The organism is Natronomonas halophila (assembly GCF_013391085.1).
GTDB lineage: Archaea > Halobacteriota > Halobacteria > Halobacteriales > Haloarculaceae > Natronomonas > Natronomonas halophila.
Map to the genome: position 1 here is coordinate 1,973,348 of NZ_CP058334.1, position 57,671 is coordinate 2,031,018.

General features: G+C 58.1%; 51 protein-coding genes and 2 pseudogenes (2 of these 53 running past the window's edge). 23 read left to right on the plus strand and 30 right to left on the minus strand.

Annotated features, from left to right (window positions below):
• Nucleotides 1-34, plus strand: partial view of a hypothetical protein gene (locus tag HWV23_RS10610; RefSeq protein ID WP_178290376.1) — the final stretch only. Its footprint begins 350 nt before the window's first position; only the last 34 of its 384 coding nucleotides appear in the window; its start codon lies beyond the left edge, outside the window; it ends in the stop codon at nucleotides 32-34.
• Between the two features lie 115 nt (nucleotides 35-149).
• Here the strand turns inward: HWV23_RS10610 and HWV23_RS17275 are convergent, their stop codons facing one another.
• From HWV23_RS17275 to HWV23_RS10625, 4 genes and pseudogenes are all read right to left on the minus strand, one after another.
• Complete coding sequence (locus tag HWV23_RS17275) at nucleotides 150-1,211, minus strand: metallophosphoesterase (protein ID WP_425487428.1); 1,062 nt, start codon at nucleotides 1,209-1,211, stop codon at nucleotides 150-152.
• An 85-nt stretch (nucleotides 1,212-1,296) separates the two neighbouring features.
• Entirely contained in the window at nucleotides 1,297-2,280 is a 984-nt protein-coding gene (locus tag HWV23_RS10620; protein ID WP_246282676.1) for a zinc ribbon domain-containing protein, read from the minus strand.
• A gap of 75 nt (nucleotides 2,281-2,355) precedes the next feature.
• Nucleotides 2,356-2,574 (minus strand): annotated as a pseudogene (locus tag HWV23_RS17280) (HNH endonuclease); the annotation flags it as partial.
• A gap of 561 nt (nucleotides 2,575-3,135) precedes the next feature.
• A complete protein-coding gene (locus tag HWV23_RS10625) occupies nucleotides 3,136-3,849 on the minus strand; it encodes a DNA-binding protein (RefSeq protein ID WP_178290378.1) in 714 nt (237 codons plus the stop codon).
• A 1,362-nt stretch (nucleotides 3,850-5,211) separates the two neighbouring features.
• On the opposite strand from HWV23_RS10625, the gene HWV23_RS10630 reads away from it, so the two are divergent.
• A complete protein-coding gene (locus HWV23_RS10630) occupies nucleotides 5,212-6,183 on the plus strand; it encodes a tyrosine-type recombinase/integrase (RefSeq protein WP_246282677.1) in 972 nt (323 codons plus the stop codon).
• A 636-nt stretch (nucleotides 6,184-6,819) separates the two neighbouring features.
• The gene (locus HWV23_RS10635; protein WP_178290380.1) at nucleotides 6,820-7,251 is read left to right on the plus strand and encodes a hypothetical protein; all 432 of its coding nucleotides are present in this window, start codon (nucleotides 6,820-6,822) and stop codon (nucleotides 7,249-7,251) included.
• A 101-nt stretch (nucleotides 7,252-7,352) separates the two neighbouring features.
• On the opposite strand, the gene HWV23_RS10640 is transcribed toward HWV23_RS10635, so the two are convergent.
• The 3 genes from HWV23_RS10640 to HWV23_RS10650 all read right to left on the minus strand — a co-directional run bounded on the left by HWV23_RS10640 (nucleotide 7,353) and on the right by HWV23_RS10650 (nucleotide 13,142).
• Nucleotides 7,353-8,423: a PAS domain-containing sensor histidine kinase gene (locus HWV23_RS10640; protein WP_178290381.1), complete on the minus strand. Its 1,071-nt coding sequence runs from the start codon at nucleotides 8,421-8,423 to the stop codon at nucleotides 7,353-7,355.
• A gap of 217 nt (nucleotides 8,424-8,640) precedes the next feature.
• A complete protein-coding gene (locus tag HWV23_RS10645; protein WP_178290382.1) occupies nucleotides 8,641-9,603 on the minus strand; it encodes a DUF7261 family protein in 963 nt (320 codons plus the stop codon).
• Nucleotides 9,600-13,142 (minus strand): PAS domain S-box protein, encoded by a 3,543-nt coding sequence (locus tag HWV23_RS10650; RefSeq protein ID WP_178290383.1) that lies wholly within the window; start codon nucleotides 13,140-13,142, stop codon nucleotides 9,600-9,602. The genes HWV23_RS10645 and HWV23_RS10650 overlap by 4 nt, the downstream gene beginning before the upstream one ends.
• 560 nt (nucleotides 13,143-13,702) lie before the next feature.
• Here HWV23_RS10650 and HWV23_RS10655 point away from each other — a divergent pair.
• Nucleotides 13,703-14,494 carry a response regulator gene (locus tag HWV23_RS10655; RefSeq protein WP_178290384.1) on the plus strand — a complete coding sequence of 264 codons (792 nt, stop codon included), beginning with the start codon at nucleotides 13,703-13,705 and terminating at the stop codon, nucleotides 14,492-14,494.
• Nucleotides 14,495-14,572: 78 nt separating this feature from the next.
• Entirely contained in the window at nucleotides 14,573-14,824 is a 252-nt protein-coding gene (locus HWV23_RS10660; protein ID WP_178290385.1) for a hypothetical protein, read from the plus strand.
• Between the two features lie 515 nt (nucleotides 14,825-15,339).
• Here the strand turns inward: HWV23_RS10660 and HWV23_RS17285 are convergent.
• From HWV23_RS17285 to HWV23_RS10680, 4 genes are all read right to left on the minus strand, one after another.
• Nucleotides 15,340-15,687, minus strand: a complete 348-nt coding sequence (locus HWV23_RS17285) for a DUF952 domain-containing protein (protein ID WP_178290386.1) — start codon at nucleotides 15,685-15,687, stop codon at nucleotides 15,340-15,342.
• 145 nt (nucleotides 15,688-15,832) lie between these two features.
• Entirely contained in the window at nucleotides 15,833-16,636 is an 804-nt protein-coding gene (locus HWV23_RS10670; protein WP_178290387.1) for a hypothetical protein, read from the minus strand.
• A gap of 197 nt (nucleotides 16,637-16,833) precedes the next feature.
• A complete protein-coding gene (locus HWV23_RS10675; RefSeq protein ID WP_211693228.1) occupies nucleotides 16,834-17,697 on the minus strand; it encodes a GAF domain-containing protein in 864 nt (287 codons plus the stop codon).
• Between the two features lie 194 nt (nucleotides 17,698-17,891).
• Entirely contained in the window at nucleotides 17,892-18,686 is a 795-nt protein-coding gene (locus HWV23_RS10680; protein ID WP_178290388.1) for a DICT sensory domain-containing protein, read from the minus strand.
• 324 nt (nucleotides 18,687-19,010) lie between these two features.
• On the opposite strand from HWV23_RS10680, the gene HWV23_RS10685 reads away from it, so the two are divergent.
• Nucleotides 19,011-19,964: a type IV pilin domain-containing protein gene (locus HWV23_RS10685; protein WP_281362654.1), complete on the plus strand. Its 954-nt coding sequence runs from the start codon at nucleotides 19,011-19,013 to the stop codon at nucleotides 19,962-19,964.
• A gap of 157 nt (nucleotides 19,965-20,121) precedes the next feature.
• On the opposite strand, the gene HWV23_RS10690 is transcribed toward HWV23_RS10685, so the two are convergent.
• Both HWV23_RS10690 and HWV23_RS10695 read right to left on the minus strand, forming a co-directional pair.
• Nucleotides 20,122-21,411 (minus strand): MFS transporter, encoded by a 1,290-nt coding sequence (locus HWV23_RS10690; protein ID WP_178290390.1) that lies wholly within the window; start codon nucleotides 21,409-21,411, stop codon nucleotides 20,122-20,124.
• Nucleotides 21,412-22,524, minus strand: coding sequence for an MBL fold metallo-hydrolase (locus HWV23_RS10695; RefSeq protein WP_178290391.1), 1,113 nt, complete (start codon nucleotides 22,522-22,524; stop codon nucleotides 21,412-21,414).
• 89 nt (nucleotides 22,525-22,613) lie between these two features.
• Between HWV23_RS10695 and HWV23_RS10700 the strand changes: the two genes are divergently transcribed.
• Complete coding sequence (locus tag HWV23_RS10700; protein WP_178290392.1) at nucleotides 22,614-23,348, plus strand: helix-turn-helix domain-containing protein; 735 nt, start codon at nucleotides 22,614-22,616, stop codon at nucleotides 23,346-23,348.
• Nucleotides 23,349-23,419: 71 nt separating this feature from the next.
• Nucleotides 23,420-24,229 (plus strand): nucleoside phosphorylase, encoded by an 810-nt coding sequence (locus HWV23_RS10705; RefSeq protein WP_178290393.1) that lies wholly within the window; start codon nucleotides 23,420-23,422, stop codon nucleotides 24,227-24,229.
• A gap of 237 nt (nucleotides 24,230-24,466) precedes the next feature.
• Here the strand turns inward: HWV23_RS10705 and HWV23_RS10710 are convergent, their stop codons facing one another.
• From HWV23_RS10710 to HWV23_RS10720, 3 genes are all read right to left on the minus strand, one after another.
• Nucleotides 24,467-24,796: a DUF7521 family protein gene (locus tag HWV23_RS10710; protein WP_178290394.1), complete on the minus strand. Its 330-nt coding sequence runs from the start codon at nucleotides 24,794-24,796 to the stop codon at nucleotides 24,467-24,469.
• Between the two features lies 1 nt (nucleotide 24,797).
• Nucleotides 24,798-25,142, minus strand: a complete 345-nt coding sequence (locus HWV23_RS10715; protein ID WP_211693229.1) for an ArsR/SmtB family transcription factor — start codon at nucleotides 25,140-25,142, stop codon at nucleotides 24,798-24,800.
• A gap of 188 nt (nucleotides 25,143-25,330) precedes the next feature.
• Nucleotides 25,331-26,545 carry a hypothetical protein gene (locus tag HWV23_RS10720; RefSeq protein WP_178290396.1) on the minus strand — a complete coding sequence of 405 codons (1,215 nt, stop codon included), beginning with the start codon at nucleotides 26,543-26,545 and terminating at the stop codon, nucleotides 25,331-25,333.
• Between the two features lie 241 nt (nucleotides 26,546-26,786).
• Between HWV23_RS10720 and HWV23_RS10725 the strand changes: the two genes are divergently transcribed.
• Entirely contained in the window at nucleotides 26,787-27,338 is a 552-nt protein-coding gene (locus HWV23_RS10725; RefSeq protein ID WP_178290397.1) for a hypothetical protein, read from the plus strand.
• Between the two features lie 196 nt (nucleotides 27,339-27,534).
• On the plus strand, nucleotides 27,535-27,885 hold the full coding sequence (locus tag HWV23_RS10730; RefSeq protein ID WP_178290398.1) for a hypothetical protein: 351 nt from the start codon (nucleotides 27,535-27,537) through the stop codon (nucleotides 27,883-27,885).
• Between the two features lie 130 nt (nucleotides 27,886-28,015).
• Here HWV23_RS10730 and HWV23_RS17330 read toward each other — a convergent pair whose 3' ends face one another.
• On the minus strand, nucleotides 28,016-28,147 hold the full coding sequence (locus HWV23_RS17330; RefSeq protein WP_484549435.1) for a DUF8162 family protein: 132 nt from the start codon (nucleotides 28,145-28,147) through the stop codon (nucleotides 28,016-28,018).
• A 415-nt stretch (nucleotides 28,148-28,562) separates the two neighbouring features.
• Here HWV23_RS17330 and HWV23_RS10735 point away from each other — a divergent pair, with 415 nt between their 5' ends.
• Nucleotides 28,563-29,210, plus strand: coding sequence for a DUF8121 family protein (locus tag HWV23_RS10735; protein ID WP_178288263.1), 648 nt, complete (start codon nucleotides 28,563-28,565; stop codon nucleotides 29,208-29,210).
• A gap of 644 nt (nucleotides 29,211-29,854) precedes the next feature.
• Here HWV23_RS10735 and HWV23_RS10740 read toward each other — a convergent pair.
• Nucleotides 29,855-30,904: a two-component system sensor histidine kinase NtrB gene (locus HWV23_RS10740; RefSeq protein ID WP_178290399.1), complete on the minus strand. Its 1,050-nt coding sequence runs from the start codon at nucleotides 30,902-30,904 to the stop codon at nucleotides 29,855-29,857.
• 375 nt (nucleotides 30,905-31,279) lie between these two features.
• On the opposite strand from HWV23_RS10740, the gene HWV23_RS10745 reads away from it, so the two are divergent.
• Nucleotides 31,280-32,512: a permease gene (locus HWV23_RS10745; protein ID WP_211693230.1), complete on the plus strand. Its 1,233-nt coding sequence runs from the start codon at nucleotides 31,280-31,282 to the stop codon at nucleotides 32,510-32,512.
• A gap of 708 nt (nucleotides 32,513-33,220) precedes the next feature.
• Here the strand turns inward: HWV23_RS10745 and HWV23_RS10750 are convergent.
• The gene (locus HWV23_RS10750) at nucleotides 33,221-33,481 is read right to left on the minus strand and encodes a hypothetical protein (protein WP_178290400.1); all 261 of its coding nucleotides are present in this window, start codon (nucleotides 33,479-33,481) and stop codon (nucleotides 33,221-33,223) included.
• Nucleotides 33,482-33,781: 300 nt separating this feature from the next.
• On the minus strand, nucleotides 33,782-34,306 hold the full coding sequence (locus tag HWV23_RS10755) for an ArsR/SmtB family transcription factor (protein WP_178290401.1): 525 nt from the start codon (nucleotides 34,304-34,306) through the stop codon (nucleotides 33,782-33,784).
• 197 nt (nucleotides 34,307-34,503) lie between these two features.
• Between HWV23_RS10755 and HWV23_RS10760 the strand changes: the two genes are divergently transcribed.
• Genes HWV23_RS10760 through HWV23_RS10770 form a run of 3 tightly spaced genes read left to right on the plus strand, consistent with a single transcriptional unit; the run spans nucleotide 34,504 to nucleotide 37,321 of the window.
• Nucleotides 34,504-34,719, plus strand: coding sequence for a heavy-metal-associated domain-containing protein (locus HWV23_RS10760; RefSeq protein ID WP_178290402.1), 216 nt, complete (start codon nucleotides 34,504-34,506; stop codon nucleotides 34,717-34,719).
• A 4-nt stretch (nucleotides 34,720-34,723) separates the two neighbouring features.
• A complete protein-coding gene (locus HWV23_RS10765) occupies nucleotides 34,724-36,643 on the plus strand; it encodes a heavy metal translocating P-type ATPase (protein ID WP_178290403.1) in 1,920 nt (639 codons plus the stop codon).
• Between the two features lie 24 nt (nucleotides 36,644-36,667).
• Nucleotides 36,668-37,321 (plus strand): hypothetical protein, encoded by a 654-nt coding sequence (locus HWV23_RS10770; protein WP_178290404.1) that lies wholly within the window; start codon nucleotides 36,668-36,670, stop codon nucleotides 37,319-37,321.
• Between the two features lie 306 nt (nucleotides 37,322-37,627).
• On the opposite strand, the pseudogene HWV23_RS10775 reads toward HWV23_RS10770, so the two are convergent.
• From HWV23_RS10775 to HWV23_RS10785, 3 genes and pseudogenes are all read right to left on the minus strand, one after another.
• Nucleotides 37,628-37,777, minus strand: a pseudogene (locus tag HWV23_RS10775) (SHOCT domain-containing protein); the annotation flags it as partial.
• Complete coding sequence (locus tag HWV23_RS10780; protein ID WP_178290405.1) at nucleotides 37,774-38,184, minus strand: DUF7522 family protein; 411 nt, start codon at nucleotides 38,182-38,184, stop codon at nucleotides 37,774-37,776. The gene HWV23_RS10780 and the pseudogene HWV23_RS10775, both read right to left, overlap by 4 nt.
• A gap of 105 nt (nucleotides 38,185-38,289) precedes the next feature.
• A complete protein-coding gene (locus tag HWV23_RS10785; RefSeq protein ID WP_178290406.1) occupies nucleotides 38,290-38,502 on the minus strand; it encodes a hypothetical protein in 213 nt (70 codons plus the stop codon).
• Between the two features lie 72 nt (nucleotides 38,503-38,574).
• Between HWV23_RS10785 and HWV23_RS10790 the strand changes: the two genes are divergently transcribed.
• Entirely contained in the window at nucleotides 38,575-42,045 is a 3,471-nt protein-coding gene (locus tag HWV23_RS10790; protein ID WP_211693231.1) for a type IV secretory system conjugative DNA transfer family protein, read from the plus strand.
• 17 nt (nucleotides 42,046-42,062) lie between these two features.
• Here the strand turns inward: HWV23_RS10790 and HWV23_RS10795 are convergent, their stop codons facing one another.
• A complete protein-coding gene (locus HWV23_RS10795; RefSeq protein WP_178290407.1) occupies nucleotides 42,063-43,199 on the minus strand; it encodes a phage NrS-1 polymerase family protein in 1,137 nt (378 codons plus the stop codon).
• An 814-nt stretch (nucleotides 43,200-44,013) separates the two neighbouring features.
• On the opposite strand from HWV23_RS10795, the gene HWV23_RS10800 reads away from it, so the two are divergent.
• Nucleotides 44,014-44,475 (plus strand): hypothetical protein, encoded by a 462-nt coding sequence (locus HWV23_RS10800; protein WP_178290408.1) that lies wholly within the window; start codon nucleotides 44,014-44,016, stop codon nucleotides 44,473-44,475.
• Nucleotides 44,472-45,581 carry a tyrosine-type recombinase/integrase gene (locus HWV23_RS10805; protein ID WP_178290409.1) on the plus strand — a complete coding sequence of 370 codons (1,110 nt, stop codon included), beginning with the start codon at nucleotides 44,472-44,474 and terminating at the stop codon, nucleotides 45,579-45,581. Before HWV23_RS10800 ends, HWV23_RS10805 begins: the two co-directional genes overlap by 4 nt.
• A 38-nt stretch (nucleotides 45,582-45,619) precedes the next feature.
• On the opposite strand, the gene HWV23_RS10810 is transcribed toward HWV23_RS10805, so the two are convergent.
• Complete coding sequence (locus HWV23_RS10810) at nucleotides 45,620-47,035, minus strand: PAS domain-containing protein (protein ID WP_178290410.1); 1,416 nt, start codon at nucleotides 47,033-47,035, stop codon at nucleotides 45,620-45,622.
• Between the two features lie 241 nt (nucleotides 47,036-47,276).
• Here HWV23_RS10810 and HWV23_RS10815 point away from each other — a divergent pair, with 241 nt between their 5' ends.
• Entirely contained in the window at nucleotides 47,277-49,010 is a 1,734-nt protein-coding gene (locus HWV23_RS10815) for a flippase activity-associated protein Agl23 (protein ID WP_178290411.1), read from the plus strand.
• Here the strand turns inward: HWV23_RS10815 and HWV23_RS10820 are convergent.
• The 3 genes from HWV23_RS10820 to HWV23_RS10830 all read right to left on the minus strand — a co-directional run bounded on the left by HWV23_RS10820 (nucleotide 49,007) and on the right by HWV23_RS10830 (nucleotide 52,880).
• A complete protein-coding gene (locus tag HWV23_RS10820) occupies nucleotides 49,007-50,491 on the minus strand; it encodes a GAF domain-containing sensor histidine kinase (protein WP_178290412.1) in 1,485 nt (494 codons plus the stop codon). The two genes, HWV23_RS10815 and HWV23_RS10820, sit on opposite strands and share 4 nt — an antisense overlap.
• A gap of 136 nt (nucleotides 50,492-50,627) precedes the next feature.
• Nucleotides 50,628-52,322, minus strand: a complete 1,695-nt coding sequence (locus HWV23_RS10825) for a DUF7504 family protein (protein WP_178290413.1) — start codon at nucleotides 52,320-52,322, stop codon at nucleotides 50,628-50,630.
• A 120-nt stretch (nucleotides 52,323-52,442) separates the two neighbouring features.
• The gene (locus HWV23_RS10830; protein ID WP_178290414.1) at nucleotides 52,443-52,880 is read right to left on the minus strand and encodes a universal stress protein; all 438 of its coding nucleotides are present in this window, start codon (nucleotides 52,878-52,880) and stop codon (nucleotides 52,443-52,445) included.
• Nucleotides 52,881-53,014: 134 nt separating this feature from the next.
• Between HWV23_RS10830 and HWV23_RS10835 the strand changes: the two genes are divergently transcribed.
• On the plus strand, nucleotides 53,015-53,995 hold the full coding sequence (locus HWV23_RS10835; RefSeq protein WP_178290415.1) for a PLP-dependent cysteine synthase family protein: 981 nt from the start codon (nucleotides 53,015-53,017) through the stop codon (nucleotides 53,993-53,995).
• A gap of 1 nt (nucleotide 53,996) precedes the next feature.
• Nucleotides 53,997-55,199 (plus strand): cystathionine gamma-synthase, encoded by a 1,203-nt coding sequence (locus tag HWV23_RS10840; protein ID WP_178290416.1) that lies wholly within the window; start codon nucleotides 53,997-53,999, stop codon nucleotides 55,197-55,199.
• Nucleotide 55,200: 1 nt separating this feature from the next.
• Here the strand turns inward: HWV23_RS10840 and HWV23_RS10845 are convergent, their stop codons facing one another.
• Entirely contained in the window at nucleotides 55,201-55,674 is a 474-nt protein-coding gene (locus HWV23_RS10845; protein WP_178290417.1) for a redoxin domain-containing protein, read from the minus strand.
• Between the two features lie 109 nt (nucleotides 55,675-55,783).
• On the opposite strand from HWV23_RS10845, the gene HWV23_RS10850 reads away from it, so the two are divergent.
• The gene (locus tag HWV23_RS10850) at nucleotides 55,784-57,040 is read left to right on the plus strand and encodes a glycosyltransferase family 87 protein (protein ID WP_178290418.1); all 1,257 of its coding nucleotides are present in this window, start codon (nucleotides 55,784-55,786) and stop codon (nucleotides 57,038-57,040) included.
• Here the strand turns inward: HWV23_RS10850 and HWV23_RS10855 are convergent.
• Nucleotides 57,023-57,430 carry a Rieske (2Fe-2S) protein gene (locus HWV23_RS10855; protein ID WP_178290419.1) on the minus strand — a complete coding sequence of 136 codons (408 nt, stop codon included), beginning with the start codon at nucleotides 57,428-57,430 and terminating at the stop codon, nucleotides 57,023-57,025. The two genes, HWV23_RS10850 and HWV23_RS10855, sit on opposite strands and share 18 nt — an antisense overlap.
• 163 nt (nucleotides 57,431-57,593) lie before the next feature.
• Between HWV23_RS10855 and HWV23_RS10860 the strand changes: the two genes are divergently transcribed.
• Nucleotides 57,594-57,671: the start of a sulfatase gene (locus tag HWV23_RS10860; protein WP_178290420.1), read on the plus strand. Its footprint extends 1,362 nt past the window's final position; the window shows 78 of its 1,440 coding nt (coding positions 1-78); the start codon lies at nucleotides 57,594-57,596; the stop codon falls past the right edge of the window.

Sequence of the window (57,671 nt, forward strand, 5' to 3'; positions counted from 1 at the left end):
TCGGCGGAGCCAGATGACTCAGCGGAAGCTGTAGCCGGGTTATCTGACTGCTGACTCAGCGGATTCATTTTTCAGCCGCATACAGGTCTACGGACTGGATATGCCGTTAGACGTTGCTAACGATTGTTGTGGCATGTCCGTATCTGGAATCATAATGGCTGGCGGCTAATCTCCGGTGAGTCCCCTGTAACTGTTAGTAGCCAAGTCGAGGGGTCGTTGTCCTCTGTCGAATCACTAATCGGTGCTGTTGGGCCCGTAGTCAGGACGGGTACATCGTGGTCACGAACCGTCCCTTCGCTCCCTACGTGCAGGTGGCCCGCGATGATGAGGTCCGGTGTGACTGTCGATTCTGTGAGGAAATCCCGAAGGTCGAGTTGCTCGGGTGAGTAGATATTCACGTTCTGTTCGTCTACGACGGGGAACGGTGTATCGTGGATAACCAGTACCTCTGGAACTCCGAGAGTGTGGAACCGATGGTCGGGAGATAATGATGGGAGCTCTGCTCCTGAGTGGTCATAACCATACGCATTCAGAGATTCACCCTTCCCCGAGATGGACGTCTCCTCGGTCGTGAGCCGGATGCACTCCGATTGTTCCGCCGTTAGCCGTTTCAGGAGTCGCCGACCAGCTTCCTTGTCGTGGTTTCCTTGGACAAAATAGAAGGCGATTCCCTGCTCGCATGTGCGCGTCACTTCCTCATGAACCGTGTCTAAATCGGACTGTGTTGTCTCGTGATCGAAGATATCGCCAGCGTGGATTACCGCATCGACATTCTGGTTTCGGGCTCGGCGGAGTACTTTCGTGAAGGTCTCGCGGTTATCGACATCGTAACTCCAGGACGCCTTATTGCTCCGTGGACGGTGTCGGTATCCAACGTGGGTATCGCCGACGACGCAGATTCGAGTAGCCGCTGTCTGGCTAACTTCCCGGGCTTGGAACGCCGTAGTGCTATGTATCTCGACTCGGTCCCCTGATTGGGTGGAGTACCGTTTCCCACGTGCGCCTTCGAGCTCGTACTCTCGTCCTTCTACCCACTGCTGGCTGACATTGTGTGTCTTCCAAGTGATGACGTGGAGTTGGTCCCCATCCTCATCGATTGCTTTCAATTCGGTACTGCGAGGGTGGTTGGGCTGTGTGTTTACAGCGGTAACGGTGAGGCGTATTGAGTCAGTAAGACGTCTATCGTGCTGCACACCTTCACGAGTAATCACTATGCAGAGTATCCCCCGAGGCGCTATAGATAAGTTCGGGTTGCCGCACGAGTCGGAGACTGATCTGAGTGGCGAGCGTTCTCTGTTACATAACAAATTTATTTATATATTCGATCACGCTAACTAACTCCTCTCTCTTGTCATAATCGTAGTATTTCTGGAACTCGTTCTTGTTATGTAGCTCTTTACCTCGCTTACTCCACTCCTTTTTACTCATCTTTGTATGATTCTCTTCATATGGGCTCCGTATCTTCCACTTCTTCCAAATCAATCCGGCTTTCTCCCAGGTACAGTCACATAGTATACAACGGGGCGGGCTATCCTCGTCAAGATATTTCTCCCAAACAGTATACTCGCCACCGCAATGTGGACAGAATTGCCAGCCGAACAGATTCATCTCTGATCGTGCTTTTTGAATGACTCTGCTAATCGATAGAAGGAGGTCATCAAGCTGGTCCGTAATCTGGTCTAATGCTTCCCTCATCTGTTGGTCGGCATAGTCGGTCCTCGCTGTGGTTGCTTGTTCGTCAACATCCTTGACGTCCGGTAGCTCTGCTTCACAAGAGGGACAAAAGTCATACTGTGGCTGTATCTCGATGCCACATTCATCGCAGATGAGGCCATCTGATGACCCGTATTGTTCTCCACAGTTGGTACACTTATTCGAAGGTGGAATATTCAACGAGCACTCAGGACAGATGCCAGCATAAATACTGGCTCCTTTTATGAAAGAGGTGAATGAATTGAAAAAGTTAGCTAACTGTTCATCCAGTTTAGCATAGATTTTTAGCCGTCCATCTATCGAAGCTGCGAGGCCAGCATTAGATTTGCATGCCGCAAACATTTTGCGGCTATCCATGAAATCTCCTTTTAATTCCATAGACTCCTCAAAAATATCTATATATTCGCTTATCCCCCTATCTTTGTCGACGACCGAACTGTCTCCTTCATCCCTGTTCACTAATAATAAATTATCTAATGCTTTTACGCTCCCTATAGCGATAGAGATTAACACCTCTTGGTAATCCTGAATACTCGGTGTTGTATTCCCGGAAATAGAATTAGACATTATTTCGGGGACGTTACCCCTTTTCTCCGTCGGATATGTTTGAAGTGAACCGAGCGGACGTCCATGTACTAAACTGTGGCATTCATCACATAGGGTGACTAAATTGTCTATTCCGTGGGTGCCGCCACGATCGACTGGGACAATATGGTGGGCGTGTAGCTCCGTATCTCCGTTAGGGCCGCCTCCAGCCTGACAATTTTGACATCTGTAGTTATCACGTTTATAAACCCGTTTCCGACGGGTATCCCAGTCATCTGGGTAATCGTCTCTACTTGTTATAGGGGAATTCGACACGTAGAATGAAATGCTTAGTATAGGTATTTAAATTCGGTGCCAGGTGTGGAGAGAAACTCTGGTTTATCTTTATTAGATTTCAGATCCGGTCGCTAAAAGAAAGCGATCCAAACTCACCCATATTTAGTATGCTACTCTTCGGCACGGTCTAAATCTTCCTGCTATCGAACCACCGTTCTACTCTGACTATCTGCTTGCCATCACCGGCGGGGAGGTTGTCCAGCGGATTGGGCTGGTTGGTCACCCGTGGGCACCTCTATTCATTATAGTATCATGACATTTTCTCGAATCGCAAGACTGCGCGGGTATCGGGTTGTAGCGTTTTCGAACGTTATTGGATGACATTGGCCTTTCCTGAGAAGGCCGAAAATATCTGATAGAAGCCGTCTAACGCCAGAATACTAGAACAGGATTTGAACCCGGGCTCTCGTCCTTACCAATGACGTCTTCGAGTCTTAGGTTGTGGCTGCGCGCGCAGCGAAGCGAGCACGGAGCGGAGGGCGGGGCGGCGGTTGGCGGGTGGATGGACACACGAAAAGAAATAGGCCGCCTACGCGCTCACTACCAAGCGTCCCGCTCGGGGAAGGTGACTATCGACCGGCCGGTCAACGCGAGTGATGGTCGGCCCTTGTACCAGCTGACCGCCGCATCCCTAATGCGCACTGTCTGTCCTTCGGCGATGATGGGTTGGTGCGACCGCTTCCACACGGTCAGCTTCGTTCGTCCCGTCTCGTCTTCCAGCAGCCCGACCTGTTGCATCGAGGGACTGCTCGGTTCCCACAACTCAGCCACTTCTGCTTCGACGTCGACCCACTTGCGACCTACCTGCTCCAATTTCCCAAGCGCCACGATCGCGCCCGGCGCCGCCTGCACGTCGTCAACCATGTCCAGCACCGCGTCCTGCATCGACCGGCCATCCGCGACCCGCGCGGCCAGCTCTCGTTCGATGGCCTCGAAGCCGAGTCCACCGCGACACTTGCCTTCCAGCCGATGGGCCTGCTTGTGGACCTCCGGACGCGTCTCCGCATCCAGTTTCTCACGGGGATCAGCCTGACTCGACAGCCCACCGTGTTTCGCGTCCGTCATTGCTCGACACAGTTCCTCGCGCCGACTCGCCTGCGACCGATCCGCGCGTTCACGCGTCCGTCGTTTCTCCGCTTGTCTGGCTTCCCACTTCTCCTGTGCTTCCAGCGTCATCCCATGCGGCCGCTCCTGCTCGTCGGCTGCCGCGACCCGCTCGCGGACATCCGAGTCGATCTTCGCTTGCGTCTGCATCTCCACCGTGGGACGCAGCTCCGGCGTTTCCTCGACTGCTTCCTGTTTGTCTTGCTGTTCGACCGAGACCTTATCACGGATCGAGTTCTTACGTTGCATCGGCTTACAGAGCCTGAAGGCGCTCTTCGAGCGTCCAACATCCGCGATGTCCCTGCATCGCGGATTTTCCACAGAATCGAACCGACCAGCCACGGCGACGACGTCAAAACGACTGACGCCGTCACCCGAGGCGCCCGCGCCGCGCCTTCACGCCGGACCCCGTCCGGCGCGGCGCGGCGCCGACGGCCATCCCACACAGACGAGTGAGGGGGTGAAGCTCGAGGTGAGCGCGCGCTCACCGCCGTATACCCAGCCGGACACCGCGGGTCGGCGCCGCCCGCCGACAGCCGTCCGTCGCAGACGCAACGGAAGCAGCGGGCGGCGCCGAGGCGGCACGGCCGGTGGGTATACGGTGGTGGACGGCCCCGGATACGGCCGCATCGAGGGACGCAGAGGGCGAGTACCGCCGGACCCGTGCGGGGCCGGACCCGCGCGAGCCTGTCCCGTCCGTCGTAGACGCAACGGAAACGCCTCGCGCGGCAGGCCGGCCGCGCACGGCACGCCCGCGGAAGCACAGCCCGTCGCGGACTGAGTTCGAGCGCACGCCCGGCAGGCCGCGCAGCCATTCCCGAGGAACTCCCGGACCGTGGCATAACGGGGGTGAGCACGGCGAACCCCCGTTAGCCATCGCAGCCCGGAGGCAACTCGGGACGAGGGCGAACGCCCGAGCGGCGAGCAGCCCGCCCCGGACCGCGCAGGAGGCCACGTCTGAACCGCCGTCCGTCGGCGCGACCGCATTCAGGGAGCGCCGACGCAACGAGCGGTGAAGATGCAGTCGTCCCGGCGCCGGTCAAACCCGGTTGCGGGCCGAGGGCTCGCAGGCCCGCTTTCGGGTGCGACCGGTATCGGGCGACTGCACCCGGCCCGACCCGGTCCCGTGACCGTGCCCCGTCCGTCGACAGACGCAACGGAAGCGCGAAAGCCCGGGCCCGGCAGGAACGGTCCCTGCCGGCCGGAGCGCGCACAACCCGAGGAGTCACCCCCGAACGTACGTCGCCACACACTGGCCAGACGTCCAGAAGCGCTTTGGGCTAGGTGACCATCGCCCCTGGCGGACTGAAAGGGCGAGGCGCGGCGGCGTTCATGTAGTCGCTACACAGGCGCTACCCGTCCGAAGCGAGGGTATCCTGTGTAGCGACCGCCGCCGCGCCGAGGGCTTTCGAGGTGCCTGCCGCGCTGGTTATCTCCTCACCCGCCCTACGAGTCCCGACCATGCCGACGATGGATTACGAAAAACAGGCGCAGCGATCGTTGGACCACATCGTGAGCTCGGAGACGCTCCATCCGGACAACAAGGCCCTCATCAGCCGCTACTACCGTCACATGCTGCTATCGGGTGTCAGCGCCGCCCAGCGCCAGAAAGTGATGGCCCACATCAAGATTATCATCGACCACCTCGAGGACACGTCGGTTCACGACCTCGACAAAGACGACATCGAAGACCTGGTCGCGTGGCTGTACACTCGCGGGACGACCGAATCGACGGTCACCGATTACAAACAGGCGATCAAGCAGTTCTGGAAGTGGATGCACGACGGTAAGGAGCCGCCGGAGACGAAATGGATCCAACGCAGCCGCCAATCGGCTCGACGCCTCCTCCCACAGAGCCTGCTCACACCCGAGGACGTCGAGGCGCTGATCGAGACCGGCACGAATCCACGCGACCGGGCGTTCATCGCGCTCCTCTGGGAGACGGGCGCGCGTATCGGCGAGTTGATCGACCTCCGGGTCGGCGACATCGAGGACGGTCTCGCGAGCAAGTACGTCGTCGTAGCCGGGAAGACGGGCGCCCGTCGACTGTTGCTGCTGGAATCCACGCCGTACATCGACGAGTGGCTACAAGCACATCCGCGACCGAGGGCCGATTCGTTCCTGTGGTGTAAGGTCGACACGAAACAGGGCACGCCCGAAGAGCAGGTCAGCTATCAGTATCTCCGCCTGCGGGTTCTGGAGCGGGCTCGCGAGCAGGCCGGCATCGAGAAACCGGTGAACCCACACCACTTCCGCCATAGCCGGGCGACGTATCTGGCGAACTACCTGACGGAAGCCCAGATGTGCGAGTGGTTCGGGTGGGCGCGTGGTTCCCGCGTTCCCGGTCGGTACGTCCACCTGTCGGGCCGGGATATCGACCGGGCGTACACTGCGATGCTTGACGAACCGGGGTATCATCGTCTCACGACCTCTCGATTGGACCGAGTCGACGAGCCATCAGATGGACACCTCGGCGCCGCATAACGGGCCGACGATGGTGGCCTAATACTGAGACCACACGAAACCGTACTGTCCGGATAGCCACAGGGGGTCTCTCTCCTATCGGCGATCGTTCAGCGTTCCGTCTATATGTGGGGTGACCAAGGCTGTCTCTCCGGCCCTTCGAACCGTTTCCGGAATACTGTACTACCCGATACACCCCCAGAAACTGGGGGTGTATCGCTGAATTTCGAATTTTAGGAGCGGACGTCTAAGCTGTCTCTATTTCTCTGTTAATATCGGATTGACTGAATTCGACGGTGTACGACAGATGTATCGGCTGAACTTGAAGGAGGATATCCGTGGTCGTGTTTCGGCTGGCCGGGGTACTAGCGTCGCTTGATATGAGTACACGCGTAGTATTGCGGAGACAGCGATGGGTGTAAACCTCCGCATGAACTGTCCAAATCGGCGTAATGTGTAGATTGAGGTTCGCAAATGGGTGTAGACAGAGGATCGCAGCTATGAAGCTATTTTCTGGGCTGAACTGGTGAATCAACTGCAAGAACGAGCTTGCGAATGGACTGTTTCCTATGAGAGGGATACTTCCGGTTATGCCTTCCGCGATCGTCACTATCCCGGGTGTTGAAGAGTTTTCCATCCAAGAGGCAACCACAGCATATGAATCGCCGCCGAGTCCTCCAGCACCTCCTCGGTGGAGGTGCCCTCCTCACGGCTGGCTGCACTGTTTTTGGGGAAAATCCGGGAGCGTTCACGTTCGCTCTCGTGAATCGACGCGAGCAATCGTTCCACGTTGAGTTCACACTCTGGGGGGATAACGACGAGGTCATCATTGACGGCGCTGTTGACCTCGCGTCTCGGCCACCCGAGGAGGAGTACACCGTTCTGGACTTCCCCAATCTCGTCCACGTCACCAATGGCGACGAAATCGAAGCCCAGGTCACGGTCGACGGTGAGACGTATGAGCAAACCCACGAGATCACGTGTAACCAGAGCGAGAACGCTGAGAACAACTTCTTCTTCCGAATCCGCTCACGAGGGGCTCCCACTGAGAGCGAGACCGGGATGGAATTTGCTGGAAGCGAGTGTTGACCGCTTTATAGTCTAACGACATCGATCGGTCGTTACGTCTCCTTTATAGAGTGGTGGAAGTTCGTGAACTTCTACTGGCGTGAATCTCTCGTGCATCTCTGTTATACGAAGACTTCGACCTCGGTGAGCTCGAACCGCGCCCCACCGTTCTCTGCGTCCGTAATCTCCATCCGCCAGTCGTGTTCCTCGGCCACCTGTTCGACCATCTGAAGCCCGTATCCATCACTATGTGTTGCCTTGGATTCGTCGGATGATTGGAGCTCCACCTTCATCTCGTCTGAAATACCGTCACCATCATCCTCGACGTAAAATCCCTCTCCATCACCGAGGACCCCTACCTCGACGGTGACGGATGAACCGCCGTGTTCGACCGCGTTGCGAAACACGTTCTCCAGCAACTGGAGAAAACAGCCCTCGGTCGCCCTGATATTCCATACTGGATCGGCTACGACGAGTTCGGCGTCCCCCGTTGGAACCGAGCCCCACGCCGTCTGCGCCATCTCTTGGAGTGTCCGTACCACCAATGAGTTGTTGGCGCCTTCATTGACTATCGCATTCTCCGTATCCTCGATGATATTACCGATCCGGGAGATGGCCTGTTCGACCTCTTCTAACTCCTCAATCTCGTGTTCCCTCTGGATTAGATCGATATATCCCTGTGCAATCGTGAGCGGGTTTTGAAGGTCGTGGGAGAGAATGTGTGCGAACTCTTCGAGTTGCTGATTTTGTTCTTCGAGTTTGTTGTTCTGTGCTTCGAGACGTTCTTCACGCTCTTTCCGGTCAGCTATCTCGGTGAGAACGCCCGTAAAGAGACGTTGCCCTTCGTAGTCGTGTGCCCGAAAGCTAATCTTTACGGGAACTTCGTGACCGCCTTTGTGGAGCGCCAGAAGTTCGATCCCTGTCCAATCGAGCGTTTTCTCTCCGGTATCGAGGTATCGTGCCAGTCCTGCTTCGTGCGCTGAGACTAAATGGTCGGGGATGATTTTCGTCAGAGGACTCCCAATCAGGTTGTTAGCACTGTATCCGAGAATGTCTTCCAACACGGGATTAGCATAGAGGATGTTACCGCCAGTATCGATGGTCAATAGTCCCTCGGAGATGTTCCTGACTAACTCCTGTAGAAACTTGCAGCTCTCATAGAGAGGCGCTTCTTCAGATATATCTTGGCCCATTGAGATATAGCATGCAGTATATGGATATAAATCAGCCTTGGTGGCTTCAAAATGAGAAGTACCCTATCTGAGCGTTTTTGACGATTTGATGTATCTTCAGGCTCGTTATCCATTGAAGAAACGTACTTTTTCCACCGATCTACCGCTTAGTATCTGGTACGGAGGCGGACACCGGGTGAAGCGAACATTTTCGGGGAAGAGCGAGTGTTGGGTGGGCTCATTCCGTGTACGCTTGTTCGCCAGCGACGATCCGTTGGGTTGAGGCGTATGAGACCTCAGAACTATCGTACGTTATTCGAGTGGTCGTTGCATAGATGTTTAGTGTCGCTGTTGGCGACCCTGTACCAAACGCGACGTAGTGGTCGTTCGTGGCTGGGTCGATAGTCACATCGACTCGCAACGAATAGGTGCCAGCGATTTCGTCAGGGTTGTGGTACTCGATGTCAAGCGTTCCCTCAAGCCCCTCTGCAAACACAAGCGTCGAACACGGCCTCCCACCAACTGCCCCAGCAACGAAATCAATCTCAACTTCGGCGGCGTCAACCTCGCAGGTCGGCTCCTCAGTCCCATCTACGACCGGCTTTACGGTCACATTGTTGTTCGTGTTTTCGTAGATATGTAACTGCCAGACCGTTCCGCTTTCGTTGGTGATATACACGGTCGAGGAGTTCGCCAGAATATCACCGCCCCCGTCGGTGTAGAGGCCGTCTCGATTGACCACCATCGTATAGTCGCTGATACCGCTGACACCCCCTGCGACTTGCCAATCGCTTGCATCCCCACTCGCGTTAGTGAAGGCCCGAGACTGGTTCGTCTGTCGAAGCTGCGTTCCGTTCGTCTGACCGATTGTCGTTGCGTCGAATGAAATCCCTCGGTTAGCATATCCATTCGATTGAGCATTCTGAAATTCGTTGGTCAGTTGTGTGTAGTTTTGCGTCAAATCCTCGTGTGAATTATTGTGACGCGCGTTGACCCTCTCCAGATGGATATCAATAGTTTCGAATGTTATTGAGACGACAGAAAGAGCATCATCACTATTGCCGGAAGACCGTGATGAGAGGTTTTCCGTGTAAATAGCAGAATTAAGAACAAGCGCAAGGCTGACGAGTACTATGGCCAAAACTAATGCGGTAATGACCAGTAACTGTCCTCGTCCGGCACCGCTACCGCTTTGACTCATTTATCACCCCCTTGAAGCCCAGTAATCTCGAACCGTGCGCCGCTATCGGGGCCGTCGGTCACACGGACAGCCCAGCCGTGGGCTTGCACCACCTGCTTGACGATGCATAGCCCGAAGCCCGTCCCCTCCGCAGCGGTGGAGTAGCCCGCCTCGAACACGTCATCACGCTCGTCTTCTGAGATACCAGGGCCGTCGTCTTCGACGTAGAAACCGTCCTCTAACTCGCCGATAGTGACTGTCACGTCCTCACTACCGTGTTCGACCGCGTTCCGCATGAGGTTTTCAAGGAGTTGCTGGAGACGACTTTGGTCGGCGTTAATCGTCCGTTCGACATCGGTCGTGAGTGTCGCCTCAACGGTGGCCACGTTCCGCCAGCAATTCTCAGTAAGGGTCACCAGGTCAACCGGTTCGGTGTCACCGACTGGTTCGCCTTCCCGTGCCAGCGTCAGGAGATTATCAATGAGGTCGTCCATACGTTCGTTCGCGTGGCCTATATCGTCGAGACGCTCGCTGTCGCACTCGTTACGGGCCAGTTCTAACTGCCCTTTCGCCACCCGCAAGGGATTTCGAAGGTCGTGAGAGACGATGCTGGCGAACTTATCCAAGCGTTCGTTCTGGCGAGTCAGTTCCCGCTCGCGGCGCTTGCGCTCGGTAATATCGGTATAGTGTTCGATTCGGCCACCCTCATACAGGCCGGACTCGATTGGTTGACTCCAATGTTTGAGCCACCGCTCGTCCCGTCCGTCGGCTGGGAGAACGTGACAGTCGAACTCCTCGACATATGTGTTATCGTCGTAGGTCGCCAAGACTGTCGTGGCAAAACCCTCCGAATCCTCGACGGAGTGTTTGATGTGGTCGTGAATCAACTGGCGTTTGTCCGCGCCAACCACCGCCTCACGGTCGATACCGAAGTACTCCTCGGTAGCCTTGTTGATCCAGACGACCTCGAAATCGGCATTGAGGATGAACGTTCCAACATCGGAGGTGTCCAGAACATCATCGGTGAGCGAGCGGTAGCGGGCCTCACTTTGTTTGAGCGCTTGTTCTCGATTGAGCCGGCTTAGCGCCGCGATGATAATATCGGCCAGGATTTCGCCGAACACGACATCCTGCTGATCAAATGTGGCAGGCGTCTCCGAGCCGGCAATCAGGATGCCGTGGTCGCCGAGCGGAACGTAGAGTTCGCTTCTGATGGGGGTCTCGGGATTGTAGAGATCCGAATCCTCGTGGACATCGTCAAGCGCGAGCGCTTCCCCGTCCTCGTAGACACGCCACGCGATACTGTTTCCCTCGGTAAACACCGGAAGGTCGCCCACGAGATTATAGATGTCGTCAGTTCCGGCGACTGGAACAAGTCCTGCCTGTTCGTCGTACAGGTGAATCGCGTTCGCATCGAGCCCTAAAACCTCGGATGCTGCCTTAACGCCGAGTTCGCTGATTTGCTCACGCGTGTCGGCGGTCACCAGGTGGTTCGTTCTCTCGTTGAGGTCTCTGAGACGGCCCGCCCGTTCTTTGCGCTCGGTGACGTCCCGAGCGGAGACGATGAGCGACACGACCGTGCCCCGATCGTTGAGTACCGGCCTGACGACGCCTTCGACAGTACGGACGTCACCATCTGCAGTCAGGTGATCGGCTTCATATTCGACGTATTCGCCGGCAGCCGCCTTGTCGATCCAATCTTTCAGATTGCCTTCGGTATCGGGCGTCCACCACGGCGTCTCCCAGAACGGCTTCCCCAGAGTTTCAGCACGGGTTGCATCGACGTAGTCTAACGCGGTATCGTTGACGCTCTGAATCGTCCCGTCGGTATTCAATATCCCAACCAAGATATTCGGGTCGTTGACCATCGACTTGAACCGCAACTCCCGTTCTTTTCGCTCTGTGACATCGCGGTCGGAGATTAGGAGCGAGACGACGTCACCATCCTCGTTCGTGACGGGTCTGAAGACGCCGGTGACGACGAGTGGCCTGCCGACGGCCTCCGACAGGTCGATTTCGAACTCGACGTACTCCCCTTCGACGGCCCGTTCGATCCACTCTCGAACCTCTCGTTGGGCTACGTCATCGCCTTTGAACCACGGCGTCTGCCAGAACGGCGTGTCGATTACCTCATCCAGACTGGCCTCGATATATTGCATCGCCGTGTCGTTGATGTCCAGAACCGTTCCATCGGTATCGATCAAGCCGACCAGAATATTCGGGTCGTTGAACATGGCCTTGAACCGACGTTCGGTACGCTGCAGTTTCCGCTCGCGTTCTTTCCGGTCGGTGATATCCTCCTGGAAGCCGATGAAATTGGTCACCTCTCTCCGTTCGTCGTAAACCGGCGCGATCGAGACTCGATTCCAGAACTTCGTGCCATTGTTTCGATAATTTTGGAGTTCGACGCTTATCGACTCCCTGTTAGCGACCGCGTTTCGCATCTCCGCGACGGGGGCCTCCTCGGTTTCTGACCCTTGCAAGAACCGGTGATTCCGTCCCAACACATCCCCCAGCGAGTATCCGGACACGTCGGCAAACTCATCATTCACATAGATGATCGGATTGTCCGCTTGGTCGGGGTCGGTGATCGTGATGCCGACTGGTGCCTCGCGTATCGCTCTGTTCCGAACTTCGAGTTCGTTCCGGATTTCCCGAGCGTGAATGGCATGACCGATGTCATCGGCAAGCTCCGCCAGTAGTTCTTGTTCTTCCGCGTCGAACAGGTTAACCTCATTCGCATACACTACTAGAAGCCCGTACAGGGTATCCTCGTAGGCGAGGGGCATCACCGCAGCCGAGCGAAAATCACGTTTGAGCGCCTGCTCGCGCCACGCAGCGAACGACGGATCTGTCTCGATATTCTGTGAAACGGTAACAGTCCGATTTTCGACGGCGACAGCGGCAGGCCCGGAACCATCGGCACGTTCGTCTGCCGGAACGGATACCTCATCGAGATACCCATCACCTCCTTCGGATATAGTGCGAGGCTCTACGTGGTGTGTCTCTGGGTTGATGTCACCGATCCACGCGAATTGGTAGGGGTCGGCCTTGCTGAACGTTTCACAAACTCGTTGCTCGATTTCATCACGGGAGGCAGCTTTGACCAGTCCGTGATTGATTTCGGCAGTGAGACGCCGGAGGCGCTCAAGATTTTCGGCTCGACGTGTCGATCGGTGTTGCTCGACGGCGTTCTGGACGCGATTGGCAAGGATATCGTATTGTTCGGTGCCGCCGCCCTTCTGGAGATAGTCGGTTGCTCCCGCTGCGATTGCTTTGCCAGCCACTTGTTCACTCCCTTTTCCGGTGAACAGAATAAACGGGATGGCCGGATGGTTCGCCCGAACGGCTTCGAGGAACTCGATGCCGTTTGTTTCGGGCATATCGTAGTCGCTGACGATACAATCCAGTCGCTGCTCCTCAAGGAAGGCGAGCCCATCAGCGGCACTCGTTTTAGACACTACATCCATCCGACCGTTCTTTCGCTCAAGAAAATCCGATACCAAGCCCCCGAAACTTGGCTTGTCGTCAACATGGAGGACACGAATCGAATCAGCCATGGTTCACCATGTATGTAACAAGATATATATCTATGGTTCAACACGTTTGGCGAATGTTGAACATAGCGAGGCTTAGATAGCGTAGATCGACCAAATTGGGTGTGGACTATTACAGCGCGGCGAGACTGAACCGGTCGTAAGAATGAGCGTGCGAATTGAATGGAGAGCTATTCTGAGGAGGAGGACTGAATGTTACTAATCAGGAGCATTATCAGCCCAAGACCGACAAAGCTACTAATCGCGTAGAAGGTTCCATGCCCGAACTCACGACCGAGAACAAGCCCACTAAGAAGGCTTACAGCCAGAATCAGGAGAAATTGTATTCGACGTAGCTGATACTGGAGGGAAGTCTCAACCATAACTCAACGATTTTGCAGTCTTACAAGTGCCTTCTCATTTCCTGTCCGTGGTCTGGTTCTGCTTATCCCCTGTACGCAGGAGACCGTTATCTCAGAGGTGAACATCCCATTTAATAAATAAATCAGAAATACTGAACGGAGAATATATGGGATAAGTGAGGCCAACAGCCGTATCCGTCCGGATACGTTAATATTAGCAAGATGATAATAAACTCGTCATCCCTACGAACCGAAGAGGGACCGTTTCGTGTTCTTCACGTCGATGACGAGTCTGAGTTCTCAGAGATGGTCCGCATTTTTCTTGAGCGTGAAGACCATCGATTCACTATCGAACAGGCGACCAGCGCCAGCGATGGATTGGACCAACTTGCTGAACATGAGTTCGACTGCATTATCTCCGATTACGATATGCCCGGCTGTAATGGCATCGAGTTTCTTGAAGCGATGCGCGGGGAGTTTCCCAAACTCCCGTTTATACTCTTTACCGGGAAAGGCACCGAGGAAATTGCGAGTGACGCGATTTCAGCCGGTGTTACCGATTACCTTCAGAAGCAAGCGGCGACGGACCAATATACCGTGCTGGCCAATACCGTTTCGAACGCCATCGAACATTATCGGTCCATCGAAGAGGTCGGCCAATGCGACCAACACCTTCAGAACGTCCTTGACCGCGTAACGGATGCAATTGTTGAGGTGTGTGCGGAGTGGCGGTTCACCCTCATCAATCAACAGGCCGAGGACCTCTACGAGATGGACGAGGAGTACCTCCTCGGTCGGGACTTCTGGAATGTTTTCAGCGAGGCGCTCGACACACAATTCGAAGAGGAGTATCGGCAGGTTATGGAGAACCGAGAACCCACCTCATTCGTCGAATACTTCCCCCAACTCAATGGGTGGTTCGATATTGAGGCCTATCCAAAACCCAACGGCGGTATCGCGTTCTACTTCACCAAAGTCACGAATCCGCAGGATGATACTCCAGCGACTGAGTAATTTTCAGTACCGACCGTTGGTGATTTCTTTTTAATCCGACTGCGGTTAGGCTTATCACTACTCTTTTCCAAGCATGGTATGTCAGGGACAAACGTGACGCTATCCTTCGTGGATGTGGAGGGTCGTGAAGGCATAATAACACGAGAGTTGACTCTCCACTATGACGGCCGGTGGGAAGACCAAATTGATGAATATCATCAGAAGATTGTGAGTAAGCACCGGGATGGAGATGGGGAGGTTGACACTCGCACTGTCCTACAGGAACTCGTCATCGCACTACCGGAAGAGGCCCCCGTAACAGAAACAACGATAGAAGATAAGTTCTGGTGACTCACCTACCTCCGGCGTCTCTGTTGTGGGCCGGTTCTTTCGTCATCTCCATCGACGGATTCGAGAGCAGGATGATTCCAGCCCAACGGGCCTGCGACAGTCAAGAGAACGAGCCTGCTTACAACCTGTTTTTGAAAAGCATTCTATAATTCTCACCGTTCATAATATATCGAACTATTTATGTCCTGAATTCATAGAATAATCATGGGACCTTCTGACCGACTCGCTGAAGCTATCAAACAGACTCAGCTTGCCCTCGAAGAAATAGACGATTCCGATACCAAAAAAGAGGTTGAACAGAGTCTCGATGCTCTAAAAAGCGGGTTGGAGTCATACAATCGTAGTGACAGAAGTAAACAGTAGTATCTGGTATTACTGCGTCCCCACCCCGGTATTGACCGCTTCATAAATGTCCTATATCGACCGAATCGGCTTTGCTGGTGGTTTCAGCGGAGATGGACTGAAGTAGGCGTGAGAACGCGGCTGCGCACCTGAAACAATTGGCCTCAAGGAGGTTAGTAGCGCAGCAGTTTATCGGGGAGGCGGAAGCCAGTTTCATCCTGGACGAATGAAAAGGATTCGACGACTGCATCCAGCGTCAGCGGCCCGTAGACGTGCGGGTATGCACTTGCTCCGTCTCCACTCGTTTCGTATCGAACGGGTGAGTCAAGACTAGGTTCGTTCAGAAGGAGGAGTACCATCTTATCGCTGTCAGCGTGTTTGTAATCTGCGACAACAACTATCTGTCCTGGTTTCGAACAGTGAACGAATCCTTGTGTGTCTAGCGAACTCGGACGATATTCCCCGTGCTTTTGGAACGACTCCCAGTCCGATTGGGGGAGTGCATGGACGATATGAGGCATCTCGTAGGGGTTAAGTGCCTGATAAATAGTTTTTCTTTATTTACGGTTCGCCTACAACGACTCCATTAAATCTCTTGAAGAGTGTCAGGTTCGTTTAGTACGACTGAACACACGGGGTGCAGCATCACCAGGGCGTGTGCCGCGGTTATTCGGTGCTACTGTTGGTGGTGTCTCCGCCAGCGACCTCTCGTGCTGTGTCCACCCACTCGTGCTCTGGAAACGGGGCTGGTCGCACGTTGTACGTGTAGCGATAGGTACGCTCGTCCGCATCGAGAGTGATGTCGTAGGCGTAGATGATTCCATCTTCGGCTCCGAGTTGGAGCGTCCCATTGCTGGCTGGTGTGACGCGAGAGTTGTTCGTCCGCATTCCGGTCACTCGGTAGGTTATGACGGGGACGCCATGATGAGTCGTTGTGTTCGTGGCCTCCCATGTGTACGCGTCGAGGAGGGCGGTATGCCGACCGATGTTCGTGGGCGCGAGTTGTCCGTAGTGGGGGTCGTACCGATAGTACGTCTCGGTGGCGTTATCGTAGACGAAGGCGTCGTCTGACTCGAATTCCTCTCTTTGGTGTTCGTTCGGGATGCTTTCGGCAGGTTGGGCGAATGCGTATGTCTTCCCATTACGATAGACAGTAGCGTCGTGCCAGCGGTCGGCGATTATCTCGCCAGTAGAGGAATTGATGTAATAGTCCCCTTCCACGATAGGACGTTCGGGGGGTGCAGTATATAGAATAGCGTACGAGTCCCAGTATTCACGAGGTGTGTGCGAGACGTTGGAGTCATCCGATTCGAGGGTTGAGAAGTTTATGTGGTCGGCTCCTGCCCCCGCAGGATATGTTCGATCGGGATCAGATAGACCCGACGTAGGTGACCAGATGGTGAAGGCGATGGAGGCGGTGACTACGACAACGAGGACGATAAGGACGGCGACGAGGGAACGGCGATCCATACAGAATCAAATCATGGCACTTAAAAATAGATACTCAATACTCAAATCGGCGTTTGTGTGTCATAGAGAAACACGCTCTGTGACTGATTTTTCGTGATGGTTACAGCACAACATTACTGAATCAGGCGTGCAAGCGCGTCTGCGTATCGAGCGACAAACGCTCTGTCAGCACCGAGAGAACGGTCAACACATGACGTTTACTCGGGGAATGCCGTGTTATACTCCTTCAGTAGTTGAACGAGTGGTTCCACCTCGGAGAACCTCGGCCCCTTAGAGATGGTATCTGAATCATCATCCCACTCGATGTATCCGGTGTTAGCTAATTTGGGTAAATCACTGTGGAGCAGTCGCACTCGGGCGTTCTTGTCATTTATTCGTTGTTCGAGGGTGGCGATACTGGTCTCGGTGGTGTCCCCTAACAGCGTCATGAGAACAACGCGCCTTGTGGGTTTTCTGAGTGCGTCCATCATCGAGTCGATCGCTTCCGAAGAGATGGTGCGGCCCTCGATCGTATCGATACCAGTCTCCCGAATCGGCGGCCCATCCCAGAGGGCCAACGTGTACGCGACCCACTGGCCGTGCATCTCGATGAGGGTTTTCTCTTCGTCCCTGATCGGTTCCTCACGGGCGGCGGTGTTCGCAAAACAGAGCGTTCCATAGAGTTCGTCGTCGATCGAGATGGTCGTCCCGAGGTAACTCCCGAACTCGAATGTTTCGTATGCTGGATCGTCTGCCCACCCTTCAGCGAGGGCATCACTGACGGCCATCGTTCCCTCCGGATCTGCGATGGTTTTCCGGCAGTAGGTCTTGGAGAGTGGGACGGTGGTTCCCGGATTTAGACGTTCGTGGGTGCCATGGACGATGTCGAAGCGTTCCGTCTCGGTTTCGAGGTCGATATGCGACAGAAACGCGTAGTCTAGGTCGAATTCGGTGGTTTCGTGGTCGAGCAGTCGTTCGAGTCTGGTTTTTGGGTCGATATTGGGGGCCAACAACGTCCGCCACAGGCGCTGAAAGTAGGGCAACTCCTCGCCCGCTTCCGTTGTGCAGATACTATGTGTCATTGAATGAGCCACGTAGCGGCCCGCTCTTTCTGATAGCTTGGACAAAGAGATTAAGAGTCATGGTAACATATATCTAGGGTTGAGCGTTCCGAAGTGACGCTTCGAGACTCCGGTCTGCGAGTGCTCTGTCTGCTAAATAAACACCCTGTATCAACCGAAGCAACGAACGTCCAACAGACACCCTCGGAACCCCTTCAGAAGAACTGGCGAAGGTATGCTTGGATACGGTCGACACGATTCGCATCGTATGTCCACATGGCTCGCCACACGTTCGGGCCGGTTTCAATCGCAACGAGTGCCGCGTGGCCTTCTCCCGACTCCTTTGTGACTGTCTCTCCATCCGCCGAGAAGGCAACGACCCATGAGCGACGGTACTCGTCCGTCCTATCACTATGGACATTCATCGCAAGCGCGTCAACCATCTCCGGGTCATCTCGAATACCGTACACATGCGTCTCGACAGTACTACTGGCGAGTCGCTCGTACATCGACCGCGTCCCGTATTCATCGTCCAACCGTGACAGCCGCTGGAACGTACTGTGTAATTCCCCATCACCGCGTGTCAATGCCCGATTCTCGATAAACCGGGAGATGAGAACTAGCAGGAGTTTCTCCTTGTTCGACACCGGGAAGCCACGGACGGTGAACTCGATTTCTCCCAACCCGGTCAATACTGCCGGAAATTCGCTCTGTTCGGACTGCCGCGTCCCCGTGCGATACCGATCGACATTCACCAACAGAAACGCCTCCTTAAGCCTCCAAAACGGCGTTGTCGCAATCATCTCGCCGTCGTCGACCAGGCACACCAAGTCGTCAACCCCCTCCGGAATCTGCCGTTCGGCTACAGCAACTGTTTGGTTTTGGAACGCGTTGTCGAGCAGATTAACGAGGGGTTCGGGCCCTGTGCGGTTTACCAAAAGCAGGGTCTTTTCGGCCGACCCGACTTCGTCGATGAATCCACCCAACGTATCCGGCAAGTCGGCGCTCATGATACTGCTTTGTTCCCCCTCCCCTGAAAAACCTTAGCTAGATAACACAATTGGACCCGTCTTCTGACTGGCATGGTTTCCTATAGCAAACGAATCAGAGACCGTATCGACCGATTCGGGGTTTTGTTCTAGCGCGACGAGACAGAAGCAGCCGTTAGAACGAGTCTGCGGGTCGTTCGAATCTGTTGAAGGAGAGGTTATGAGGAGGTGTAGCCGTTAAAGCTCGAAATGTTAGTAGCGACAGTAATTTGCTCGGTACAGCGTCTTCACACTCTGAAAGCCATAGAACCAGCTTAATACGCCGCAGACTTACCAATCCCTTGAGTGACCGATTTAGCCAACCAAAATCGGGGAATCTCGCCAGTGATTGGTATCGTATTGCTGGTGGCGGTTGTCGTGGGGCTATCAGCTGTATCTGCTGGAATGTTCTACTCGCTTAACCAAGAGAGAGATCCTGCACCGGCCGTCACGATGTCGCTCGAACCAACGGATGTCGGTGCCGTCCAGACGTTGAGTGTGGAGCAGGGCTCAACCCTAGAGGGGGAAAACATCGAGATTCGTGGTGGGGTTGAACTGGCTGATCTCGCTTCCCAAGAACTCGCGGCCGGCGATCAACACCGGATCGTACCGACAGCGACGACTGTCGAAGTCGTCTGGTTCGGCAGCCAAGATACAAGTTACGTCATCTGGGAGGAGTCAGTCTCCCAAGAGGCGACAGCGCCCACCCCGGACAAGGGTTGCTCGTGGGTGGAAACTGAATCAGATAGCGGTACGGACAACGTGAAAGTCATAGGCGAGGTCGTTGCCTGCGATGTCGAGACGAGTGAGGGCATCGAGGTGCAAGACGGCGGTGTCATCATCGGCGAGACGACGAGCGGCGCGAAGGACATCGACGCCGACGACGCCACCTTCTACGGCGATGTCGAGGTGGAGACGGTGTTCAACCTCCAAGACGGCCTCGTGACGGGATCGATCCAGTCGCACACAGCGGATATAAAGCTCGATAACGGAACTGTCACCGAATCGGTATCCGCGGTCAAAGTACTCGAAGTCGTTCATGGGAGTTCGGTCGGCGGCAACGCTACCAGTGACAAGCAGGTGAAAGTCCTCAACAGTGAGGTTGCTGGTTCTGTCGTCTCGGATGATAGTGTCAAGCTTCAGGATGCCACCGTCGAAGGAGAGGTGTATGTCGACGCCGCTTCCTTCGACTGTACGAATTCAACGATAAACGGCCAGAGTTGTGCCTCGTACTCCCCGAGAGACCCAGCGACATACTGAGTGATTTCCCGCACTCACTGACGCGTACGGCATTTCGAGGAGTTCGGGGAAATTCCTGAAGTAAGAGGTCAACCACGGATTGCTCTATATCTCACCTGTACCGACCGATTGGTGAAGATCCTACACCGACTGTCTGCTTATCGAAATAATTAGAGCCTCAATCTTCAGGCACAGCCTGTGGTTCCGGCTCCGGAGCAGGAGCCGGCGGTTCGTGCGTCCCAAACTCGGGATGCGTCTCTTCCATCCAGACATACACGACAGCACCGGAGATGAACATCAGGACAGCCGTCATGTAGAAGGCAGCCTCGATATTCACGAACTCCATCGAGAGACCGATGAGGATCGCACCGACACCGTAGCCCGAATCGCGCCACATCCGGTAGACACCCATCCCAGCCGACCGCCACGTCGGATGGGCGGCGTCGCTCGGCACCGTCATCAGGTTCGGATACAGCAATGCCATCCCCAGTCCGGAGGCGGCAGCCAATACGGCCCACGGAAGGTATCTATCTACGAGTACCATCCCGAGGACGCCGCCCCCGGCGAGGAACATTCCCCAGACGACGGGCGGACGCCGACCAATACGATCCGCGAGGCCCCCCGTACCAATCTGGAGGAAATACATCGCGCTATGCACGCCGACGACGACGCCAACCGCCGCGATACCGAGTCCCTGACTGGTCAGGTACAGCGGGACGGCAATCCAGAACAGCGTGTCAACGAAGTTCTCGATGTGACCTGCCTGTGCGGCAGCGAACAGCGTCCTGTCACCATAGGTGGCCCGCTTCAGCACCTCGTTGAACGGTAGGTTCGCATCGTGGTGGTCATCGTCACCCTCGGCCTGCGCGTACTGGACGGTCTCCTTGATCAGGAAAATCGAGATGAGGAACGCCAGCACAACGACGATAGCCAGGAAGTAGAACGGTTCAGGGCGGAGACTCCATTGGCCGGCAATAAGACCTGTGAGCCAAGCGCCGACCGCGACGCCGGTGTAGCCGAACGACTCGTCGATACCGACAGCGAGACCGCGCTGCTCGGGTCCTGCAAGGTCAATTTTGGCGTTAATCGCCATACTCCAGGTTAGTGCCTGGTTGATGCCGAGCAGGATGTTCCCAAAGGTAATCCAGTTCCAGCTAGGCGCGAAGATGAGGATAATTGGCAGTGGGAGCGCAGTTGCCCACCCAAGGATGAGAACCGGCTTCCGACCGTACTCTTCGCCCCACTTCCCGGCATAGAGGTTGAGGAGTGCCTTGACGAAACCGAACGAGACGACGAACGAGCCGATAACGAACAGCGACTCGACGCCGAGGACGTCACGGCCCAGAACGGGGACGACGGCACGTTCAGACCCGATCGTCAGTCCGGTGGCGAAGACGAGCAGGACATGCAGCGAGAACTGTCCGAGGTGCTCGCGGATGCCCTGTGTAATCTCAGTTGTCTCAGTCATTTACTCGGCAGCGCAGTTGTTCGGGCCAAGTTCCAACTCGGCCAGTTCGTCTTCAGGAACCGATTCCTCACCCACGTTTGCACGCTTGACGCGTTCGAAGTTCGGCGGATGCTCCGGGATGTCCGAGGCGAGTTCCTCGATGAACGCCTCGCGGTCACGTCCTAAGTCCTCGTTTCGTTCCGTGACGTCACCGAGCGTCGCCGTCACCGGCGGATCAGGTGACCCCGGATCGTGTGCTGGCAAGATGACAGTCTCATCGGGATACTCTAACAGCCGGTGGAGACTTTCGTAAAGCGTTGCAGCGTTCTCCTCGACATCGGCGTCCTCGATGCCGGCTTCAACGCCGAGTTCGACCCGCCCCACGCTCTCATGGAAGAGGGTGTCACCCGTTAGCAGCGCCTTCCCCTCGACATCGAAGGAGACGCTGCCCTCGCTGTGTCCCGGCGTGTGGATGACTTCGACATCGAGAGCGCCGACCGAAACGGTCTGGCTATCCTCGATAGGCGTCGCATCGACGGCGAGTGCATCCTTTGGGTGGAGGTAGTACGGAACGCCGTGGCGTTCGGCCAGTTTGGCAGCGCCGGAGACGTGGTCGGCGTGGGCGTGGGTGTCGAAGACGCCGACGAGTTCCGTGTCGTATTCGTCGAGAATCGCTTCATATTCTTCGACGTAATGTGACGGATCGAAGACGGCGGCTTTCCCGTCCGAAACGAGTACGTGAGAGAGGCAGCCTTTCCCAGGTCGTGCGACCTGAATCAGCGTGCCATCTACGTCGACTGGAACGGGTGCGTGTCGATGGACACGGCTCCAGCCGTTCATCCCGTCGGTGAGCGTTTCGGCGTCGTAGCCCAGTTCCTGAAGCACTTCAGTCGCGGTCTGTGAGACGGCGCCAACCGTACAGACGGTGACGATTTCCCTGTCGTCGGGGAGGTCAGAGAGCGCTTCCTTGGCTGCGTCAGGGTCGTTTGTCAGTTCATCGTATACATCGACGTTAGTGCTGTCCGGGATATGCCAGTCGTCGTACTCCTCTTCGTGGCGAATGTCGAGAACAAGAACGTCCTCTCCATCGACCCGTAGTCGTCGATTGAGTCGCTCGGGGCTGATTTCCGGCATCTGTGAATAGCCGTAGGAGAAGTATCCGCATATGAGTACTGCGGGACATGACCGGCACCGTTAATTTTCTCTAATCCTTTGGTCTTCGTATGAGCCTTTACGAGGCATCGTTTCGGGTCAAACACGAGTGCCCGTATCGGGAAATTTCGGAGTATTACCCTGATCTCACCATCCGTGAGTGGTATCTGAGCGACTGCCAGGTAATCGAGATCACGTCCTCGGAAGCGCCGACGGACGAACTACTCGAAGAAATCGAGCAAATCGGAACCGTGCTGCACAAGTCGATTGATGAATCCGGACTGCACGTTGTGACGCAGGCCTGTCTGTGTTCGCTTGAGGACTCCATCATCGAACGGTTTGAGGAGTACAACTGCCTGTATCAGCCGCCGACGATACACCGACAGGGCTGGGAACACTACACGGTGATTGCCTTCGACGAAGATGACATTCAAGCGTTACACGCGGACTTAGAGGCTGATCGGGACATCGAAGTGCTCTCGAAGACAGCGATTACCGAACAGACGATTCCCCATAGTATGCTGGCCCCGGTTGACCAGTTGTTCGAAGACCTCACCGACCGGCAGTTGGCGGCACTTCGACTGGCGCTGGAGAGCGGCTACTACGAGCAGCCGCGGAAGACGTCGCTCCGAGAACTGGCCGATCAGACTGCTGTGGCGCGTTCGACCTACGAGGAACACCTCCGGAAAGCGGAGAACAAGTTCCTCACGAACGCGGGGCAGTTCCTCCGATTAGTTACTGCGAACGCGTCCAGCGACCCGTTGCAGGTCGAAAAGACGCGGCAGGCTGAACACGCTGCCGACTAATGGCTGGCAGGGACATCTCGGGCAACTAGTTCCATCAACTGCTTTGTGAATATCCTCGTTTAACGAACTCCATGACAGACTCCTCCGATTCAGATACCTCCCCACTTCTCGAAGCAAAGGAATTCGACGAATCGTCCGTTTTTACGCCGGAAGCGTTGCTGGAGAATGCCCGACGGCAGAAGAGTCTCCCGAAACAATCGGTTCCTGATATATGTATTCTTGACCCTGATGGCGATATTGTGAGGCAGTTGATAGCCACCGGGGAGGCACGGGAGGATGAAGCGTGGCCCGGCTATCACACCGATCTCTACCGATTCGAACGAAACGGTGAGGAGTTCGGTATCGTTGGCTGTGCGGTGGGGGCGTCCTTCGCTGTTCTTGTTGCGGAGCAACTGTTCGCCGCGGGCTGTCGATTTCTCATTAGTGTAACCTCATCGGGGCAGATTGTGCCGAAGGACGACCCTCCCTACTTCGTTCTCATCGAGCGTGCGCTCCGCGACGAGGGAACGAGTCATCACTACCGTACGACCAGCCGCTATGCAACCCTCAGTAACGAACTTCGTGCTTCAGTCGAAGCGGCGTGCAAAACTGTGTCTCGATCCGTTTATATCGGGGCAACGTGGACGACGGACGCCCCGTTTCGGGAAACAGAGACTGCAATTGAACGTGCTAAGTCAGAAGAAATCCTCGCTGTAGAAATGGAGGCGGCTGCACTATACACGTTCGCGGAGGTTCGAGAGGTACCAGTCGTTTGCTTCGCGCATGTGACAAACCAGATGGGCCAGACTGAGGACGATTTTGAAAAAGGGGAAGCGGATGGGAGTCAAGATGCGTTAGAAGTGATTGACGCAGCTGCTACGGCTTGGCGATCTTCCGATTGAGCAGAAATTAATCAGCACCATATAGTGTGCCGGTTGAGGCGAGGAGTAGACGTGACTTCTGAGTTAATCGTACTGATTGTATCCTCTGTACCAGTAACGGCGGTCTTGACTGGTGGCGAGTAATTCAATAGGCAGATTGGTACGTGAATCCCCTACATCGAGTGGTTCCCCGTCGCAAATGGTTTCAGGGTAGCGCAACTGAACCAGATACCAATCAATATCGTGTACATATATACTTCACTCTCGGGCTTCCCGCCCGATGTAAAGGGAGTAGGCGATACAAACGAGTCCAATGAACTGCACGACTCGTACTCCCAATCTGAAGAAGTCCTGCGTCGGAAGTGCCAGGAGACGAAATTCGAGCAATAAGGTGCCAATAATTGAGATGCCATATGCAATGCCGAACAGGAGAATCATTCCGACCGAGAGTACTAGCATCTGCTTGCTGTCGTGGCGTCGAAGCCCTCGGTAGGCCAGATACCCGATATACAACCCCAGCACAGCAGACGCTGAAGCGAAAGCCAACACAGCCAATTGAATCGGCGTATATCCGAATACAGCGGTCATTTTAGAACTTCCCCCATAGGTCTGTCAGTTCATCAACCGGGTCGGACTGAGTCTGCTCAAGGCTGAATTCGAATTCGCCATCATGTAGCGTAATCGAGACGTGTTCAAGTTTCGCGGTATACACCGTATCGTGGTGCCCATCACCCCGAGCACGAATCTGGTCTGAGACAAGTTCGGCCTCCTCCAGTCGTTCTAAGCGCCGATAAATCGTCTGATCAGACGCATCACATCGCTCAGCAAGTTCTGACGCCGAGTATGGTTCAACACTTGTTGCCGACAGAATCGTTCGAACATGCGTATCGCTGAGCAGTTCAACAATGGTCGTGAAGTCGGGGTCGCTACTCACGACACCACCCCCTGAACAAGACGTTCGGGGGGAAACCCATACCCGCCTCCCCCAGGAATCTCGGTACTGATGGTGGTCATGGCTGGTTCGGCGTCTTGCCATGCTTGCCCCCGGTTCGTGACGGAGTCGGGGTTCGAAAGCGACCACTGGTGAGCTGTTCGCGGTGGTTGCTGGAGGATCAAGGAAGGTCACGGTAGTTCATAGATAACAAAGCTAGCAGACCGCGTGGCATCCACCGGGGAGTACGTCCCCACAATTCGATCTGCGTCAGTGTCTGGGGCATCGATAGTGAGTGTATCTCCTGGTTGAATACGGTCAAGGGTATCGGAGAATTGCGATTCGACCTCTGTCCGCTCGCTCCCCTCCTGTATCGAGACGGTGATTGATTCTGCTGGCGTTGAGTCGCCAGCCTCATGTTGGATGGTGAGCGTCTCACCGTCAGTCTCGACGCCCCACGTGATTATAGGGACAGTAGCGTCGGCGTAATCTGTTTGCAGCGATTCGTGGGGTAGGTGCATTGCAATAGTCGCAATTTGGCCCTCGATTTGGATATCGACCGAGCGGCTATCGCGTGCGCGAGTGTTCTCCTCAAGTGCGTCTCGAAGCGTTTGTTCCGTAATGACGTCGTTTTCGGGATAGAGCTGTTTATGGATGTAGTAGATGCCATCGTCACCGGGCATATATGTCATCGAACGGATGAGCGCAGATCTGGTCGGATCGATACCGAGCCCGCCAATCATCGTCCACGAGCCAGCACCAATCGCATCGGTTGCCGACGCGAATGCGTCGTCGGTTTCGTGATGGCGTGGGACTGCGCCGCGTTTTGCGTCGATTACTGCTTCGACGATCGCTGTGCTTTGTTCATGGTGTGCCCAGACGATAGCTGTGGGGCTGACTGCGGCTGTTCGAGGGCTGTCAGTACGGTCGAAGAGTTCGTAGTCTTGGTATGAGCCTGCAGTGGTGTATCCGCTGTCGAGTAGTGTCTGAGTGACCGTCTCGGTGGTGATGTCGCCTTGGAGGACGTAGGTGGATTTGGTTGTTCGGTGGAGGCCGATGACGGAGTCGTAAGATTCGTAGTCGAGTCCGAAAGAATCGAGGTATAGCTTCTGGAAGAAGTGCGCGTTCTTGTTCACGATTCCCGTTTCTTGCTGTCCGAGGTTTTGAGGCTGGACGTAGTTCACGTATCCAGGGTTGATATCGCCGCTCGGGAGGGTCGATGCGGCGGGGAGCCATTGTCGGTACGTTGGGTTGGTATTTACTGGCGGTGTGTCGATGCGACCATACTGTACGCGGTTGCCGAGTGGCGGGAGAGATTCTGTACAGCCGGTCAGGGAGATGCTAGCGGCGGTGACGAGGCCGGCTTGCTTAAGGAAGGTTCGTCGTGTCGGAGGAGGGGAGTTCATGCAAGACGTACTAAAATGGTCAAATTGTAATATAGAGGGGATAATCCACTGCAGCTGTGAGTCACCGAAACGATTATATCTTGGTTTCGGTCTTGAGTCCCCGAAACAGGCGAGTCTATATTGGCTATGCCTCCTCTGTATCGATTGATGGGTGAATCTCCTGTATCTGTCGAACGAAGAAGCCTAAAACAGGTTTTTGACCCTCCCACGGGCTTTTGTTATCCAGCACAAATCGTGAAGTGTGAAACGCCGTCAGTTACTCCAACTTAGTGGTCTTACACTATCTGTCTCACTTGGTGGCTGTGCTTCGATAGGAGACATAGAGGAGGACTCAGAGTTTACGGTCACACGGACGGGGGAAATACCAGTTGAAAACCGCACAAGCGAGTTCGCTCGCTCGTACCCCGGCCAAGAGCCCTTTGCCGAGGTCGTTTTCGGTGAAAGGCCAAAAACTTCCGACAATTTGCATGGAGTAGAAATCTATAACGATTATGAGAACCCGGTTGAGGTTTCGCTAACGGTCAACAGAGAGGAGGATGAACGAACGCTGGTATTTGAGGGTGAGGGAACGATTTCAATTGACGAATACATGGTAATTGCTATTTCCCCTCCTGCGACGTACATCAACAACCTTGAGGTAAGCGGAGACGACGTGAATCTTCAGAAAACCTTTGACGTGCCACAGAGCGCGTGGGATGCAGAACCGAAGGACGATAAAGGGATTAGCCCAGAGCATAATGTCCATATCAAACAGAACGAGGTTAACGTGAGATTTGTCGGAGAGGAGAGGTGAACGTAGCAGCCATGGAACCACCAAACCTCAACTGGGAAACTCGTCACGAATGAACCGTCGGCAGGCCCTCTCAAGTTTGGCGGTCGCTGGTACTGTTTCGCTTGCCGGCTGTTCGTCCGTTCTGGGCTCTGATGGAATCGTCCTTGGGAGAATCGAGGTCATCAACTCGTCGTTCGTGGCGAATCGGATTCGTCTCATGGTAAACCGCGACGACGAGATACTCGTCGATCGACAAATCACGCTGCCCGCTATCGACGCTGAAAACGGGACGCCGGCGACAGTCATCGACCCGCTGTGGTCGGAGAAAAAAGGTCCATATACGGTTAGTGCGCTCCATTACGACACGTCCGACAACCGAGAAACCGGGTCGTGGGAGTACACCTTCACACGGGCCGACTACGACGCCTACTACGAGGACAGCCACGAAGACCCGGGATGTATCGGTGCCGTCGTCAAAATTGGAAGTCTCTCCGATACCGAGAACCCCGCGATTGGAATCGGCCCGACGTACATGGAAACTCCCTGTGGAACGCCGGATTCACAGTAGACATCGGTCGATACAGATTCTGTAGTTGGTACTGAATATAGTGTAATAGTAATGAAAAGATAATCGAGATTATCGTAAGTGGCACAGCAAAGAGCGTTGTGTACCAGACAGCACCTGCCAGAAGAAGCACCTATGTCGAGATACCATAGCCGGTCGAATTACAATCGACGCCAACTCGCGGAAGAACAACAGCACCGAGTAGTGGGATAGCGATGAGATAGCCGCCCGAGACGATGACCACCACGGTAAACAGCGTACTCATCTATTCTTATGGCGATCTGTTCTGGAGTGTTCGTGATACTGATGATCGGGGCTCTCCGTTGATTTCTTGATTGATCCGCTCGCTCAATCTCACGACTGTTTCAGTAGAGCCTGAGACGAAGAGGTACCGCTGTGCGCTCTTCAGCGGTGACCTTCGACTTTATCGCGGATATCGCCCACATCAACCTGAGCCAGTTGGTGACCTAGTTCGTACCTTGATTTCGCTGAGACTAGCCTGAACCACTCCGATGTCAAGGCGTCGAGGGTGTGACTAAGACGTTGACCATCGATATGGGTCGATACAGTCAAGTTCTAATTCGCCTACACTCCTACGGAAGCGCATGTGGGGGATTGTCACACAAATAGCGGCTTGACTCATCACCGTCGTTTTTGATATACGCATGGATAGAACGTTTATGAACCGACGAGAGTACCTCACAGCAGTATGCAGTGCTGGGGTCATCACAACAGCAGGGTGTAGCTCAGCAGCAGGCCACCAAACGCTTTCTGAGCCAAGCGTGCACACGGAGTCAGACGGAAGGAAAGCTCTCATTTTTACGGCAGATGGTGTGGAGGTGGGGAATTTCGGCGTTGATGGGAATGTTGAGGCTACTCAGATTTCGCTCTCAACTGAGATCTGGCACCAAGAGGGAACGAACGTCCAATCGATTAAACTGCGAGTCTGGATGCCAGAAACAGCAACAGAATCCGCCGCAGAGGTTGCTGTGGTCTCGCCGGTGGAAGGAGACAGCTCTCCGCCACCAGCGGTAACGCTCTATACACCTGATCGAGCCCTCGGAACGGTTATAGAGATCACCGATTTGGACGATCTCGCAGATGAAACAATCAGCACACTAAATCTCCTTGTCAACCCGGGAGCAGAGACAGCGACGAAGCTCAATATCCACGCAACGATCGAACTCACGGAGCGTGGTGCGCTCGGGACTGACTACACGCTTGATGGTGAACTCCAGTTAGTGTATCCCGAACTCAACCACGACGAGTTGGATTCGCCTGCTCGTGAGCACGACTCTGCTATATCACCTACTCGTTGTGTCCAGTAGATTCTGCGTGCGTTGTCGATAGCGTGACCAAGGACGCTGGCTCTAGTACCTTCAGTTACCACGTCCGGGTTGGGAGAAGGTCGATAGCACTCACAACCCGATTTTCTCCGTCGAGGGGGACAATGACGCGCATCTCTTCATTATAGTCTGCTAATAGTTCTCGGCAGCTCCCACACGGTGGAATAACTCGTGTTTCGTTCTCATCGTGAGACGGCATCGGGTATGCGACAGCGACGCTGGTGTCGATGTCGTCATGATTGTATCCGTCGGAAATGGCCGAGCCGACTGCGACTGGTTCCCCGCACATTGACGCTCGACCGACACTCGCCGGTAAACTCACGCCTTCGTATACTGAGCCGTCAGTCGTCCGGACTCCAGCGGCGACGATGTGTGCGCCGTCGAAGAACTCCGGATCGAACGTACGCTCGTTCGTCTCCATGATTTGCTCAATGAGGGCTTCGTCGTTAGACGATAGAGGGGCGGTTTCCATACCAGTTGAACCTATTACCGCGTAATGGGTTTTCTGAACCAGTGTCCCGACCACCGGGAGTACTGGGCGGCTCACAGACCGGTTCTTTCGGTCGATCTCGTCACTTTACGATGAAATCATTAATGAAGCCGAATCGTGCAGTACAGGCGGCATACTAATCGGTCGACTGAGATCGCTCTTCTTCGATAGAGTGTATGCCGGTGATTTCGAGTCGGGCCCCGCCGTTCGAGCCATCGGTCACGCGAACCGACCAGCCGTGTCCCTCGGCGACCTGCTTGACGATACTCAACCCGAAGCCAGTTCCCTTGTCACCAGTTGAGTACCCAGCAGTAAACACCTCATCACGTCGACTGTCAGGGATACCGGGCCCGTCATCTTCGACGTAGAAGCCATCACCTATGACTCCGATAGTGACCGTTACGTCATCACCACCGTGTTCGATGGCGTTCCGGAACAGGTTTTCGAGGAGCTGGCGGAGTCGATCGTGATCGGCTTCAATCGTCGGTAGCGACTGTGGATCATTCTCGTAGCGCAACTCTGCTTGGTCTATGCCATCGCCTACGAGTGTCCACGCGGAGTCGATGACATCCTGAAGCCGCACAGATTCCACAGACCCGATGTCTCGTCCTTCACGCGCCAGCCAGAGTACGTCATCGATGATCCGTTCCATCCGGTCAGCCGCAGTCTGGATTGCATCTACGTGCTCGCTGTCTCCCTCTTGTTGTGCAATTTCGGCCCGGCCTTGGATGACTGCCAAGGGGGTTTGAAGGTCGTGGCTGACGATGTTTGCGAACTCATCCAGTCGGTCACGTTCCCGTTTGAGTTCCTGTTCCCATTCCTTCTGGTCGGTGATGTCGACGTTGACGGAAACAAAGCCTGTGATGGCCCCTGTTTCACCGGTGACTGGTGCGATGGTCTGGTCGACGACGTACTGTTCACCTGATTTCCGGGTATTGATGAGTTCGCTCCGCCAGACCTCCCCCGATGTGATGGTTTCCCACAGCTCCTCATAGAACTGTTCGTCGTGTTCCCCGGATTTCAGAATACGTGGTGTTTGTCCGACGGCTTCCGCTTTGGAGTAGCCAGTAATGCTCTCGAATGCCGGATTGACGTATTCTATAACGCCGTGTTCATTAGTGAAGTAGATCGAATGCCCAGCGGCTTCGACAGCCTCTCGAAATGCTTGGTGATGTATGCTCCCCATGTCCCAGTTTTCCCCTTATGGTAACCTTCTCCCTCGGAGAGATAAATGCGTCTTGTGTCTTCGCTATCTGAAGATACTCGGTATGCAGCATACATCGACCGATACGTGGACACAACAGACCGGAGTTAGTAGTTCCGACTGCGCTGGGGCAATCAGGATAGCACATCCTTCAGTATCACCTGTCGTTTTCAATTACAAAAATTAACACTAATATATTTTTGATTTGAAAGTAATACACGATTAAAAGGCAGTGCTTCTTAAGCAAAATCACGTTATATCTGGCTACATTATTTCCACATATGATGTCGACGTCAGGGTTCTCCCTCCAGGGGTTGCAATATACGATTAAGCAATCTGCCAGGGGGTGTGGGTATCATGGTAGTTGAGACCCTCGTCGAAGGACTGCGGCTCGCTGGTGAGATGTTCTGGGAGACGTGGTGGGCGCTCGTGCTCGGATTTACGATCGCCGGCGCCGTCGAGACGTTCGTCAGCGAAGAGAAGATGTCTGCCGTTCTCGGCGGCAACGGCTGGAAAGAACTCGGACTCGGGACGGTGTTCGGTGCTGCGTCATCGTCGTGTTCGTTCGGGGCAGTCGCGACGACGAAGTCGCTGTTCAAGAAGGGCGCGTCGCCGGTGGCTAGCCTCGCGGCGTTCCAGTTCGCTTCCACGAACCTCGTCATCGAACTCGGCCTCGTTATGTGGATTCTGCTCGGGTGGCAGTTCGTGTTGGCCGACTACGTGGCGGGCCTCATCCTCATCGCGCTTCTCGCGGTGGCTTACAAGTACATCGTTCCCCAGAAGTGGTTCGACGCATCGCGCGAATACCTCCGCTCCTCGGAAGGCGTGCGTGATCCGTCCTGTGGTATGGAGGTCGACCCCACGAGCGATGACGTCCTCACGCTGGAGACCGATGGCGGGACCGAATACTTCTGCTCGGAATCGTGCAAGCAGGCGTACCTTGAGGAACAGCGTCAACAGGACGCGACGTGGCGCGACCGGCTGTTGACCCGGGATGGCTGGCGACTCGCCTCGAAGAACGCCCTCGGCGAGTGGGGGATGCTCTGGGAGGATATCGTCGCTGGCTTCCTTATCGCTGGTCTCATCGGAGCCTTCGTCCCCCGCGAGTGGTGGACGACGCTGTTCGGTATCGGGGCTGAAGGGACGTTCGTGTGGATACTCACCAGCGCAATCATCGGCGTCGTCATCGGTGTCGTTACGTTCGTCTGCTCGGTCGGAAACGTCCCGTTTGCGGTCATCCTCTGGAACAACGGCATCGCCTTCGGTGGCGTCATGAGCTTCATTTTCGCGGACTTGATTGTCCCGACCATCGACGACGCGTACCGTCGATATTACGGCCTCCGGATGGCTACGGTACTGTTCGTCTCGATTTTCATCACCGCCGTCATCTCGGGCGTCGTAATTCATTACCTGTGGAGTGGAGTCGGCCTCATTCCGCCTCAGGGAGAAGCCGGAGGGACTGCCCCCGCCGGCTATACGACGTATCTCAACGCCCTCTTCACGCTACTGTTCCTCGGACAGGTTTACGTGGGCTACTGGACGGCAGGAGGCGACGAGGAATCGGACGACCACGAGATGCATGCAGGCTAACCGATAATTCTACGGAGGTTCCAAATGATAGATTGGAAGTCCGAACCCGGTGAAGATGGCCGAAATAGGTAGGTCCTCCCATCCTGGCTCGACCGATATACCGACGCCGCACTTTACGGACTCGTCGCTGGGACAGTGCTATGTCTATTTGCGCTGTTCACGAACCCCGTCCCTGACCCTTCCTTCCCGTGGGCAACGTTGCCCACATCGCTTCGAGTACCAGTCACGCAGCCCCGTATCGAACACTGGCCCGTCTCGCACACGATCGGTATCTGGCTGTGGGTCCTCGGCGCGCCGGCAGTGTTCCTCGCAGGCTATCGACGGTTCCAGAATCGACCGACGGCCTGGCTCGTTGCACTACCAACTACTGCGATGCTTGGTTTGACAACGTACTGTCGGTTCTTCTGGCCGAAGCTCTATCCGGCGACATGGAACGCGCCGTCGTACACTTTCGTCTGCTGGCTCTACTGTTCCTCGTACGATCACTGTGGAGTAATCTGGCGTACGGTGTCGCGCTACTCGGTGTGGTCGCTACTGTCTTTGCGGTTCGGGAATCGACGTGGTCCACGTTCGGGTTCGTCGCGTTCGGTGTTTTAGCTCTCCCTTGGGCTTCCTGCGATATACGAAGCGTGTCGCCGATACTAGTTGCTGAATTACGATAGCGAGACGCAAGACTACTAATCCGACTGGGACGCAACTACCCTCTCCTCACGAGTTTCGGTTCCAAAGGACTGCGAACAAGCCTCCCATCAAATAGCCGGCAACTGAAGCGATCGTGAGCCCCCCAACTGTCAGCGACAAATCAAAATCCACTGTATCCTCCGGCTCGACAAAGTTTGTCCGCGCCACAATGTCAACTGCGGATCTGGAGACGTCAGAGACGACAAACCAGATCCACGCGGCGTGAGATGCGGCAAAAATGAGGGCGAACAGGACTCCGGACCGATGCTTGGAGATTTTCTCACTCATCGTCTTCAATCACCCCCTCTACGCTGTGTCTGATTGTACTCTGGCCGTACAGTTTTAAGGGCGGGTTCAACTGATGCACACATCAAACAACGTGGGCATATTTCAATGAATTTTCGCCTCGATACCCCAACTCTTTGTATGTTCTTACTTTCGATTCCTTAGGTAACCCCGGGATCATTCGACACTACCCAAAGTGACTGTTGCTAACAGAGTGTGTCGGTAGATTCGCAATTTTCAGCGACCAGTTGTTTCGTGCCGTGTCGTATCTAATGAATTCCCAACAATCCCGAAGTTTGTCCCTCAGGAATCTCTGTGGGCGCGAACGAACGCACGCCGCAGGACGGTCAGAAGGACGTACGTCTCGTATTTCTGGGTCCGACAGTGTTCGCAGGGCTGCATGTCCGCGACGATCTCCTCGATCGCGTCGTCGTACTCGTCCGTGAGCGTGGTGAGTGCGTCCGTAATCTGCGGCTGGACAGCGTCGATCATCTCCTCAACGGCGGCGTCGGCCGAATCCGGTAGTGAGTACGAGAGAACGATCGTGTTTGCGTGGTAGTACTTCGTGGTCCCACCGCGGCCCTCCTCGAAGCGAACAACGTCAACGAGGCCCGCGTCCCGGAGCTCGTTGATGTGGTGGCGAACCGTATTCTCCGTCCGGTCGACGCCGCGATCTTCGAGGCGTTCGTGGACCTCGGTCGCGGTCAGGGCCTCCTCGGCCAGAATATCGAGAATCATCGCCCGCATCGGCTCGTCAATGGCATCCGAAACCCGGGTGTCTCGCACCGCGATGTCCTCGAGACGGTGGTCGGTATCGGAGTCACTCATACGAGAACTGAACGCGAGCACGCGGGAAAAGGTAGCGGGACACGAGCGAGGGTGGCGTCGTTAGCGAACGGCCCGAATGGACCCGCGGTAGCGAAAGCTCTAGACGACCAATTTGACCGTTCCAACGACCAATATAGAAATTCAAACATATCATCTAAAAAATACTTATTTGGATATAGGCACTATCTCGAACTGTAATGAGCGACACAACCCAGTTCCGCGTCATGGACTTCGACTGCCCGACCTGTGCGAGCACGGTCGAACGCGCCCTCTCGAACGTCAACGGCGTCCAGCACGTTGAGGTCCACTACGCGACCGGTCGCGTCGAGATCGAGTACGACGACAGCGTCGCTGACCCCGATGTCTTCGCACAGACCATCGAAAACCAGGGATACACGCCCCAGCCCGCCTAACACCATGAACGAACGATCGATCACGCAGTACTACCGGAAACATCGGAAGGCCATCGTCACGGCGACCAGTGGCCTCCTCTACGGCGGTGGCTGGAGCCTTGGCCACCTCACGAGTTTCGATATGGCAAGCGCCGTCATCCTCGTCTTCGCGACGGTCGTGGGAGGCTACGACATCGCCCAAACCGCCTACCACGAGGTTTCTAACCGGACGCTCGGCATCAAGACGCTGGTGACGCTGGCCGCCATCGGTGCCATCATCATCGGCGAGTACTGGGAGGCCGCCGCTGTGGTCTTCCTGTTCAGCCTCGGCAGCTATCTCGAGGGCCGGACGATGCGGAAGACCCGGACGGCCCTCCAGGAGCTGCTGGAGATGACGCCCGACACGGCGACCGTCCGTCGGGACGGGGAACTCCAGGAGGTACCCGCCCGCGAAGTCGAAGAGGGCGAAGTCGTCGTCGTGAAGCCGGGTGGGAAGATTCCGGTCGACGGGACCGTCATCGACGGCGAAAGCGCGGTCAATCAAGCACCGGTCACCGGCGAGAGCGCGCCCGTCCACAAGGCCGACGGCGACGGGGTCTACGCCGGGACGGTCAACCAAGAAGGTGCGTTAGAAATCCGAACGACGGGTGCGGGTTCGGACACGACGCTCGAACGCATCATCCGCCGCGTCGAGGAGGCCCAGGAGGCCCAGTCGCCCACGGAGAGCCTCATCGACAGGTTCGCGAAGTACTACACGCCTGCCGTCATCGCCCTGGCTATCGGCGCGTATGCAGTCACGCAGAATGCGATCCTGTCGCTGACGCTGCTGGTCATCGGCTGTCCCGGGGCGCTGGTCATCGGGCCGCCGGTCAGCATCGTCTCCGCAATCGGGAACGCCGCCCGGTCGGGCGTCCTGATGAAGGGCGGTGAACACCTCGAACGCGCCGGCAAGATCGACCTCGTCGCTTTCGATAAGACCGGCACTCTCACGAAGGGCGAAACCACAGTCGCCGACGTCGAGGGATTTGGCATCGCTGATGACGAGGTCCTATCGCTCGCGGCGACTACCGAAAAGAAGAGTGAACACCACCTCGCCGACGCCATCGTTGACGCAGCTCGCGAGCGCCCGACCGCTGCGACGGATGGCGGTGCGACGGTCGCGAACGCGGTCGAAGCCGACCGGAACCCCCGGTCGATTCCGGACCCTGACGATTTCGACGTGGTCGCCGGCAAGGGCGTCGTCGCTCGCTACGACGGCCACGAGATAGTCGTTGGTAACCGCGCACTGCTGGACGACCGCGGTATCGACATCCCCAGTCGGGTCGCCGACTACGTCCGCGAGCGTGAGGAGCGCGGCGAAACGGTCGTCCACGTCATCCGGGATGGGGACGTCATCGGCACAATCGCGATGCGGGACGAACTCCGAGAGGCCGCCCCTGACGTCGTCGCGGCACTCCGGGACGCCGGGATCAAGACGATGATGCTCACCGGCGACAACGAACGGACGGCCGCCGCCGTTGCCGAGGAGGTCGGCATCGACGAGTACCGCGCCGAACTCCTCCCCGAGGACAAACAGTCCGTCATCGAGGCCTGCCAGGCGGACGGACACGTCGTCGCAATGGTCGGCGACGGCATCAACGATGCCCCCTCGCTGGCGACCGCCGACGTCGGCATCGCGATGGGTGCCGCGGGAACGGACACCGCCATCGAAACGGCGGACATGGCGCTGATGGCCGACGATCTCGAACGCATCCCCTACGCGGTCACGCTAAGCAAAGCGACGCGCTGGAACGTCCTCGAGAACGTCGGGCTCGCGGTGCTGACCGTGACCGTCCTCCTCGCGGGCGTGCTTACCAGCTACATTACCCTTGCGTCGGGGATGCTCGTACACGAGGCCAGCGTCCTCGCGGTCATCCTCAACGGGATGCGACTGCTCCGCTACTGAACATCAAAGACGATCACCGACACCATGACATCGAATTCAGCTCCGACTGACGTGACTCACAATGGAACCGACTGGCAGGTCAACTACGATGTCGACCCGATCGAAATTCGCGACCCCGTTGCGGAGGCCCTCGGCGTCCTGGAACCGGGCGAGCCGTTCGTCATCACCTACACGGACGCGGTGAAAGAAGCAGGACACTCCTGTCCGACTGCCTCGGGCGCCTACCGGATTGTCCAACTCGGACTCGATACCCTGTATCCCGATAGCTATCCGGTCCGAAGCGAGGTCGAAGTGCAAGCACCCGGCTCGCGAGACGACGCGACATACGGCGTGATGAGCCGCATCATCTCGTACGTCACCGGCGCGACCGAAGACGACGGGTTCAGCGGACTTGCCGGCGGCTACGGCGGGCGCCGCGACCTCCTGCACTTCGATGCGTTTGACACGGACACGACGGACCCGACATTCCGGTTCCGGCGAACCGACACGGACGAGACAGTGCAGGTAACCTACCACGTCACCGACGTTCCCGACGGTGGGCCCGCAATTGGGAATCTCCAGCAGATTCTCGACGGGACGGCGAGCGAGCAGCAACGGGAGGCCTTCGCTGACGCCTGGCACCGCCGCGTACAGGTCGTCCTCAGCGATGAGTCGCTTTTCACCATCGAAACGATGTAGCAGGCCCCTGCGTTATAACACGGGATTCGAACAAACGACGTAATGTGGCTTTCGCTGCCGCGGATTTCGGTCTTTCACCCGGTAGCGTCACCCCATTAGTTGCCGATGCAGCAGATACCATCATAGATGGTGTTCGGTCCGTTGAGACCGCATTCAACCTTGACCTGCAGCCCACAAGCGAGCGTTTCCACTTCCGATTCACCTTGGTAAACTTGCAAACGCGACAACAGGGACGCTCGCTGTCCGTCGGGTTCTGATGCGATGGTCCCTGTTCTGTGTGGTGGCCGTGGCGATCGGCCATGCCGCTCAGTCCTCCCGTTTTAATCGCTCGCGCCGGGTTTCGAACTCCTCGTCGGCCAGTTCGCCTCGAGCGTACGCGACGCGCAGTTTTTCAAGCGCAGTGTCCTCACTTCGAGTGTCCACTTGACGGGTCCCTCGGTACAGGAGATATCCTACTCAGACGGCGTCCGATATCGATATTTACTGGTGTTTGGTGTCTCTAAAATGGAGAGACATCGGGTGACGAAACCGGTTAAAACCTGCGCGGCATCGGGATCCAGCGAAACAATGATTCCCTCGTCTGGGCCCTCCGGAAACTGGAAGACTAGACCGTTCTCGTGGATCTCGGCCCGTGCGTAATTCTCTCCGAGTGGTGGGTAGTCTTCCTCACGAACTAAGGGTTCATCCTTGCGCGCTCGTTCCATGACATCAGGAACTTCCTCGCCGAGCGAATCCAGTTGGAGATCGCGACGGACATGAATCGCCTCCCAATCGTCCGCATCGTAGTAGAATGCCGTCCGATATGAGCTACCAGCTCGTTCTTTGACGAATTGATGGAGCTCCCGATGCTGCTCGCTAATCATACCTAGATATTTCTATCCTTTTGTGTTTATATTTTTCTAATAGTTTACCCAAATAATCACACACGGTGTGAATAAATCGAACTTACAAGAGACGGTCCGAAGATTTCATACAAAACTGGAGGGCTCATCCGAACCAACACGGATTGCCTTCCGAGTGATGCAGTCGAAGAGGCCACAAAACCTATTCCCAACCTGAAGTACCTCTCTCAGTACGTCGGTGGGCAACTGGTAGGGGTACCGGCGTTTCTGCCCACCAACAGTTGATTCGATAGCTGTCGGTATGAGCGCGTAGAACTCCAAGAAGTACCTGTCCTGCATCAGCTATCGTCAAAAGTCATACCCAGCGATAATCTTAATTCAAATTATTAGTATGATGAATTTGAGCGCAAAATGACGACGTCAATCTCGTCTGTCGATAACGCGAGATACACCGTCTACCGGATAATTCCGAGCGAAGAGCATCTTGATGCTGACGCACTCCGGGATGTGTTCGAACGCCTCCACAGTGTGGACACCTCCTCTCGGTTCGGATTCTGTCTCCTCACTCAGGCCGACCGGATCGAATATTATGCGTTCGCCGACTCCGAATATCGCAATACAGTCGAACATACGCTCCGGGGACTATTCCCTGATAGCGCACGAATTGAAACGACGGAACTGCCACCCGAATTCGAAATCGAGGAGCCGACCGCAGCACTGGAACTCCACGGCTGGGGCGATCGACAGGACGACTGGCAAACCCGCCTTCGTCCGGTCGTTCGTGAAAATGCCACCCCACAGTTCCCGCTTGCTGCTGTCGTCAATACGTTAACCGAAGCCGAATCGACGGTCGCCTACCAAGCCGTCTTCTCCCCGAAGCGGGACTGGCGAGCCGACGCTCAAGTTCGCATCGAACAACTCAAACGGAACACCGACACTCCCAGTCAACGATTCTTCGACTTCCTCCAGGGCGAGTACGACCCCGATCCCGAGTTCGAGGACGCTAGCCCGGAACATCAGGACCGTATCGAATCGATCGAAGCGATGGATGCGCGTCGATCCTTCGTGGTCAACGTTCGTGCTATTGCTGATGGCCCTGACGCCGAGGCAGTTTTGGAGGAAATCACCACGGTGTTCGGTCCGGTCGGTGGGGACTTCTACGAACCCACTGCACGCGTCTACACCGACTCGGAACGGACTGAAACCGTCGCCTCTCAACTCCGGGCCGCTGAGTGTATCGAGGAACTCCCGTTCCGAACGCGTCTCAAACAGCGGCTGCCCGTCACGGCGAACGTTTCACCAGCGATCGTTGCGGACCCACTTACTGCCCCGAACTTCTGTCTGCTCGATGGGGCGTCGCTGACCGCCGAAGGCCGTCGGGCACTCGAAACAACGCCGAACGAACAGACGGGAATCCCGCGGCCCAACGACGACATACTGGCACAGTACGACGAGGGCATGCTCCTCGGGCGGCCACTCACGACCGACGATCAACCGACTGACCCACCAGTATCGCTGCCGCCGTCGCTACAGCCTCTCCATGCCGCCTGGTTCGGGAAAACCGGCTCCGGGAAATCAACGTCGCTGATCAACGCTATCCTCGAGAACCACGGCGCCACCGAGGGCGCGGATATCCTTATCGACCCGAAAGGCGACGGGATGCCCGTCGAGTACCTACGTGCGCACTACGCCAAATACGGCGACCTCGATGATGTCTACTACTTCGACTGCACCGAAACGTTGCCGGCAATCTCGTTTTTTGACATCCGCGATCAACTGGCGGACGGCATCGACCGCACGACGGCCGTCGAAGACGTCGTCGACCACTATATCGAGATTCTCATCGGAATCATGGGTCGGGACCGCTTCGAGCAGGCGGTCCGTTCGCCGGACATCATCAAATACCTCGTCAAGGCGATGTTCGACCCGGTCCACGGCGACGACGCCTTCGCACATCGCGACTTGGAGGACGCGGCAACGCGGATGCACGAAACCCGCGATGCGCCACCCGTCGTCGACGAAGACCTCCAGCGAATGCTCTCGGGTGTCGCTGCCAACAGCAAGCGCTCCTTCGACGAACTCATGCAGGGGGTTGCAAACCGTATCGAGAAGATCCCGCTCGATGACCGCCTCGGGCAACTCTTCAATCACGTACCCGAAGGCGACGATCCGAAGTTTGACTTCCGGGAAATCCTCGACGAGGACGCGGTCGTCATCGTCGACACGGGCGGCCTCCGTCCGGCGAGCCAGCGGACCATCACGCTTGTCCTCCTGTCGGCGCTGTGGAGCGCGCTACAGCGTCGAACACGAGCGGCCGATACGGACGACCACCCGCTCGTGAACCTATACCTGGAGGAGGCTGCGTCCATCGCGACCTCCGGACTACTGTCGGACCTGCTTGCCCAGTCGCGGTCCTTCGGGCTCTCGATAACGCTGGCGATGCAGTTCCCCGCACAGCTTCGGCAGGCCGACAACGAGGCCTACGCTGAGGTCCTCAACAACGTCTCGACGATTATCACGGGCAACGTCGCCGTCGACGACGACCTCGCCAGGCGACTCGCCACGGAGGACATGCCGCCCAGCGAGGTCGCGAACCGCTTGCGAGCGATTCGTCGCGGCCAGTGGTTCGTGTCGCTGCCGTCGGCCTTCGACGTCGAGGAACCCCGGCCGTTCCTGCTCAAGAGCGCGCCGCTGCCGCCCGGCCATCCTGATGGAGATAACACGTTTTTGGCGGCCGAGGAGACGGCGTTCGAGGCTGCCTTCGACGTCGTTCGCGACCGGACGCGCCTCGACCACGGCATCGATATCGCGATGAACACGCGTCAGGCGACGATGGAACGGCATGCCTCGAGTGAGGCCAGCATCGATTCCGAACCCACTGCCGAGGACTTAGAGTCCGCACCGGAAGTCGATACGGACGCTCGTGTTGACTCCGCACTGCCGTATACGAAACGGCTTCCAGAGGTAGTCGACTACGACGGCGAAGCTCACGCACTCGTTTGCGGCGCTTGTGAGACGCGCTATGACCCGACGAGCGATGGGATGCGTCACGCGATACGGTGCTGTAACACGATTGAGGACGTCGACCGCGACAATATCCCGATCTGCGAACTCAATCTCAAACTCTCAGTTGACGAGCGTCGACAGAGCCCATACACCGACGCACAGTTGCGATTCCTGCAGGCAGTCTATGCGGCCCACCAGCGGCGCTTCGACCCGGAACTGGAGTACGACCTCCTGTATGATAGCATGGTCCGCCTACAGGAGTACGTCGGCGTCGACAACCCCGAAGTACAGGAACTGCTGGACGCGGACCTGCTTTCCGAGGATTGTTCGTATCCACACAAGCTCTATACCGTCACGCCGGAGGGTCGGGAAGCCGCCAACATCAGTCATCGTGAAGGAGTCGCCCACGGCGATGGAAAGGGTGATCTGAGCGAATCCTCCCTGCACGTCGGGATGGTCGAACTCGGTCGGCGGTATATCGAACAGACGTTCGTCGAGGACGACGACTCCGAGGCCGTCGATGCCGTGAGCTATCACGAGGTCGACGACTACCGACTTGATGCCGCTGGGTTGGATGCCGACGGCGAGGTCGTCGTTACGATGGAAGCCGAACGGTCGAATCACGACACGCTCCGAGCGGTCCCGGAGGATTACGACAAGATGGCCAACCACGATCCGGAGGCCGCCATCTGGGTCGTCAAGAACCGTGACGGTGCGCACGACGTCCTCGATGCGCTCAATAACCCACCTGAGGGCGAGGCACGCGTCGAAAAAGAGTACAGTCGAAGTTCACCGCCACAGCAGTTCAAGATCGACGAGCCCGGGCTGACGGACGTGTTTACCTTCCAGTATCTCCGGGATACGATACTGGAGTGACTCTCGACCCGAGATTGCTACCGCCAATCGAATAGCGACCCGCTCGATTCGCGTTCTTCTTCTAATTCTGCTTCGAGGGCTTTCCGTCGGGCGCGTTCCTTCTCCAGTTCGGCCTGTAACTCCGCTTTCTCTTCGAGAACGTCGCTCAGGCGTTGCTCCAGTTCTTCGATTCGTTCGAGCCGCTCTCGTTCTCGAGAATCGCGAGAGGTCGACTCCTGTGGCTGTTGCGTGGGTTGCGTGTCTGCTTCGTCGAATTCACTGGATGGATCGTAGAACTCGCTCGTTCCAGCGATGGCCCGCTCGATCGTTTTCTCGCCGTAGGTACTCCCGTCGGCGAAGTGTTGCTCGTCCCATTTCTCACGCATCAGCCCCGAGTCCCGGAATAGCCGATTGATCTGCCGGGCATCACCGCCGGTCCAGAAGGCCAGCAGCGAACACAACGCCATGTCCGCTTCCGACTGGCTCTCGTATCCGGCTGTGTTGCCGCGATACAAGGCTTCGAACTTCTCCCCGTTTGCGGCGTTCTTCGCCTTCTGGAGGAGTTCTTCGTCATCGAGGGAGCGATTTACCTGCTTGTTGTCGACATTCTTCGATTCTGATGTCTGCTGTTCGTCGGGCGCGAGATACTCGTCATAGACGGCTGTAAGTGCGTCTTCCCGTTCCTTGATCGCTTCAGGCGTTCCGTCGACGTGGTCAGCAGTTACGGTGAAAAAGCGCGCCGTCTCGTAGAGTTCCAGCTCGCCCTTGCGATTGCGGCCCTCCGGAAGCGAGCCAGCCACGAGCACATGATAACCGGTGCCGGAGGGACTAACCTCAGTAAAGGAATCGAGCGTCTCGATGACGTCTTTGGCCCACGCTTCGGGTTGCCCCGTCTCCGGGTCTCGGCAGTCGTCGAGATCGACACCCACAATCGAGTCCGAATCGGTAAACACGAAGCCGAGGCCGTCCTCCTGCCCGAACTGCACTTGCTCACGAGCCGTCTCGAATGCCGCCCACGTCTCCGCGTCGGTCGTCGACGCGAACTCTCCGGTGGTCGGGTCGATCGGAATCTTCGTCGTTTTTCCATCACGCTCTTCCGCACGCCAACAGAGCCACTGGTCGTACTCCAAGAGCGTGTCCGGGATCTCGTCTTGGTCTGGCAGCGACTCCGACATTTAATTTCTGATTGTATATTAATAACTAAAGAATTCTGTTCGTGGCGGTAGTTGCGATTCCTACACCCCCTGCTGAACGAGTGTACGGTAGTGTAAATGGGTGTAACGCCTGATTTATTGAGTATACGGTCGTTCCGAACGCCGCAATGTGAGTTCAACCTCACTGTGTAGCGGGGGGATTGGTGATTGCACTACACCGCTAACAGTTGGATTCACACGCGATATCGGTACCCCTCGGTTTCGGGTCGAGAGAGGTCCTCCAATAGCTACGGTACCGCTGACTGTTCGATAGCCACGGGTGTAGACTGGCAGTAGATCAATCGTAACGACAGTAGACGGTAATCCTGAAACCCCGATACACCCCCGGATGTATGGGGGTGTATCGCCGGTTTTCCAATTTTGAAATAACCGGTATACTGGCCAGTTTACTGTCTCGCATAGCCGCCGTTGATTGGGTTCGGGACGCTTAGCCGTTCCTTGGGACGTTTGTTGATAACCGATCTGAAATACCTCTGTTATCGTTCGTCGTGTGCCGCATCGCTTTGCTCACATCTGAAGTCACATCTCTCATTGCGGACGGCTCTGTAATCGTACACCCCCTTGTAGCGGGTTTACAGCCGACTTAACGCCTGAAATCACCGTATCTAACCGTGTATTGTGTGGGGCTTCTGCCCCGTATATTACAAACAGTGTACCGACTCTCCGACCGGTCGAATATTTATTACTGAATAGGAGGCCAGAGACCCTCGGCCGACGCCCTGGTGGTTTTATTTGGCCGTGTACGGGTGGCGGCCAACTCGGGTCGTTCAAAACCATGAGTCAGAAGACAACAGATCCAGACGGTCGACTCGGCGTCTACAAGCAGTTCAGCGATGTTCCTGAACGACATCGGCTAGAATCCTACCACGACCAGTACCAAGGTCGAGATCTGTGGGGTGAATTCCTAATTGAGGTCTATTTTCCACAGCACAACGCCTATCAGACACAACAGGAAGCGCGTCGAACCGGTCGCAAATGGCGGCGTGTCATGGACGAACGCGGACGACACCATGCACTTGCACGGCCTGCTGATGTCGAATATCTGTGTAGAGAACTCCTTGAGAACGTAACTCCCCTCACTGCCTACAAAACGTATTGGGGGAAGTTAGAACGGTTCTATGACTGGCTGCTTTGGCATACTGAGCACCCTCATCTGTATAATCCGCTACTAATGGCTGCGAACGAACATGAGGCAGCTGGCGAGATCTGGGAGACAAAGATGGAGGAAACACTATGAGCGACGAAGTCAGCGACGATCCGGAAACCCGGATTGCTGAAGCATTCGATCGTAGCCAGGACCCACTTGCAGCGTTCGAAGACGAGTTTACCACGGTGGATGTCGATCCGTTTGAACTGTTCGTGATTGAGTCGGTAGAACAGCGCGATCTGGTCGAGACCACCATCGAAGGATATCGGCGAGTTCACCGACAGTGGTGCCAGTTCATGGAACGTCAGGGTCGTCATCCGGCGTGTCCAAGCGAACGCCATGTTGCGGCGTTCATCGAGCATCTATACGAAGACCGAGATAATCATCCGAATACGGCACAGTCGAAACTGAGGCGGCTGAACGAGACCTATCAGTTCTGGCAGCAGTCCCCCGCGTTTCCTCATCCGACTGATTTCAATCCGATATCGCTGGCTATGTCGAAGGTCTCGTTCAGTGCTTCGGAGGATCAAAAGGAGTTGCCGCCACTGTCGATGAGCGAAGTTCGGGGTGTTCTCCAGTCGATTGACGCCCTTCGTGATCAGTTGATAATCTTCCTGCAACTGAAACTTGGCTTGCGAGCCAGTGAACTGACCAATATCCGCATCGACGAAATCGCTATTCGATCAGCTACTCTCCGAGAGGCGTATCCTGAACTCGGTTCACACTGGAGTCTGAGTGGTCGGCCAAATACGATCTTCATCCCTCACGATAGAGATCGAAACAAGTCCTGTCGACCGCGTGTGTTACCACTGGATGAAGAGACCAGACGGCTTCTGGAACAATACCTGTATCTGCGACCGGATAACGGTGAGCCGTGGCTCGTGCTCTCGACAGAGGGTCATAACAAACTGTCCCATCACGACGTGAACAATCTCTGGATCGAGTATTTTAGACCGATGTACGAAGAGACGAAACACCACCGAGCCGTTGGGAGCCACTTCGGTCGACACTTCTTCACCACGTATTGGCGAATCGAGAACGGAATCGACCGGCAACTACTTCGATATATGAGAGGCGACCGAGCTGAAGGAACGTCTATCAAGGACCGTGCCGGTGTAGACGAGTATATTCACACCTACTACGAGGACGTGGAGGACGTCTTTCGGAATGAAGGCTACCAGCTTCTGACTGGGTAGCCCGTCCGCCTTTTCGCCCATCACCGTATCGCGTCGCCTCAGGCGGTCCAGTGGCCGTTCGGCCGCTGCAGTTCGAGGGTGACGTTGTTCCCGCCCGAATCGATTCGGTCGAATTCGAGGGTGCCGCCGGACCGTTCCGTGATCCAGTGGACGAACCACAACCCGAGTCCACTCGTGTGGAACGTCGGGGTTAGCGACGTGAAATCATCCAGCGGGAGGTACTCCATGTCCGGTATCTCGGGCGCGGAATCGACTACTCTAACCGCGACCGTCGATTCGCGCAATCGCACCACGGCGTGTACGGAGGGTTCCTCGGCGTCGTTGTGTACGATGCCGTTCTCGATGAGTTCACGAATCGCCTTGTCCACGGCCGGCGCGGCGACGGCCGTCGCCGAATCCGGCATATCATAAGTGATTCTGCTGTCCGGGTACTCCTCACGGACTTCCCGAACGACCGATTCGATGACGTCGACCACGTCGAGTTCTTCGACGGGTTCGCGCTCGGTCAACAGTTCGACGATTTCGTGGTGGTTATCGAACAGCGAGAGCAGTTGCTCCGATGCGGTTTCGATTCGGCCGGCCACTTCGGAGGGTCGGGCCGTGCCCTCCCGGAGTCGGTCGGCCTGTCCGTTGACGATGTTGACCTTGTTGCGGAGGTGGTGTTGCAGCAACCGGTCGACGGCATGGAGGTGCTGGTCTCGGGCGACTCGCTCCGAGATATCACGCCCGATACCGACCAGTCCGACGACCTCTCCGTCCCGGACTAATCGCTGTTTGCGGAATTCGAAGGGAATCTCCCGGCCCCGTTTCGTCACGACGGTCGCCTCGATGACGTCCTCGCCGCCGGCGAAGACCGACGCGATCGATTCGGAGACGCGGTCGGCGTCGGCGTCGACGAAGAACTCCTCGACGTGCATCTCTCGAACTTCCGACTCGTCGTAGCCCGACACCTCCAGCAGGGCGTCGTTCCACCGTTTCAGGTCCCCGCCGGGCGTGATGACGTAGAAGACGTCCTGCAGCGCGTCGAGCGCGTCGTCGATGAGCTGGCGTTCCGCCTCCAGTTCCGCCTGGACGTTCTTGAGGTCCGTGACGTCGATGATGACCGCTTGCCCGATATCCTGTCCTTCGTATCGTCCGGGCGCGGTGGTGACCCGGATGCTGCGCGTCTCGCCGTCCACTCGCTGTAGTTGCATCTCGGTGGGTCCCGCCGACCGTTTGTCCCCGACGACCGTCGCGAGTTCTTGCTTTGCCGTGTACTTGTCGTCGGGGTCGATGAAATCGAAGATGGAACGGCCGATCAACTCCGACCGAGAGGAAAGGCCCAACAGGTCGACGACGGCGTCGTTGCCCCAGAGTACCTCACCGTCCGCATCGAAGAGATTGATCGGCGCCGGCGAAGCCTCTATCAACTGCCTGTAACGCTGTTCGCTGTCGTTCGACCGGAAGAACCTCATGGACGCTACCCACCGCGTCGTTCGACCGGGGAGGTGCCTGAGCGATAATTCCGGGCCATCGGTTTCGATGTAATCCGGCGGGAAATGTGTTAAGTGTTCACATAATGTTACGACACGAGGCTCTCGGGGAGATGGCCGCTTTGGCTATCGAAGGGGGAGGTGTCACGCGCTTCGCCCCCCGTGACACGCCGGAATCCCGAGGCAGAACGCTATTAATACCCGGCGACGACACCGCCACACGATGAACACCTCCCTCGACGACCGCACCGTGCAGGCCGTCCTCGTCGTCGTGGCCGTCGGCTTGCTCGCCCGTTTCGTCTTCCTCGGGGCCCGCATCTCCCATTACGACGAGGCCCGCGTCGCGTGGTGGGGCCTCGAATACCTCCGGACCGGCGAAACGACCTATCGGTACATCATCCACGGCCCCTTCCTCCAGTTGCTCCATCGGCCGCTCTTCGCCGCCTTCGGCCCGACGGATTTCGTCGCGCGTGCGCCCGTCGCGCTGATTACCGGTCTGTTCCCGCTCGTGGCGCTGTGGTTCCGGCGCTATCTCTCGGACCTCGAAGTCGTCGGGATGGCGCTGTTCCTCGCGCTTAACCCGATTATCCTCTACTATTCGCGGTTCATGCGCTCGTCGATGCTGGTGGCGGCCTTCTGTTTCGTTGCCTTCGCCGCCCTCGTGCGGTTGCTGGACGGCGACGGCATCTCGTATCTCTACACCGCGGCGGGCGCGCTGGCGTTCGGGTTCGCCGCCAAGGAAAACGCCATCGTCTACGCCCTCTGTTGGCTCGGGGCGGGCGCGCTGCTGCTCGATACTGCGCTCTTTCGGCCCCGCCAGCACGACAGCGGGTGGGACCTGCTGACGACGACGCTCGGCGACTGGCGGCAGCGGTACGGCCCCGATACCCCGGCCGGCCGCCAGCGCCTGCTCGGCTACGGCCTCCACCTCGTGGGTGCGGTCACGCTGTTTGCCCTGCTCACGTTCTTCTTCTTCGCGCCGCGGGGCACCGAGGCGGGACTGTGGACCGGCAACCTCTCGCTGACGCTGGATGCGACGCTTTCGGACATCTCCGAGGGCCTCGACTACTGGTTCGGGCAGGGCGAGGAGACGACCTTTACCACCTACATCGAACGTCTCGGACTGTTCGTGAAGACGACGCTGACCTACGCGGGCCCGCTGTTCGTGCTGTCGCTCGTCGGCTTCGTCGTCGAACGGTACGCCCGCCCGAACTCCCGGCCGCTGGTGTTGGCGTGTGCCTACTGGGGCTTTGCCAGCGTTCTCGGCTATCCGCTCGGTACCGACATCTGGGGGGCGTGGATAATCGTCAACGCGCTGGTGCCGCTGTCGGTGCCGGCGGCGGTCGGCCTCGGCTTCCTGCTGGATATCGGCCGGGACGCGGTGGCCGACGAGGACCGCGTTAGCGTGGCCGCGGTCGCGATGCTGTTGTTGCTCGTCGTCGGACAGGTCGCGGTCGTCGGCGGCGGGGCGGTCTACGCCCAACCGACCAGTCCCGACAACGAACTCGTCCAGTTCGCCCAACCCCAACAGGAGATGCGGGCCTCGGTCGATGCGACGACGGCCGCGGCGGCGGCCAACACCGACGGTCCGGATGCCCTCTTCTACGGGGGTGAGGACTTCGTTACGATGGACGAGACGGCGGTCCGGTCGCCGGCCTGTATCAACTGGTTCCGGACGCTGCCGTGGGCGTGGTATCTCGACGCCAACGACGTCTCGGTCACCTGTGCGAACTCGACGGGGACGATGCCCGAGCAGTTACCGCCCGTCGTCGTCGCTCAGGCCGACTGTACGCTCGAACGGGCCGTCGCCTGCCGCGACAATCCCGAGGCGCTGTCGCCGCCCCAGGAAATCGCCCAGCGGGTGCCGGACCGCTACGAGCGGCACGCCTACCTCCATCGGACGACCGGCGGTTCGTACTTCCACGGCGTCGTCGTCTACGTCGACCCCGAGGCCTAGTCGTCGAAACCGCCCTCGACGGCGTCGCCGGTCCGAATCTCGAAGCGCGCGCCACCATCCTTGCTTTCCGTCGCCTCGACCGTCCAGTCGTGTGCTTCCGCGATTTCACGGACGATAGCGAGGCCGAACCCGGTTCCGTCCTCGTGGGTCGACAGCCCCGGGTCGAAGACCTCCTCGCGGCGGTCCGCGGGAATCCCGGGGCCGTCGTCGGCGACGTAGAAGCCGTCCTTCAGGAGGCCGACGGTGACGGTGACGTCGGCGCCCGCATGCTCCACACAGTTCCGAAAGAGGTTCTCGAAGAGTTGCGTGAGTCGGCTCCGGTCGGTCCGCAGGGTCGTCGTCCCGTCGGTCACGAGCGTGGCGCCGTCGGTGACGACGTGGCCCCACGCGTCGGTGGCGACCGATTCGAGGTCGACGGACTCGGTCTCGTCGACGGTCGTGCCCTCCCGGGCCAGCGTGAGGATGTCCGTGATGAGTTCCTCCATCCGGTCGTGGGAGGCTTCGACGGCGCCGAGATGCTCGCTGTCGACCTCCTCGGCAAGGAATTCGAGGCGGCCCTGTGCTACGCTGAGGGGGCTCCGCAGGTCGTGGGAGATGACCGAGGCGACGCGTTCGAGCCGTTCGTTCTCCCGGCGGAGTTCGGCCTCGGTGCGGCGCTGTTCGAGGCCGATGCCCACCCAGCGGCTCATCAGGTCGACGAGCGTCACCTCCCAGTCGTCGAAGGCCGGTTCCTTGGCTTCGTCGCTGTAGAAACAGAACGTGCCGTAGAGGTCCCCGTCGACGAAAACGGGCGCGCCGAGATAACAGGCCATGCCGAGGTCCCGCACCCCGACCCGTTCGAACTGGTCCGGCGCCTCGTCTTCCAGGTCGCCGATGACGACGTCGCCTTCCGTCGAGACGACGCGTTCGCAGACGGTCGCCGACAGTGGAACGGTATCGCCGGCCTCGACGGCGCCGTCGTCGGCCTGGACGATTTCGAAGACGTACTGGTCGCCTTCGACGTGCGAGAGCGTGCCGTATCTCGTTCCGAGGGTCCGACAACCGATTTCGAGGAGGGTCGCCACCTGCTCGTCGAAGGACTTCCCGCGGGCGGCGATGACCTCGTACATCTCCCGGAAGGCCGCCTCCCGGGTTTCGAGGGAGGCTTCGGCGTGGTCGTCGCGGCGCTCGACGACCGCAAGCACCAACGGTTCCTCGGTATCCAGCCGTGTGAACGTGACCGTACAGGGCCGGCGGCCGCCGCTCGCGGTTTCGAGCGCCGTCAGCCGAACGGTCTCGTCGCCCGCGAAGCCGGCTTCGAGACCGGTCGCGAAGGCGTCGTCGGCGAATACGGTCCGGTGATGTTCGCCGTCAAGGGGCGCCTGCCCGGCCATCTCGTGGAGGGCGTCGTTGCTCCGGCGTATCGTCCCGTCGGCCGAGAGAATACAGAGCGGGGCCCCTATGGCGTCGAAGGCGGCAGCGCCGACCCGGTCCGAACTCATTACCGCTTATAGGGGCGGATAGCTTTTGAACCACCCGATTCCGGTGGATTTCGGTGACTCGTCGGCTTCGAGGAGGGGCTATCGCTCGTCGATGGTGGGTCGCGGCACGAAAAGAGGGTCAGCCTCGTGGTGGCCGTCACAGCAGGCCGTCATCGTCGGTCGACAGGGTGTCGTCGATGGTGTCGGTGGTGTCGTTGACGGTGTCGTCGACGGTGTCAGTCGTATCGTTGACGGTGTCGTCGACCGTGTCGGTCGTGTCGTCGATGAGACTCCCATCGGGCGTCGGTGTCGGTGTCTCGGTGGGCGTCGCCGTCGGCTCCGGGGTCGGCGTGGGCGTCGGCGTATCGGTGGGCGTATCGGTCGCTGTCGGCGTGGGCGTCGGCGACGCCGTCGGCGTATCGGTGGGCGTGTCGGTCGGCACCGGCGTCGGGGTTTCGGTCGCCTGGGTGCCGCTGACTGCGGAACTCTCGGTTGGCGAGGGGGTCGCCGTCGTAATCGCGTCCTGGCCGGCGTCGGGCGCGTCGTTGGGGACCGGCAGCGGCATCGCGGCCGCGAGGAAGCTTATCAGCACTAGCATCGTCACGACGCCGATAACCGTCGCCGTGGTCCGCGAGTAGGTGGCGGCCTTGTATCCGCTCCCGCCGTCGTCGTCGCTCGTCGTGGATGAGGGGGACGTGTTCGGCCCATCATTCGCAGCAGTCGAGGAACCGGTCGCGGTGGCGCTCGTGGTCCCTTTGCTCCGGGACCGTGACCGCTTCGAGCCGAACTCCGGCGGTTCGGACTGTTCGACGTCCTTGACCGAACTCTCGACGCGGTCCTGTGGCGCGCCCGCCGTTTCGTCGTCAGGTGCGGTGGGCCCGTCGCTTCCGTCGTCAGACTCGTCGTCATCGTCCAGCGCGGCGGCCTCGACCGCATCGAAGGCGGCCTCCATCGGGTCGATATCGGTATCGCCTTCGTCGCCGGTGTCCGTGTCGTCGGTGTCCGTGTCGCTGGTGTCCGTGTCGTCGGTGTCCGAACCGCCGGCCTCCGCGCCGTCCTCGTCGGTTTCGGCCGACGTGTCTTCGGTGTCGTCCGCATCGGGGAACGCTTCGACTACGTCCGCGGCCGCGGTTTCGTCGGCGTCATCGTCCTCCCCGTCATTGAATATGAATCCAACCTCGTCGGCTTCCGAGGCCGTCTCCTCGATGGCGTCGTCGGCGGCTTCGTCTGCCGCGGTGTCTGCCATGGCGTCTGCCGTGGCGTCGGCAGCCGCACCGGCACCGACGACGCTGGCGGCGGTTTTCCGCTCGCCGAACAGCGACGTGAGGACGCTGAGGTCCTGTGGTTCGTGGGCCGCGGGTAGCAGGTGGAAGTGGGCGTGAGCGCCGGCCTGCTCGAACTTCGAGGTCATCTCGTTGAGGAACTGGAAGACCCGGTTGGCGTCCACGTACTGCAACAGCGCGGTGACCGAGTCGAAGCAGACGACGGTCTGCTGGTCGGTGTCGGCCCACGCCGAGAGGAACTCGGAGATGGCGATGCCGACGCCGGTGAGGTCGCTTGGGTCGGAAATCCGGCGGACGGCGGGCCCGCCGCGTCGGTCGGGTTCGCTGCGGCCGTCGGCGCCGCCCATCTCGACGCTCACGATGCCGATGTTGGCGGGTGGGGCGTGGGCGTGGTCGCGCCACGCGGCGAGTCGCTGGTCGGCGGATTTCGTGAACGTGACGAACACCACGTCGACGGCACTGGGGTCGTCGACCCCTGAGAGGGTCATACACGCCTCCTCGTCGCAGTCGTCGTGGCCGTCCACCTCCAACAACACGTTCGCCGCCCCTGATGGTGTTTCGTCGCTCATTGGTAGTTACACCCGCGGTCCGAAGCGAGGCTCCGTGACCGCTGATTATCATGTGTTATCGCTTACCAGTATAATACTCGCGCTCCGTTTCAGCGCTCGAAACGACCGATACCTCCGCGCTCAGTCCGACTTCTCACCGGATTCCCGGACCGTCAACACGGGCGGGTCGGCCGTCCGAAGGACGCGCTCGGTCGTGCTGCCGAGCAGGGCGCGTTCGAGGCCGCTCCGTCCGTGAGTTCCCATGACGATGAGGTCGACGTCGTTCTCGGTGGCGTAGTCGACGATGACCTGATGGGGCGCGCCCGCGCCGAGTTCGGCGCGAATCGACGTGATATCGGCGGCTTTCGCCTTGGTACGGGCGTCGCTGATGGCTGCCTCACCTTCGGCTTCGAGGGAATCGTACAGCTCGGGCTGGTCCTCGGTGGGAATCCGCGTCTCGTCGACGACATAGAGGAAATGCAATCGGGCGTCGTGGGTCTTGGCGTGGTCGATAGCTTCCTCGACGGCCGCCGTCGCACACGTCGACCCGTCGGTCGGTACGAGGATATCGTCGTACATATCGCCGACTTCGGCCGAGAAACCCTTAAACGGCCGTGGCGATGTTCGGCGGTAGCTTCTTGCCCGCCCCGTTCCGAAATTTCGAGTATAAGAGTTGTGCTGGTGTCAAATACAGCCAACCGTGTGAGGGAAGCATGACGACGCATCGTGAACCGCTGGATTCGGTGCTCGAGACCGTCGGAGAGACGCCGCTGGTTCGGGTGGGGGCGGCCCCCGAGGAGGTCCCCGTCTACGCCAAACTGGAGTCGTTCAACCCCGGCGCCAGCGTGAAGGACCGCATCGGCGAGCACATCATTCGCGGGTTGCTGGAGCAGGGTGACCTCGACCCCGGCGGGACGATAATCGAACCGACCGCCGGCAACACCGGCATCGGGATGGCGCTGGCGGCCACGCAGTTGGACGTCGCGGCCGTCTTCGTCGTCCCCGAGAAGTTCAGCGTCGAGAAACAGCAACTCATGGCCGCCCTCGGCGCCGAAGTGGTCAACACCCCGACCGACGACGGCATGGAGGGCGCCATCGAGCGCGCCCACGCCATGGCCGCCGACCGTGAGAACGCCGTCGTCCCCCAGCAGTTCGCGAACCCGCTGAACGTCGAAGCCCACTACGAGACCACCGGCCCCGAAATCTACGAGGCGCTGGACGGCGAGGTCGGCGCGGTCGTCATGGGGTGTGGCACCGCCGGTACCCTGATGGGCACCGCGAAGTACCTCCGCGAGCAGAACCCCGAGACCCACGTCGTCGCCGTCGAACCCGAGGGCTCCCTTCTGGCCGAGCGGTTCGGCGAGGAAAACGAGAAGCGCGAGTACCACATCGAGGGCATCGGCACCCACGACCCCACGACGAACGAACTGTTCGACCCCGAACTGGTCGACGACGTCGTCCAAATCAGCGACCGACGCGCCCACGACGAACTCAAGCGCCTCGCCCGCGAGGAGGGCCATCTGGTCGCCTCCAGTTCCGGCGCCGCCAGCGCCGCCGCCCTCGATACCGCCGAGGCAATTCGCGACGGCGAGGTCGATGTCCCCTACGACACCGTCGCAACGGTGTTTCCCGACTCCAGCGAACGCTACCTCTCGAAGGGTATCTACGAGTCCTTCGAGGGATGGACACAGTAACATGACACACGACGATTCAGACGCCGATTCGGACCGCGACGCATCGCCCGCCAACGAACGCTTCGAAACCCGCGCCATCCACGCCGGCCAAGACCCCGACCCCGAGACGGGCGCGCTGATGACGCCCATCCACGCCAACTCCACCTACGCGCAGGACCGTCCCGGCGAGGACCGCGGCTACGAGTACTCCCGTACTGGCAATCCGACCCGCTCGGATCTCGAAGCCAACCTCGCGGACCTCGAAAACGGCAGCCACGCGCGGGCCTTCTCCTCGGGGATGGCCTCCATCAACACGGTTCTGAACACCCTCGAAGCCGGCGACGACGTAGTCGCCGGCTCGGACATCTACGGCGGCACCCACCGCCTCTTCACGCAGGTCTACGAGCAGTTCGACCTCTCGTTTTCGTTCGTCGACACCACCGACCTCTCGGCGGTCGAAGAGGCGATACAGGACGACACCGAACTCCTGTGGGTCGAGACGCCGACCAACCCCCTGCTCCAGATTAACGACATCGCCGCACTCGCGGAGATTGCCCACGAGAACGACGCCCTCTGTGCGGTCGACAACACCTTCGCGACGCCCTATCTCCAGCGGCCCCTCGATTTGGGCGCCGACATCGTCTCCCATTCCCTCACGAAGTACCTCGGCGGTCACTCGGACGTCATCGGCGGCGCGCTGGTCACCGACGACCCCGAACTCGACGAACAGTTCGGCTTCTATCAGAACAGCGTCGGCGCCACGCCCGGCCCCTTCGAGTGCTTCCTCGTGTTGCGGGGCACCAAGACGCTGCCCGTCCGCATGGACCGCCACTGTGAGAACGCCCGCCAACTCGCGGTCTGGCTGGAGGACCACCCCGACGTGAGCGAGGTGTACTACCCCGGCCTCGAATCCCACCCTGGCCACGATATCGCCGTCCGGCAGATGGACGACTTCGGCGGGATGGTGAGTTTCGAACTCGACGCGACGCTCGAAGAGACCAGCGACATCTGCGCGGAAACGGAGGTGTTCACCCTCGCCGAGAGCCTCGGCGGCGTCGAGAGCCTCATCGAACAGCCGGCGGCGATGACCCACGCCGCGATTCCCCAAGAAGAGCGGGAGGCTTCCGGCCTCTCGGACGGCCTCATCCGTGCCAGCGTCGGCATCGAACACTACGAGGACCTGCGCGCGGACCTCCAGTCGGCTATCGACGCCGTGCTACACTAGCTCAGGCCGCCTCGACGGCGTCGAGCAGGGCCTCGTAATCGGGTTCGTTCGTCGGGTCGTCGGCCTCCCAACTGTAGGTCACGGTGCCGTCCTCGTCGAGGACGTAGACGGCCCGGTTTGCGACCCCGTACAGCCCCAGATCCGGCAGGTCGAGCGTGAGGTCGTAGGCCTCGATGGCTTCGCCGTTCATGTCGCTGACGAGGTCGAACCCGAGGCCGTATTCGTCGGCGAACGCCTCCTGGGAGAACGACGAATCGGCGCTGATTCCGAAGACGGTCGCCCCCGCGTCGTCGAAGGCCTCGAAACGCTCCTGCAGGGCCACCATCTCGTTCGAACACGGCGGCGTGAACGCCCCCGGGAAAAATGCCAGTACGACGGGCCCATCGCCGAGATACTCCGAGAGGTCGAACGTCTCGTGGTCGCTGCCCCTGTACGTCGCTGTAAACGTCGGTGCGGTGTCTCCAGTCGAAACCATACCAACGAATATGGGGCGGAACGGACCTAAACGCTTGGCCGAACACGGTCGCTTTCCCCTTCACTGATAGCCTGCCATTTATACGGCATCCCGCGCCACCTCGGAACGAATGCCCTCCGACGAGTGGTCGGGTCCCGCCCCCACGCCGACAGCCCCCCGAACGAGCACGCGAGCGGTCCTCGCTATCGGTATCGCTACCGGCGTCATCTCGCTGGCCTTCATGTGGTTGACCGCGCCCGAGCAGGTTCGCCTCGCCTCGGACGTCTACATGCGGGCCGCCGAGGCGCTGCTGGCGGGCGAGGACATCTACGCGGTGTCGCCGTCGCGGCTGAACGACTACTATTATCTCTACCCGCCCATCGTCACGCTCCTGTTCGTCCCCCACGCCCTCGTCGGGAGTTCGCTGGTCGCCTTCGGCATCCAGACGGCCCTGAACGTCGGCGCCAGCGTCGGCACGGCCGCCATCATCTATCGCGCGCTTCAGCGCCGCGGTATCGCCCTCGAACGCTTCGATTTCGGCCTGCTCGTCGGGTTCGTCCTCACGTCGGCCTACGCCGCGATTCCATTGATAAACGGGCAGGTGACCCACTGGCTGGCGCTGGCCTTCGCGGTCGGCTTCGACGCCCTCGACCGCCGGAGGGAATCGCTCGCTGGCGCGGCCTTCGCTGTCGCGGCGCTTATAAAGGTATTTCCGGCGGCTATCGGCCTGTGGCTGCTCCGCCGGCGCGCGTGGCGCGCGGTCGGCGTCGCCGTCCTGACGGGGATGGGCGGCCTCCTGCTCGGCGTGCTGCTGTTCGGCCCTGACCTCACGGTGACCTACTTTTCGGACGTCCTCGTCGGCCGCTATACGGGCAGCAGTTTCGACGGGACGCCCGCCGTCTCGCGGAACGTCGACGGCCTCCGGCGGCAGTTGGCCGCGCTGGTTGACGTCTCTCGCCCCGTCCGAACGGCCCTTTCGGTCGGAATACTCGCGCCGATTCTCGCCATTCTTTATAAAGAGACGGACACCGATGCCCGGCGACAGGCCGCCGGACTCGGAACAGTCGTTGCGACGCTGCTGTTCCTGCCGCTCCAGCCGATGTATTCGCTGCTGTTCGTCTTCCCGCTCTGTGTTCTGCTGTATCGGCTACCGTCGGGCCGTCCCCGAACAGTCCTCGTCGTCGGAACGCTGTGTTCGTATCTCGTTGTCGGCTTCGAGGAGGTCGTCATCGCAGTCGAGGCGGTCCCGATTCCGGAAGCGGTCGCCGCGCCGCTCCTCGGCGCCGTCGAGGCGGTTTTCACCGTCATCCTCCCGCCGACGGTCGGTCTCTGGCTGCTACTGGCGGCCTGCGTCCTCGTCGCTCGCGATTCAGAACTGCAGATGTGAGGTGGAACTCGGGCCGTCATCGTCGTCGATGCCCCCCTCGTGGCGGAATTCGAGGTCCTCGTCGGTGAGGTAGATTTGGCCGTGTCGCACCGAGATGTCGACCTCGGCGAGCGTCGAGCCGGCGGCCTTGCCGTTGTCACAGTAGCCCGATTCGGCGTCGAACATCGAGCCGTGTTTCGGGCAAATAATCTCTCCGTTCCGCATCGCGGCGCCGTTGCCGCGGTCGAGGCGCTGGTCGGTCTCGTGCTGACAGAAGTTCTTCCATGCGGAGACGCCATCGGAGAGGGACACGAGGATGACTTCTTCGAGGTTGCCGTCGGCCTCCTCGACGGTGAAGAGATACGAGCCGTTGTCGGGAATCTCGTCGGTGCTCGCGATGAGGGTCGTCATCGGCGGCCATAGGCGGGGCGATGACTTGACGGCTTGGGACGCCGACCGGTCGTACCGCCCCCGCCGACTCGACGCTCGAATAGACCAGAAGTTTCAGGGAAACGCGTACTAAAGGAGGGGATAACCGTCGCTTCGCGCGGGACGGAGCGACCCCATACAACCGATGACTGGCGCCGATATATCGAACGTGGTCCTCGTGACCGTCGACTCGCTCCGAGCGGACGCCACGGCTCCCTACGAC

Bases quoted from the DNA above. Each gene is read 5' to 3' on its own strand.
- HWV23_RS10785 (WP_178290406.1), bottom strand. From the start codon at position 38,502: ATGCAGGACAGGTACTTCTTGGAGTTCTACGCGCTCATACCGACAGCT.
- HWV23_RS10650 (WP_178290383.1), bottom strand. From the start codon at position 13,142: ATGGCTGATTCGATTCGTGTCCTCCATGTTGACGACAAGCCAAGTTTC.
- HWV23_RS10755 (WP_178290401.1), bottom strand. From the start codon at position 34,306: ATGAGTGACTCCGATACCGACCACCGTCTCGAGGACATCGCGGTGCGA.
- HWV23_RS10645 (WP_178290382.1), bottom strand. From the start codon at position 9,603: ATGAGTCAAAGCGGTAGCGGTGCCGGACGAGGACAGTTACTGGTCATT.
- HWV23_RS10655 (WP_178290384.1), top strand. From the start codon at position 13,703: ATGATAATAAACTCGTCATCCCTACGAACCGAAGAGGGACCGTTTCGT.
- HWV23_RS10760 (WP_178290402.1), top strand. From the start codon at position 34,504: ATGAGCGACACAACCCAGTTCCGCGTCATGGACTTCGACTGCCCGACC.
- HWV23_RS10720 (WP_178290396.1), bottom strand. From the start codon at position 26,545: ATGAACTCCCCTCCTCCGACACGACGAACCTTCCTTAAGCAAGCCGGC.
- HWV23_RS10710 (WP_178290394.1), bottom strand. From the start codon at position 24,796: ATGACCGCTGTATTCGGATATACGCCGATTCAATTGGCTGTGTTGGCT.
- HWV23_RS10730 (WP_178290398.1), top strand. From the start codon at position 27,535: ATGGTAAACCGCGACGACGAGATACTCGTCGATCGACAAATCACGCTG.
- HWV23_RS10810 (WP_178290410.1), bottom strand. From the start codon at position 47,035: ATGAGGTTCTTCCGGTCGAACGACAGCGAACAGCGTTACAGGCAGTTG.
- HWV23_RS10670 (WP_178290387.1), bottom strand. From the start codon at position 16,636: ATGGATCGCCGTTCCCTCGTCGCCGTCCTTATCGTCCTCGTTGTCGTA.
- HWV23_RS10770 (WP_178290404.1), top strand. From the start codon at position 36,668: ATGACATCGAATTCAGCTCCGACTGACGTGACTCACAATGGAACCGAC.
- HWV23_RS17285 (WP_178290386.1), bottom strand. From the start codon at position 15,687: ATGCCTCATATCGTCCATGCACTCCCCCAATCGGACTGGGAGTCGTTC.
- HWV23_RS10840 (WP_178290416.1), top strand. From the start codon at position 53,997: ATGACACACGACGATTCAGACGCCGATTCGGACCGCGACGCATCGCCC.
- HWV23_RS10660 (WP_178290385.1), top strand. From the start codon at position 14,573: ATGTCAGGGACAAACGTGACGCTATCCTTCGTGGATGTGGAGGGTCGT.
- HWV23_RS10780 (WP_178290405.1), bottom strand. From the start codon at position 38,184: ATGATTAGCGAGCAGCATCGGGAGCTCCATCAATTCGTCAAAGAACGA.
- HWV23_RS10690 (WP_178290390.1), bottom strand. From the start codon at position 21,411: ATGACTGAGACAACTGAGATTACACAGGGCATCCGCGAGCACCTCGGA.
- HWV23_RS10850 (WP_178290418.1), top strand. From the start codon at position 55,784: ATGCCCTCCGACGAGTGGTCGGGTCCCGCCCCCACGCCGACAGCCCCC.
- HWV23_RS10625 (WP_178290378.1), bottom strand. From the start codon at position 3,849: ATGCAGACGCAAGCGAAGATCGACTCGGATGTCCGCGAGCGGGTCGCG.
- HWV23_RS10855 (WP_178290419.1), bottom strand. From the start codon at position 57,430: ATGACGACCCTCATCGCGAGCACCGACGAGATTCCCGACAACGGCTCG.
- HWV23_RS10640 (WP_178290381.1), bottom strand. From the start codon at position 8,423: ATGGGCCAAGATATATCTGAAGAAGCGCCTCTCTATGAGAGCTGCAAG.
- HWV23_RS10825 (WP_178290413.1), bottom strand. From the start codon at position 52,322: ATGAGCGACGAAACACCATCAGGGGCGGCGAACGTGTTGTTGGAGGTG.
- HWV23_RS10680 (WP_178290388.1), bottom strand. From the start codon at position 18,686: ATGAGCGCCGACTTGCCGGATACGTTGGGTGGATTCATCGACGAAGTC.
- HWV23_RS10750 (WP_178290400.1), bottom strand. From the start codon at position 33,481: ATGAGTGAGAAAATCTCCAAGCATCGGTCCGGAGTCCTGTTCGCCCTC.
- HWV23_RS10735 (WP_178288263.1), top strand. From the start codon at position 28,563: ATGAACCGACGAGAGTACCTCACAGCAGTATGCAGTGCTGGGGTCATC.
- HWV23_RS10820 (WP_178290412.1), bottom strand. From the start codon at position 50,491: ATGAGTTCGGACCGGGTCGGCGCTGCCGCCTTCGACGCCATAGGGGCC.
- HWV23_RS10635 (WP_178290380.1), top strand. From the start codon at position 6,820: ATGAATCGCCGCCGAGTCCTCCAGCACCTCCTCGGTGGAGGTGCCCTC.
- HWV23_RS10675 (WP_211693228.1), bottom strand. From the start codon at position 17,697: ATGACACATAGTATCTGCACAACGGAAGCGGGCGAGGAGTTGCCCTAC.
- HWV23_RS10745 (WP_211693230.1), top strand. From the start codon at position 31,280: ATGGTAGTTGAGACCCTCGTCGAAGGACTGCGGCTCGCTGGTGAGATG.
- HWV23_RS10830 (WP_178290414.1), bottom strand. From the start codon at position 52,880: ATGTACGACGATATCCTCGTACCGACCGACGGGTCGACGTGTGCGACG.
- HWV23_RS10790 (WP_211693231.1), top strand. From the start codon at position 38,575: ATGACGACGTCAATCTCGTCTGTCGATAACGCGAGATACACCGTCTAC.
- HWV23_RS10700 (WP_178290392.1), top strand. From the start codon at position 22,614: ATGAGCCTTTACGAGGCATCGTTTCGGGTCAAACACGAGTGCCCGTAT.
- HWV23_RS10695 (WP_178290391.1), bottom strand. From the start codon at position 22,524: ATGCCGGAAATCAGCCCCGAGCGACTCAATCGACGACTACGGGTCGAT.
- HWV23_RS10765 (WP_178290403.1), top strand. From the start codon at position 34,724: ATGAACGAACGATCGATCACGCAGTACTACCGGAAACATCGGAAGGCC.
- HWV23_RS10620 (WP_246282676.1), bottom strand. From the start codon at position 2,280: ATGTCTAATTCTATTTCCGGGAATACAACACCGAGTATTCAGGATTAC.
- HWV23_RS10705 (WP_178290393.1), top strand. From the start codon at position 23,420: ATGACAGACTCCTCCGATTCAGATACCTCCCCACTTCTCGAAGCAAAG.
- HWV23_RS10815 (WP_178290411.1), top strand. From the start codon at position 47,277: ATGAACACCTCCCTCGACGACCGCACCGTGCAGGCCGTCCTCGTCGTC.
- HWV23_RS10800 (WP_178290408.1), top strand. From the start codon at position 44,014: ATGAGTCAGAAGACAACAGATCCAGACGGTCGACTCGGCGTCTACAAG.
- HWV23_RS10740 (WP_178290399.1), bottom strand. From the start codon at position 30,904: ATGGGGAGCATACATCACCAAGCATTTCGAGAGGCTGTCGAAGCCGCT.
- HWV23_RS10835 (WP_178290415.1), top strand. From the start codon at position 53,015: ATGACGACGCATCGTGAACCGCTGGATTCGGTGCTCGAGACCGTCGGA.
- HWV23_RS10805 (WP_178290409.1), top strand. From the start codon at position 44,472: ATGAGCGACGAAGTCAGCGACGATCCGGAAACCCGGATTGCTGAAGCA.
- HWV23_RS10845 (WP_178290417.1), bottom strand. From the start codon at position 55,674: ATGGTTTCGACTGGAGACACCGCACCGACGTTTACAGCGACGTACAGG.
- HWV23_RS17330 (WP_484549435.1), bottom strand. From the start codon at position 28,147: ATGAGTACGCTGTTTACCGTGGTGGTCATCGTCTCGGGCGGCTATCTC.
- HWV23_RS10795 (WP_178290407.1), bottom strand. From the start codon at position 43,199: ATGTCGGAGTCGCTGCCAGACCAAGACGAGATCCCGGACACGCTCTTG.